This window comes from Rhodanobacter sp. ANJX3 (assembly GCF_014200755.1).
Lineage (GTDB): Bacteria > Pseudomonadota > Gammaproteobacteria > Xanthomonadales > Rhodanobacteraceae > Rhodanobacter.
The window spans coordinates 815,794-871,237 of record NZ_JACHCM010000001.1 but is presented as its reverse complement, the minus strand read 5'-3'; the positions used below and the strand labels follow the sequence as shown (position 1 = coordinate 871,237).

The 55,444-nt window shown below is 61.7% G+C and carries 55 protein-coding genes and 6 tRNA genes (1 of these 61 cut by a window edge); 29 read left to right on the top strand and 32 right to left on the bottom strand.

The features are described from left to right. Nucleotides 1–341: 341 nt before the first annotated feature. Complete coding sequence (locus HDE76_RS03800) at nt 342–1,487, top strand: diguanylate cyclase (protein ID WP_184505488.1); 1,146 nt, start codon at nt 342–344, stop codon at nt 1,485–1,487. A gap of 338 nt (nt 1,488–1,825) precedes the next feature. Here HDE76_RS03800 and HDE76_RS03795 read toward each other — a convergent pair whose 3' ends face one another. Then, nucleotides 1,826–2,287, bottom strand: coding sequence for a GNAT family N-acetyltransferase (locus HDE76_RS03795; protein WP_179476926.1), 462 nt, complete (start codon nt 2,285–2,287; stop codon nt 1,826–1,828). 146 nt (nt 2,288–2,433) lie between these two features. Here HDE76_RS03795 and HDE76_RS03790 point away from each other — a divergent pair, with 146 nt between their 5' ends. Both HDE76_RS03790 and HDE76_RS03785 read left to right on the top strand, forming a co-directional pair. Further along, entirely contained in the window at nt 2,434–3,138 is a 705-nt protein-coding gene (locus HDE76_RS03790; RefSeq protein WP_184505487.1) for a glutathione S-transferase N-terminal domain-containing protein, read from the top strand. Between the two features lie 197 nt (nt 3,139–3,335). After that, the gene (locus HDE76_RS03785) at nt 3,336–3,848 is read left to right on the top strand and encodes a DUF1697 domain-containing protein (protein ID WP_179476924.1); all 513 of its coding nucleotides are present in this window, start codon (nt 3,336–3,338) and stop codon (nt 3,846–3,848) included. Nucleotides 3,849–3,863: 15 nt separating this feature from the next. Here HDE76_RS03785 and HDE76_RS03780 read toward each other — a convergent pair whose 3' ends face one another. Both HDE76_RS03780 and HDE76_RS03775 read right to left on the bottom strand, forming a co-directional pair. Beyond that, nucleotides 3,864–4,697 carry a DUF4097 family beta strand repeat-containing protein gene (locus HDE76_RS03780; protein WP_179476923.1) on the bottom strand — a complete coding sequence of 278 codons (834 nt, stop codon included), beginning with the start codon at nt 4,695–4,697 and terminating at the stop codon, nt 3,864–3,866. 90 nt (nt 4,698–4,787) lie between these two features. Then, nucleotides 4,788–5,912 carry a membrane dipeptidase gene (locus tag HDE76_RS03775; RefSeq protein WP_184505485.1) on the bottom strand — a complete coding sequence of 375 codons (1,125 nt, stop codon included), beginning with the start codon at nt 5,910–5,912 and terminating at the stop codon, nt 4,788–4,790. Between the two features lie 329 nt (nt 5,913–6,241). Between HDE76_RS03775 and HDE76_RS03770 the strand changes: the two genes are divergently transcribed. Both HDE76_RS03770 and HDE76_RS03765 read left to right on the top strand, forming a co-directional pair. After that, complete coding sequence (locus tag HDE76_RS03770) at nt 6,242–7,117, top strand: metal-dependent hydrolase (protein ID WP_179476921.1); 876 nt, start codon at nt 6,242–6,244, stop codon at nt 7,115–7,117. A gap of 97 nt (nt 7,118–7,214) precedes the next feature. After that, a complete protein-coding gene (locus HDE76_RS03765) occupies nt 7,215–7,604 on the top strand; it encodes an MAPEG family protein (protein WP_179476920.1) in 390 nt (129 codons plus the stop codon). A gap of 94 nt (nt 7,605–7,698) precedes the next feature. On the opposite strand, the gene HDE76_RS03760 is transcribed toward HDE76_RS03765, so the two are convergent. Next, a complete protein-coding gene (locus HDE76_RS03760; RefSeq protein ID WP_179476919.1) occupies nt 7,699–7,911 on the bottom strand; it encodes a hypothetical protein in 213 nt (70 codons plus the stop codon). Between the two features lie 529 nt (nt 7,912–8,440). Between HDE76_RS03760 and HDE76_RS03755 the strand changes: the two genes are divergently transcribed. Both HDE76_RS03755 and HDE76_RS03750 read left to right on the top strand, forming a co-directional pair. Beyond that, the gene (locus HDE76_RS03755) at nt 8,441–9,217 is read left to right on the top strand and encodes an iron-containing redox enzyme family protein (RefSeq protein WP_179476918.1); all 777 of its coding nucleotides are present in this window, start codon (nt 8,441–8,443) and stop codon (nt 9,215–9,217) included. Nucleotides 9,218–9,329: 112 nt separating this feature from the next. Further along, entirely contained in the window at nt 9,330–12,035 is a 2,706-nt protein-coding gene (locus HDE76_RS03750; protein ID WP_179476917.1) for an EAL domain-containing protein, read from the top strand. A gap of 7 nt (nt 12,036–12,042) precedes the next feature. Here HDE76_RS03750 and HDE76_RS03745 read toward each other — a convergent pair whose 3' ends face one another. Further along, on the bottom strand, nt 12,043–13,887 hold the full coding sequence (locus HDE76_RS03745) for an aminopeptidase P family protein (RefSeq protein WP_179476916.1): 1,845 nt from the start codon (nt 13,885–13,887) through the stop codon (nt 12,043–12,045). A 144-nt stretch (nt 13,888–14,031) separates the two neighbouring features. Here HDE76_RS03745 and HDE76_RS03740 point away from each other — a divergent pair, with 144 nt between their 5' ends. The 7 genes from HDE76_RS03740 to truD all read left to right on the top strand — a co-directional run bounded on the left by HDE76_RS03740 (nt 14,032) and on the right by truD (nt 20,552). Continuing rightward, nucleotides 14,032–15,705 (top strand): CTP synthase, encoded by a 1,674-nt coding sequence (locus HDE76_RS03740; RefSeq protein ID WP_184505483.1) that lies wholly within the window; start codon nt 14,032–14,034, stop codon nt 15,703–15,705. Then, a complete protein-coding gene (gene kdsA, locus HDE76_RS03735; RefSeq protein ID WP_184505481.1) occupies nt 15,702–16,535 on the top strand; it encodes a 3-deoxy-8-phosphooctulonate synthase in 834 nt (277 codons plus the stop codon). The genes HDE76_RS03740 and kdsA overlap by 4 nt, the downstream gene beginning before the upstream one ends. A gap of 61 nt (nt 16,536–16,596) precedes the next feature. Further along, nucleotides 16,597–17,895 (top strand): phosphopyruvate hydratase, encoded by a 1,299-nt coding sequence (gene eno / locus HDE76_RS03730; RefSeq protein WP_179476913.1) that lies wholly within the window; start codon nt 16,597–16,599, stop codon nt 17,893–17,895. A 19-nt stretch (nt 17,896–17,914) separates the two neighbouring features. Beyond that, entirely contained in the window at nt 17,915–18,253 is a 339-nt protein-coding gene (ftsB, locus tag HDE76_RS03725) for a cell division protein FtsB (protein WP_179476912.1), read from the top strand. 2 nt (nt 18,254–18,255) lie between these two features. Beyond that, nucleotides 18,256–18,960 carry a 2-C-methyl-D-erythritol 4-phosphate cytidylyltransferase gene (gene ispD / locus HDE76_RS03720; protein WP_343205639.1) on the top strand — a complete coding sequence of 235 codons (705 nt, stop codon included), beginning with the start codon at nt 18,256–18,258 and terminating at the stop codon, nt 18,958–18,960. Further along, nucleotides 18,960–19,433 carry a 2-C-methyl-D-erythritol 2,4-cyclodiphosphate synthase gene (ispF, locus tag HDE76_RS03715; protein WP_304624545.1) on the top strand — a complete coding sequence of 158 codons (474 nt, stop codon included), beginning with the start codon at nt 18,960–18,962 and terminating at the stop codon, nt 19,431–19,433. Before ispD ends, ispF begins: the two co-directional genes overlap by 1 nt. Nucleotides 19,434–19,478: 45 nt before the next feature. Next, nucleotides 19,479–20,552: a tRNA pseudouridine(13) synthase TruD gene (truD, locus tag HDE76_RS03710; protein WP_184505479.1), complete on the top strand. Its 1,074-nt coding sequence runs from the start codon at nt 19,479–19,481 to the stop codon at nt 20,550–20,552. 13 nt (nt 20,553–20,565) lie between these two features. Here truD and HDE76_RS03705 read toward each other — a convergent pair whose 3' ends face one another. Continuing rightward, complete coding sequence (locus HDE76_RS03705) at nt 20,566–21,111, bottom strand: Smr/MutS family protein (protein WP_179476909.1); 546 nt, start codon at nt 21,109–21,111, stop codon at nt 20,566–20,568. A 168-nt stretch (nt 21,112–21,279) separates the two neighbouring features. Here HDE76_RS03705 and surE point away from each other — a divergent pair, with 168 nt between their 5' ends. From surE to HDE76_RS03685, 4 genes are all read left to right on the top strand, one after another. Further along, nucleotides 21,280–22,077, top strand: a complete 798-nt coding sequence (gene surE, locus HDE76_RS03700) for a 5'/3'-nucleotidase SurE (protein WP_184505477.1) — start codon at nt 21,280–21,282, stop codon at nt 22,075–22,077. A gap of 3 nt (nt 22,078–22,080) precedes the next feature. After that, entirely contained in the window at nt 22,081–22,776 is a 696-nt protein-coding gene (locus tag HDE76_RS03695; RefSeq protein ID WP_184505475.1) for a protein-L-isoaspartate(D-aspartate) O-methyltransferase, read from the top strand. Next, the gene (locus tag HDE76_RS03690) at nt 22,776–23,384 is read left to right on the top strand and encodes a VTT domain-containing protein (RefSeq protein WP_184505473.1); all 609 of its coding nucleotides are present in this window, start codon (nt 22,776–22,778) and stop codon (nt 23,382–23,384) included. The genes HDE76_RS03695 and HDE76_RS03690 overlap by 1 nt, the downstream gene beginning before the upstream one ends. 140 nt (nt 23,385–23,524) lie before the next feature. Further along, nucleotides 23,525–24,508: a peptidoglycan DD-metalloendopeptidase family protein gene (locus HDE76_RS03685; protein ID WP_255481441.1), complete on the top strand. Its 984-nt coding sequence runs from the start codon at nt 23,525–23,527 to the stop codon at nt 24,506–24,508. An 11-nt stretch (nt 24,509–24,519) separates the two neighbouring features. Here HDE76_RS03685 and HDE76_RS03680 read toward each other — a convergent pair whose 3' ends face one another. Then, nucleotides 24,520–24,912: an Mth938-like domain-containing protein gene (locus HDE76_RS03680; protein ID WP_184505469.1), complete on the bottom strand. Its 393-nt coding sequence runs from the start codon at nt 24,910–24,912 to the stop codon at nt 24,520–24,522. Then, the gene (yhbY, locus tag HDE76_RS03675) at nt 24,912–25,208 is read right to left on the bottom strand and encodes a ribosome assembly RNA-binding protein YhbY (RefSeq protein ID WP_184505719.1); all 297 of its coding nucleotides are present in this window, start codon (nt 25,206–25,208) and stop codon (nt 24,912–24,914) included. The genes HDE76_RS03680 and yhbY overlap by 1 nt, the downstream gene beginning before the upstream one ends. A 176-nt stretch (nt 25,209–25,384) precedes the next feature. Here yhbY and rlmE point away from each other — a divergent pair, with 176 nt between their 5' ends. The 8 genes from rlmE (at nt 25,385) to HDE76_RS03635 (ending at nt 29,254) form a co-directional block, all read left to right on the top strand. Then, nucleotides 25,385–26,035 carry a 23S rRNA (uridine(2552)-2'-O)-methyltransferase RlmE gene (gene rlmE / locus HDE76_RS03670; protein WP_184505467.1) on the top strand — a complete coding sequence of 217 codons (651 nt, stop codon included), beginning with the start codon at nt 25,385–25,387 and terminating at the stop codon, nt 26,033–26,035. Then, complete coding sequence (gene ftsH / locus HDE76_RS03665) at nt 26,032–27,984, top strand: ATP-dependent zinc metalloprotease FtsH (RefSeq protein WP_179476902.1); 1,953 nt, start codon at nt 26,032–26,034, stop codon at nt 27,982–27,984. The genes rlmE and ftsH overlap by 4 nt, the downstream gene beginning before the upstream one ends. Before the next feature lie 311 nt (nt 27,985–28,295). Then, a tRNA-Arg gene (locus HDE76_RS03660) sits at nt 28,296–28,372 on the top strand. A gap of 174 nt (nt 28,373–28,546) precedes the next feature. After that, a tRNA-Pro gene (locus HDE76_RS03655) sits at nt 28,547–28,623 on the top strand. 25 nt (nt 28,624–28,648) lie between these two features. Next, nucleotides 28,649–28,725 (top strand) — tRNA-Arg (locus HDE76_RS03650). Between the two features lie 15 nt (nt 28,726–28,740). Further along, nucleotides 28,741–28,817, top strand: a tRNA-His gene (locus HDE76_RS03645). A 21-nt stretch (nt 28,818–28,838) separates the two neighbouring features. Next, nucleotides 28,839–28,914 (top strand) — tRNA-Lys (locus HDE76_RS03640). Between the two features lie 254 nt (nt 28,915–29,168). Then, nucleotides 29,169–29,254: transfer RNA gene (locus tag HDE76_RS03635), tRNA-Leu, on the top strand. A gap of 42 nt (nt 29,255–29,296) precedes the next feature. On the opposite strand, the gene HDE76_RS03630 is transcribed toward HDE76_RS03635, so the two are convergent. Both HDE76_RS03630 and HDE76_RS03625 read right to left on the bottom strand, forming a co-directional pair. Then, nucleotides 29,297–30,535, bottom strand: a complete 1,239-nt coding sequence (locus HDE76_RS03630) for a site-specific integrase (RefSeq protein ID WP_184505465.1) — start codon at nt 30,533–30,535, stop codon at nt 29,297–29,299. A 74-nt stretch (nt 30,536–30,609) separates the two neighbouring features. After that, nucleotides 30,610–30,990 carry a MarR family winged helix-turn-helix transcriptional regulator gene (locus tag HDE76_RS03625; RefSeq protein WP_184505463.1) on the bottom strand — a complete coding sequence of 127 codons (381 nt, stop codon included), beginning with the start codon at nt 30,988–30,990 and terminating at the stop codon, nt 30,610–30,612. 1,168 nt (nt 30,991–32,158) lie between these two features. Here HDE76_RS03625 and HDE76_RS03620 point away from each other — a divergent pair. Continuing rightward, the gene (locus tag HDE76_RS03620; RefSeq protein WP_184505461.1) at nt 32,159–32,503 is read left to right on the top strand and encodes a hypothetical protein; all 345 of its coding nucleotides are present in this window, start codon (nt 32,159–32,161) and stop codon (nt 32,501–32,503) included. A 57-nt stretch (nt 32,504–32,560) separates the two neighbouring features. Here the strand turns inward: HDE76_RS03620 and HDE76_RS03615 are convergent, their stop codons facing one another. The 5 genes from HDE76_RS03615 to HDE76_RS03595 all read right to left on the bottom strand — a co-directional run bounded on the left by HDE76_RS03615 (nt 32,561) and on the right by HDE76_RS03595 (nt 35,715). Then, entirely contained in the window at nt 32,561–32,827 is a 267-nt protein-coding gene (locus HDE76_RS03615; protein WP_184505459.1) for a hypothetical protein, read from the bottom strand. Beyond that, entirely contained in the window at nt 32,827–33,441 is a 615-nt protein-coding gene (locus HDE76_RS03610) for an antirestriction protein ArdA (RefSeq protein ID WP_184505457.1), read from the bottom strand. Before HDE76_RS03610 ends, HDE76_RS03615 begins: the two co-directional genes overlap by 1 nt. 219 nt (nt 33,442–33,660) lie before the next feature. Then, a complete protein-coding gene (locus HDE76_RS03605; RefSeq protein WP_184505455.1) occupies nt 33,661–33,960 on the bottom strand; it encodes a hypothetical protein in 300 nt (99 codons plus the stop codon). A gap of 63 nt (nt 33,961–34,023) precedes the next feature. Beyond that, a complete protein-coding gene (locus tag HDE76_RS03600) occupies nt 34,024–34,296 on the bottom strand; it encodes a hypothetical protein (RefSeq protein ID WP_184505453.1) in 273 nt (90 codons plus the stop codon). A 999-nt stretch (nt 34,297–35,295) separates the two neighbouring features. Beyond that, on the bottom strand, nt 35,296–35,715 hold the full coding sequence (locus tag HDE76_RS03595; RefSeq protein WP_184505451.1) for a hypothetical protein: 420 nt from the start codon (nt 35,713–35,715) through the stop codon (nt 35,296–35,298). A 269-nt stretch (nt 35,716–35,984) separates the two neighbouring features. Here HDE76_RS03595 and HDE76_RS03590 point away from each other — a divergent pair, with 269 nt between their 5' ends. Next, nucleotides 35,985–36,230 (top strand): hypothetical protein, encoded by a 246-nt coding sequence (locus HDE76_RS03590; RefSeq protein ID WP_184505449.1) that lies wholly within the window; start codon nt 35,985–35,987, stop codon nt 36,228–36,230. Nucleotides 36,231–36,609: 379 nt separating this feature from the next. Here the strand turns inward: HDE76_RS03590 and HDE76_RS03585 are convergent, their stop codons facing one another. The 3 genes from HDE76_RS03585 to HDE76_RS03575 form a co-directional block, all read right to left on the bottom strand. Further along, the gene (locus HDE76_RS03585) at nt 36,610–37,020 is read right to left on the bottom strand and encodes a response regulator (RefSeq protein ID WP_184505446.1); all 411 of its coding nucleotides are present in this window, start codon (nt 37,018–37,020) and stop codon (nt 36,610–36,612) included. A 117-nt stretch (nt 37,021–37,137) separates the two neighbouring features. Continuing rightward, nucleotides 37,138–37,326 carry a hypothetical protein gene (locus tag HDE76_RS03580; protein ID WP_184505444.1) on the bottom strand — a complete coding sequence of 63 codons (189 nt, stop codon included), beginning with the start codon at nt 37,324–37,326 and terminating at the stop codon, nt 37,138–37,140. Then, nucleotides 37,323–37,631, bottom strand: coding sequence for a lysozyme (locus HDE76_RS03575; protein ID WP_343205653.1), 309 nt, complete (start codon nt 37,629–37,631; stop codon nt 37,323–37,325). The genes HDE76_RS03580 and HDE76_RS03575 overlap by 4 nt, the downstream gene beginning before the upstream one ends. Before the next feature lie 30 nt (nt 37,632–37,661). Between HDE76_RS03575 and HDE76_RS03570 the strand changes: the two genes are divergently transcribed. Continuing rightward, nucleotides 37,662–38,426, top strand: a complete 765-nt coding sequence (locus HDE76_RS03570; RefSeq protein ID WP_184505442.1) for a hypothetical protein — start codon at nt 37,662–37,664, stop codon at nt 38,424–38,426. Here HDE76_RS03570 and terL read toward each other — a convergent pair. From terL to HDE76_RS03500, 14 genes are all read right to left on the bottom strand, one after another. After that, nucleotides 38,420–40,078 (bottom strand): phage terminase large subunit, encoded by a 1,659-nt coding sequence (gene terL / locus HDE76_RS03565; protein WP_184505440.1) that lies wholly within the window; start codon nt 40,076–40,078, stop codon nt 38,420–38,422. The two genes, HDE76_RS03570 and terL, sit on opposite strands and share 7 nt — an antisense overlap. Beyond that, a complete protein-coding gene (locus HDE76_RS03560; protein ID WP_343205638.1) occupies nt 40,075–40,314 on the bottom strand; it encodes a hypothetical protein in 240 nt (79 codons plus the stop codon). Before HDE76_RS03560 ends, terL begins: the two co-directional genes overlap by 4 nt. Next, entirely contained in the window at nt 40,301–40,585 is a 285-nt protein-coding gene (locus HDE76_RS03555; RefSeq protein ID WP_184505438.1) for a hypothetical protein, read from the bottom strand. Before HDE76_RS03555 ends, HDE76_RS03560 begins: the two co-directional genes overlap by 14 nt. A gap of 8 nt (nt 40,586–40,593) precedes the next feature. Beyond that, a complete protein-coding gene (locus tag HDE76_RS03550) occupies nt 40,594–41,325 on the bottom strand; it encodes a hypothetical protein (protein ID WP_184505436.1) in 732 nt (243 codons plus the stop codon). 2 nt (nt 41,326–41,327) lie between these two features. Beyond that, complete coding sequence (locus tag HDE76_RS03545) at nt 41,328–41,792, bottom strand: hypothetical protein (RefSeq protein ID WP_184505434.1); 465 nt, start codon at nt 41,790–41,792, stop codon at nt 41,328–41,330. A 3-nt stretch (nt 41,793–41,795) separates the two neighbouring features. Further along, on the bottom strand, nt 41,796–43,496 hold the full coding sequence (locus HDE76_RS03540; RefSeq protein WP_184505432.1) for a hypothetical protein: 1,701 nt from the start codon (nt 43,494–43,496) through the stop codon (nt 41,796–41,798). 29 nt (nt 43,497–43,525) lie between these two features. Next, nucleotides 43,526–45,475: a phage tail fiber protein gene (locus tag HDE76_RS03535; protein ID WP_184505430.1), complete on the bottom strand. Its 1,950-nt coding sequence runs from the start codon at nt 45,473–45,475 to the stop codon at nt 43,526–43,528. A 13-nt stretch (nt 45,476–45,488) separates the two neighbouring features. Beyond that, nucleotides 45,489–48,674 (bottom strand): hypothetical protein, encoded by a 3,186-nt coding sequence (locus HDE76_RS03530; RefSeq protein WP_184505428.1) that lies wholly within the window; start codon nt 48,672–48,674, stop codon nt 45,489–45,491. A gap of 30 nt (nt 48,675–48,704) precedes the next feature. Next, nucleotides 48,705–51,026, bottom strand: coding sequence for a hypothetical protein (locus HDE76_RS03525; RefSeq protein WP_184505427.1), 2,322 nt, complete (start codon nt 51,024–51,026; stop codon nt 48,705–48,707). Nucleotides 51,027–51,044: 18 nt separating this feature from the next. Continuing rightward, nucleotides 51,045–51,473 (bottom strand): hypothetical protein, encoded by a 429-nt coding sequence (locus HDE76_RS03520; RefSeq protein WP_184505425.1) that lies wholly within the window; start codon nt 51,471–51,473, stop codon nt 51,045–51,047. A gap of 4 nt (nt 51,474–51,477) precedes the next feature. Beyond that, nucleotides 51,478–51,936 (bottom strand): hypothetical protein, encoded by a 459-nt coding sequence (locus HDE76_RS03515; RefSeq protein WP_184505423.1) that lies wholly within the window; start codon nt 51,934–51,936, stop codon nt 51,478–51,480. Beyond that, nucleotides 51,933–54,056, bottom strand: coding sequence for a hypothetical protein (locus HDE76_RS03510; RefSeq protein ID WP_184505421.1), 2,124 nt, complete (start codon nt 54,054–54,056; stop codon nt 51,933–51,935). The genes HDE76_RS03515 and HDE76_RS03510 overlap by 4 nt, the downstream gene beginning before the upstream one ends. Further along, on the bottom strand, nt 54,056–54,640 hold the full coding sequence (locus HDE76_RS03505; protein WP_184505419.1) for a hypothetical protein: 585 nt from the start codon (nt 54,638–54,640) through the stop codon (nt 54,056–54,058). Before HDE76_RS03505 ends, HDE76_RS03510 begins: the two co-directional genes overlap by 1 nt. Nucleotides 54,641–54,709: 69 nt before the next feature. Next, nucleotides 54,710–55,444: the 3' portion of a capsid protein gene (locus HDE76_RS03500; protein ID WP_184505417.1), read on the bottom strand. 213 nt of this gene lie beyond the right edge of the window; 735 of the gene's 948 nt are visible here — the last part of the coding sequence; its start codon lies off the right edge, out of view; the stop codon is at nt 54,710–54,712.

Sequence of the window (55,444 nt, the reverse complement as noted above, 5' to 3'; positions counted from 1 at the left end):
GAGCAATATGATGCTGCGGTGCGACAATCTGGCGGCGGCGATGCGCGTATTGGAAGTTGAGGCCGGTGCGGGCTCGGCCGGTCATCGCGTATATCGGATGGATCGCGCAGGGTCGGCCGATGAGAGTTTCTTGCAACGATGTCAGCGCGATGGATGCGGCAGCAGCCGTCGAAAAAAATCCAGCGCTCGACTCGCCATGCGCGCGGTACGGCTTTTTTTGTCAGACCGCATGCGCTCTTGCCCCTTGCCGTGACGGCTGCAGTTGTTTCAAGCTCCGTGCGCGCGGTTTTAGCTTCCAGGCACCTTAACTTCCACGCTCCATCAAAAACTACGGAATCACTATGGACGCCGAGCGTGCGATTGCCAGACGCCTTACCTATGCGTATATCGCTGGACTGGCGCTGATCGCCATTCTGTCCGGCGCGGTGCATGTGCTGCTGAACAACGTGATCGTGGCGCAAGGCGATTCGGCCACGGTGATCAATGTGGCGGGGCGTCAGCGCATGCTTTCGCAGCGCATCGGATTGCTGGCGACGGATCTGCATGCCGGCGATGCGACCGCGCGGCAGCCGCTGCTCGATGCCGTCACCTTGATGGAGCGTTCGGAAAAAGCACTGATGCAGGGCGGTGATCTCGGTATCCGCCATGAGCTTTCTCCGTCAGCGCATCGTTTTTATCTGGAGGGCGCGACGCCGCTGGATTTCGCGGTGCGTCAATTTGTCCTCGACGCGCGTCGCTTTGCCCAACCCTTGCCCGGTGGCGACGTCGAGGCGGCCTATCGACGGCTGCAGGCAGCGGCTCGCACAACGTTGCTGCCGAACTTGAATCAGGCCGTGTCGATTTTCGAAGACGAAGCCAATCGGCGCATCGAATGGCTGCGTACAGCGCAAAAGGTGGTGTTGATCACGCTGCTGATTACGCTGTCGCTGGAGGCGATTTTCATTTTTCGCCCGCTGGTTGATCGAGTGAGACGTTATGCGGCGAGTCTGTATGAGCTGGCCACGCGCGACAGCCTGACCGGGCTAGCCAATCGCCGGCATTTCATGGACGTGGGCAATCGCGAGCTGCTGCTGGCGAGCCGTTCGGGCCGGCCGTTGTCCGTTGCGATGCTCGATCTCGACCACTTCAAGAGCGTCAACGACACTTACGGACATGCCGTGGGCGATCTCGTGCTGAAGCGATTTGCCAGCCTTGCGCTGGCTACGCTGCGAAGTAGCGACATCGTCGGCCGGATCGGCGGCGAGGAGTTTGCGCTGATCCTGCGTGAAATGTCGCCGTTCGATGCCAGCGCCGTGGCGGAGAAACTGCGCGTCGCCGCCGCTGCCGATCGCAGCGAAGGCCTCCCCGTGTTTACGGTGAGCATCGGCATCAGCGTGGCCAATGCCAATGACAGGAGCCTGGACGATGTGCTGCGGCGTGCCGACAAGGCGCTTTATGCGGCCAAGGTGGAAGGGCGCAATCGCGTTGCCGTCGCGCTGGACGACTGATACGAACTTTGTGTTTGCTGCCTCAGCGGTGCTTACCGAATGCTGACCAATGCGCCATGCGCGTCGACCATAAAAAGCGGCGGAGTGGTCAGGTCAATGATAGATACGAGGCGCCTTGTGCCAACGCCGACCGGAAAATGACAGGGCTTCAAAAGCGATGAAAGGCTCGAAAGTGTCCGGCGGGCTCGTCATGCCGCGCCAAAGCTGATGGGTTTGCAAGCGCGACGCCAAGGAAATACAGCGTGTAATCGTCCCTTGCCAAGTTATCTTGCATAAGTCGAAAAGCGGCTCGCGGGCGAATATCGTAGGGCATGCGGGTTGATACGGCGGCAGACCAATCAAACGAGTCGGCTGTAAACGAGAAAGCCCGAGCGCTTGGCGACCTGGTCGTAGAGCCGCATCGCGGTGACGTTGGTTTCGTGGGTTTGCCAATAGACGCGCGGTGAACCGGCTTCTTTCGCGCGGTCATAGACGGCTTCGATCAACGCTCGGCCCACGCCTTTCCCGCGTGCCGCTTCGATGGTGAAAAGGTCCTGCAGATAGCAGTTCAGTCCAAGCTGGGTGGTGCTGCGATGGAACAGGTAGTGGGTAAGTCCAAGCAACCGACCGTCCTGTTCGGCAACGAGCGCATGTACCGGTTCCAGCGGATCGAAGAAGCGTTTCCAGGTGGTCTGGGTAATCTCATCGGCCAGTGCTGTTTCGTCCTTGCGACCGTAAAAGGCGTTGTAGCCGGACCACAGCGTGCGCCATCCAGGCAGGTCCGAGGTTGTTACGGAGCGAATGATGAGGGACGGTTTCATGGACACGACTATCGCGCTGATTCGTCGCATCGCGCAAGCGCGTGACGTGTCACTCGGTGGGGCCGGTTGCCGTGTCGTTGGCGCAGCTATTGAATGCGCCGACGGAAGGGCCTACTTTGCAGCGAGTCGTTTACCCAGGACCCGTTATGTCGAAGCTCTCCGACTTTCCCATTGCTACGCGCTGGCCCGCGCAGCATCCCGAGCGCATTCAGCTGTATTCGCTCAACACGCCCAACGGCGTCAAAGTCTCGATCATGCTGGAAGAAACCGGATTGGCGTACGAGCCGCATCTGGTCGACATCACCAAGAACGAGAGCCACACGCCGGAGTTTCTCTCGCTCAATCCCAACGGCAAGATTCCCGCGATCATCGATCCGGATGGTCCGGGCGGCAAGCCGATCGGCCTGTTCGAGTCGGGTGCGATTCTTCTGTATCTGGCCGACAAGTCGGGGCAGTTTATTTCGGCCGACGCGACGCAGCGCTGGGACACGATCCAGTGGCTGTTCTTTCAGATGGCGGCGATCGGTCCGATGTTCGGGCAGCTGGGCTTTTTCCACAAATTTGCCGGCAGGGAGATCGCCGACAAGCGCCCGCTGGAGCGTTACGCGACGGAATCCAAGCGACTGTTGAGCGTGCTCGATACGCGCCTGGCGGATCGCCCATGGATCATGGGCGAGGAGTACAGCATCGCCGATATCGCGACGATCGGCTGGGTGCGAAATATGATCACGTTCTACGAGGCGCGCGAGATCGTCGAGTACGACACGCTGAGCCACGTTCCCGGCTGGCTCGATCGCGCGCTGGCGAGGCCGGCGGTGCAGCGTGGCCTGGACATTCCGCGCCGCGGCTGAAGACGGTTGTTGGTCGATCAGTGACAGCTCGCCGTTGAGGAACGGTGTCCTGCCGTGGCCGACGCTGCCGTCTTCGGCAGATGGGTGGATGCAGCGCGATCGGACAGTGCGTTACATCTTTAACGGTTACATCTGGCCGGGTGGGAGGCCTGTCGGTCGCATCGGGTGTTTTGCATAAAGTGATGAGAGGAGGGGATATGCAGACGTACATTGCTCTGCTGCGCGCCGTGAACGTCGGTGGCACCGGCAAACTGCCGATGGCCGAACTGAAAGCGATGGGCGAGCAGGCCGGGTTTGCGAACGTTCGCACGTTTATAGCCAGCGGTAACCTGATGTTTGAAAGCAAGCAGACCGAAAAGCAGGTGACGGCGGCGCTGGCGTCACGACTGGCGGCATACGCGGGAAAGCAGGTGGGTGTGCTGGTGCGGACAGGAACGGAAATGGCTGCCGTGCTGGCGGCGAATCCTTTCGCTGGCGAGCCGCCCGATCGCGTGATGGCCATTTTTCTGGAAGGCGCGCCGCCAGCCGATACGCTCGATCACGTCACCGGCCGCAAGGACGAACGCATCGCCCTGGGCCGACGCGAGATCTACGTGCACTATGTCGACGGCATGGCCGATTCGCGGTTGAAGATAGCCGCGGCCTCTGCCGGCACCGCGCGCAATATGAATACCGTCGCCAAGCTGACCGCCATGGCGACGTCATCGTGAGGCGGTTAATAGAATTCAGTCGTCGCTCTTGGGTACGTTGACGCTGCCCTTGATATTGCTGTGCCGGATATCGCCGCTGCCGGTGGAGTGAACGGTGAAGTTTCCGCCGACGCCGTCGGCCGTCACATCGCCCGATCCAGTGCTGCCTACCTCGACATTGCGGCCAATGCCATCGAGCCGGATATCGCCGGAGCCGGTTCCCCCGATGCTGACATTGCCGGTGACGCGGTCAAAGCCGAGGTCGCCGGAGCCGGAATGGCCTGCATGGACGTCGCCCTGCACATCGCTGACGTGCACATCGCCCGATCCGCTGCCTCGCAGATCGACGCTGCCGACGTGTTGGGCCTTGACGTCGGCCGAGCCGACTTTCAGCGTCAGTGGGCCGGCGATACGGTCGGCGATAAGGTCGCCGGAGCCCGAATCGAAATTCAGCGAGGCAAGATCGGCGGCATTGACGTCGCCCGAGCCGCTGTCGACGGCAATGGCCAATGTCGCCGGCACGCGCACCACCAGCTTCATATACGCGTAGCTGGAACCGAACACGTTCATGTTGATATAGCCACGGTTGCTGCTGGTATCCACCGTGGCATGATCGCCACTGCGTCGGGCGTTGACCTGCAGGTCCTGCAGCTTCGAGGCGTCCGAGGCGCAGGCGGTGCCGCGCACTTCGACCTTGGTCAGGCCGGGAGCGCTTCGAATATCCAGGTCGGTCGACCCGAGTGTCAGCATCAGGTCTTTCAGGCCGGCCGCGTCGAGGTCGGCATTGCGCGCGGCGGTGAATTTGCATTCGTTGGCGCTCGCCGCCAGCGGCAGCGCGAGAAGCAGTAGGGCAGAAATAAGTGTGCGCATGTGTTCACTCCCGGTGGGTAACGGATCATGAGATGCGGCGCAGCGGCCAAAGGTTTACTGCCGCGATTTCCGCGAGCGGCGCGGGTTGACTCATGCCGCCTTCCAGGTGTCGGTAAACGCTCGCTGGAAATTGAGGCCGAGCACCTTGTCGACGATGCGCGGCGTGTAACCACGCTTGGTCAGACCTTGGGCAATGATGCGGTATCGATCGGGGCGATTGAGCCCGACCACGAAAGGCGGTGGCCCTTCGCCCGGGGCACCCACGCCACTGGCCTTGCGCGCGACGATGATCTTGTTCCACTCCACCATATTGGCCGGCGAGGTATCGAACGGCATCAGCATGGCGTCGCTGCCGATGCCGACGTGATCTTCTCCGCAGACGTTCAAGGCGTGGGTTATGTGGCGAAGATAGTCGTCCAGCGTCGGCTGCTTCGGCGCCCGCGCCAGAAACGACAGGTCGTAGATGCCGACCACGCCACCTTTGGCCGCCATCGCGCGCAATACGGCATCGCTTTTATTGCGCGGGTTGGCAAAGACAGCGGAGCAGCCGGCGTGGGTGATGAGTGCGGGCGTTTCCGATGCGGCCAGTGCGGCCAGCGTGGATAACTCGTCACAGTGGCTGAGGTCCAGCGATACGCCCAGCGCGTTCATTCGCTGCACGGCTTCGCGTCCGAGCGGCGTCAGTCCCTCCGATGGCTGCGGGCTCAATACGCCGGACGCGAACGGCGAGGGCTTGTTGTAGGAAAGCTGCATCACGCGCACGCCGCGCGCGCGAAAAAGGTCGATGCGCTCGATCTTGCCTTCCAGCATCTCCACGCCTTCGAACGAATAGATGATGCCGACCTTGCCGCTGCGCTTGGCCTGGAGAAAATCGGCCGGCTCGCTGACCCTCATATAGATATGCGGGTTGGCGCGAATGCCTTTGTCGTAGTCGTCCATTTCCGAACTGGTCTGGACAAAGTCGTTGCCGCTGCCGCCGATCGTCGCCTTCAGTGCGGTCAGGCCGGATGACAGCACCGCCTTGGCGGTGGCTTCGTCCAGCGCGCCACCCGCGTCATTGAACGGCGGGACCAGGTTGCCGTCGATGAGGGTGGCACTTCCGGGAAAAGCACCGACGGTCGATACCTTCGTCGAGGCCCGTGCTGTTCGCGCCAGAACCATGCCGGCCGCCAAGGCCGATGACAGTTTCAGGAATTCGCGCCGATCTATCGTCATGGTTGGGGTCTCGAGAAGTCAGTGTGGAGCGCCGGATTGCATGACGCATTGAGCTCCTGGCAGCTATCGTGCCAGCCGCGGCGTGGCGCGGGCACTCAATCCGGATCTCAGCATGGTGTCCGCGGACTATCGCAGGTGTCCGAGCGGACAGCGGTGTCGTCCTTCGAAAAGGCGCGGTCCGCTGGTTCACTGCCGATACCGCCGCTACGCCAGAGGCTGAACAAAGCCCGCATCTTCAGCTAGCGAAACAGGCACTTGCGCCACGATGTCTTGAAACCTGGCGCCGATGCGCCTAGCTTTGCCCCGAGATACCAATACGTGGAAGTGTCATGAGCCACTCGCCGACCATTGTCCGCCGCGATCTGCATTTCGATATGGCTGCCGATATCCCGCGTTTCTGGGTCGAAGGGGATGCGCACAAGACGCGCTTTTTCGACGCGATGTCGCTGATGTTTCCCGACGGCGAGCGTTTTTTCATCGACAGCGTGCGCGCGTTCCGTGCTCAGATCGCCGATGACCCGGTGCTCGACGCCGAAGTGAGCGGCTTTATCGGACAGGAGGCGATGCACAGTCGCGAGCATCTCGAATACAACGATCGTCTGGAGAAGCAGGGCATCGGCGCCAAAGAGCTGGTACAGGTGCTGAAGACGTTCCAGGAAAATCGCGCGAAGAAGCTTCCGCCGCTAGGTCAGCTTGCGGTGACGATCTGCCTGGAGCATTTCACCGCAATGCTGGCCGATCAGATACTGCGTCATCCCGGAACCATGCACAGATCGGATCCACGTATGGCGGCGATCTGGCAATGGCATGCGTTGGAGGAAACCGAACATAAGGGCGTGGCGTTCGACGTGTTTCGACGCGTCGGCGGTTCGCCGCTGAAACAGTACCTGCGCCGCACTCGCGCCATGCTGTTCGTCACCGGGCTGTTCACTTTTAGGGTGTGGCAGTTCATGTGGCGTATTTCAAAGGCCGAGGGCACGCAGAAAGACTGGCGCGGCTGGCTGCGCCTGCTGGGCTTTCTATTCGTGTCGCCCGGTCCGATCACCCGCATCGGCAGCCAGTGGCTGTCGTGGTTCGTGCCGGGGTATCACCCGTGGAAGCACGACAACCGCAAGCTCGTTGAAGCCACGCGCCGGCACTATGACGAGCTGGCGAAAGCGAAGCCTTTGCCGCAGGCGAAGGCATGGGCGGCTGCCGCCGGCTGATCCGGGTTCGCAAGTCTTAGGTAGCTGAGCTGGCGCCATATCGCCGAAGATGATTCGATCGGGGCATCCCTCAACCACCATGCCGCGGAGCCGTACGATGACCATCGAGATAAAAATGCTGGCCTGGTCCATCGCGCTGGGCCTGGCCTACGTGCTTGTCGCGGCCTGTCTGGCTACCGCGCAGCGCGGGATCCGATGGAACGCCGGCAACCGCGAGGGCGACGCCAAACCGCTGGTCGGCGTGGCCGCACGCGCCGAGCGCGCCAGCCGGAATTTTCTGGAAACCTTTCCGTTTTTCGCCGCCGCGGTGCTGGCCGTGGTGCTGACCCATCGCAACACAGATCACACGGCGCTTGGCGCGCAGGTTTATTTCTGGGCGCGCGCGGCGTACTGGCCGGTTTACGCAGCTGGCATTCCCTATGTGCGTACCGCAGTGTGGATCGTGGCGTTCTGGGGTTTTCTGCAGGTGATCGAAGCGCTGTATTAAGGGCTATGTCATCGCAGCGTAGTTTGGCGTCTGGTCGCTTAGAGCCTGTTTATGATCTCCACGTAGCCCGCGCCGGGAGATCGTAAACAGCCGCTTAGACCGGAATCCGTGCGGCGTGCAGCACCAGCACCACGACGCTGATGCCCGGCAGCGGCGCGGCAAAACCGATCAGGCTGGGCCGCACAGGGGTCGACATAGCGCGGTAGGGCCAAACGTCGGCGGTGCTGGCTGCAACTTCCACCTGGGCGTGCGGCACATGCGGCTTTCGGTTTGCATCCGGCAGTGGACTGAGAGAGGATCGAGCCATGTCGATGACGCCTCTGGGGCGATTTCGTCGATAGCGCTGTGAGCCCCGAGATTGGCTCCGTCTCGCCGTGCGCTGGCTGGCAGGGTTGGCACCGTGGGATTAGAAGCCAGCCGCTTGTGGTCAGGGCTGCTCTCGTGGATTGGAATTTATCGTGCGTGGTTAGCCGCAGTAAATCATGCGTATCGATGGTCCGTCAGCGCCCTGCGAAGCGCGCGTCGCGTCGATCAACGTGATGATTCGGCTCGCGTATGGCGCACGCGCGGCCGCATCGTGCGCCGCGTTCTTGCGACTGCATGCCTGGACGGCAGGTCCTGTACATGCTTGCCGAAAAAGCGCGCTGGCGCGCACGAACGGCTATCGCCATCTTCAAAACCACGTGCTTTTCTCATACCGCCGATTCGGCGGGGCCTTTCAAGGTTTCCGGTGATCTGTTCCGTCCGATGACCGGAGTCACAGCGGCGTGGACTGTCCCACGCCGTATTCACGCAGTCGTCGAGCAACGACGGCCGCTATTGCAAAGGAGTTTTACATGAACACGCATTTCGAACGTACCGGCCCCCTCACCGAAATCAGCAGTTATCCGCAGTGGGCACAGGACATGATCGCCGACTGCGCCAAGACCAAGGCACGCGTCATCGACCACGAAATCTGGAAGATGATGATGAATCTGGAGCTCGATCGCGAGTCGACCGCCAACTTCATGAAAGGCCTGTGGCCCTTCATCGAGCGCTTTCCCAGCTTTATGGCGCTCAACCTGCTGAAGACCCGTTATGGACGCAGCGCCGGTGACGACATGGCACGACGCTGGCTGGTGCGTAATATCCGCGTCGAGCAGAACCATGCCGAGTACTGGATCAACTGGGCCGAGGGGGCGGGTGTCTCGCGTGACGACCTTCTTCATACCGACGCGCCGCACGGCACGGATGGCCTGTTGCGCTGGTGCGAAGAAGTCAGCTCGCGCGGGACGCTGGCGGCAGGCATGATTGCCACCAACTATGCCATCGAGGGTGTCACTGGCGAGTGGTCAGCCATGATTTATCAGAGTACAAAGTACCGGGAGAGCTTCGATCCATCGATTCGTGCGGGCAGCTTGCGCTGGCTTCACCTGCACGCTGATTACGATGACACGCATCCGTGGGAGGCGTTGGAAATTGTCTGTACCATCATGGGTACGAACCCTTCGCCTGTTGAAGTCGCCCATCTGGCCGAGTGCATCAAACGTAGCTATGTGAGCATGATTCTTCTTGGGGATCGCTGTATCCAGCGTCAGTGGAGCTTCGGTAAGGTGAACGAGGCCGCAGCTTGATGTAGCTACTGGATGCATACTGCGAGAAGGATCGCCGAGGCTTAATCAAACCAAAAGGCAATCGATGCGTTTCATCGGTGCGAGTCTCAAGAGGCCTCTTTCAAAGCGGTTAATGCCGTTGGCCTACGCGCTTGCGGTTGTCATCGTGCTGATCATGGCGTTGACCTGGATTGTGTTGCAGGTCCAGATAACTCTCGCTGGTTTTCTCAACAGCGAGAGTCTTTGGTCCAAGGCGCAGAAGCAGGCCGTGATCGACCTGAGCAACTACGCTGTCAAAGGCGATGCGACGTCGCTTGCCAGTTTCAAGCACAACTTCGGGGTGCTTGAATCCGATCGTTTCGGTCGGGATGCCATCGCTTCGGGTCATTTCGACAAGGCGGTGATCGAGGACGTATTTCGCCGCGGCAGCATCATGCCGGCGGCGAGGCCGGGCATGACCTTTATGCTGGAGCACTTTTCCTCGGCGCCGCATATCAACGAGGCGTTGAATGCCTGGCGCTCCACCGACGATAAGATCGCCGAACTCAACGTGGTAGCCGGAGAGCTCGAACGCGGCTACGGCGCGGGGACCATGTCACAGACCGAGATCGAGCGTCAGCGCGAGCGTATCAATACGCTCAATACGTTCATCGAGCCGCGCACCCAGCTTTTCTCTGTCGAAGTGGTCAACGGTGCGATCTGGCTGGGCCGCGTGCTGTTCTGGGGCGTGCTCAGCGCGTTCCTGCTCGCGGCCGTCTTGTGGGTACGCATGGCGCGACGCATTCTGGACAGCATTCGTGGCAGCGAGGAGCGCTATCGCCTGGTATTCGACAGTGCGGCCGATGCCATCGTGATGGTGGACGAAGAAAGCGGCCGGATACTGGACGCCAACCAGGCGGCCAGCGCATGGACTGGGCGCCGCTGGGATGAACTGGTCGGCGACCGCTTCGTGCACCTGTTCACCCAGCAGATTTCTCGCAAGGAAGGTCGCCCGACCGTCAACGCGCTGCTCAATGCCGATGGCAGCAAGCGTCCGGTCGAAACGCAGAGCAGCCTGGTCGACTGGAGCGGGACGTCCGTGCGCCAGGCGATCATCCGTGACATCTCCGAGCGGGTGGCGATGGAGCAAGAGCGCCGCGTGGCGGCCGAGGCGCTGGCCAGCATCGTCGAGGGCGTGATCATCGCCGACGCCGACCGGCGGGTGGTGTCGACCAATATGGCGCACACCGGCATCACCGGTTTCACCACGCGCGAGCTGTTGGGCAAGCCCTTCGAAGATACCCGCACGCTGCCGGACGGCTCCCCGCTGCCGTTGTCGATCTGGAAAAACATCGCCGCGGGACACAATTGGCTCGGTGAAGTGCAGAGCACGCGGCGCGATGGCAGCACGTACCCCGAGCAGCTGAGTATCAGCGCCATCCGCGATGCGGAAAACAATGTGCAGTATTACGTGGCGGTGTTCACCAACATTTTTTCCAGCAAGGCCAACCAGCGTCGGCTGGAGCATCTGGCGCGGCACGACCCGCTCACCGGCATGGTCAACCGCTCGGAGTTCGAGCGCCACTGCAGCGAGGCGATTGCCGTGGCCGCGCGTGAGCGCATGGCCATCGCCGTGCTGTTCATCGACCTGGATGCGTTCAAGATCGTCAACGACTCCTACAGCCACGCGATCGGCGATCGCTTGCTGGTGAAGGTGGCCGAGCGGATCAGCCAGCAACTGGCCGAGGGCGATATGGCCGGGCGCATCGGCGGCGACGAATTTACCGTGCTGCTGCATCGACTGAGCCTGCGCGAGGACGCCCGGCCGATCGTCAACCGGCTGCTGGCGAGCCTGTCCGAACCGTTTGTGGTGGACGAGTACGAAATTTTTCTGAGCGCCAGCATCGGCGTGGCGGGTTTTCCGCTGGATGGCACCGACGCGTCGTCGCTGATCGCCAATGCCGACGCGGCGATGTACGCGGCGAAAACCCAGGAGCGCAATGCCTACCGCTTCTACTCGCCGATGATGCACGCCAATACGCGCAAGCGCCTGCAGCTGGCCAGCGAGCTGCGTCAGGCGCTGGCTCGCGACGAGTTCTATCTGGTGTACCAGCCCAGCGTGGAAATGCGCACCGGGCGCATCGTGGCAGTGGAGGCGCTGCTGCGCTGGCAGCATCCCGAGCGCGGCGAGATATTGCCCGGCGAGTTCATCCCCATGGCCGAAAGCCTGGGCATGATCCGACGCATCGACGAGTGGGTGCTGCAGGCGGCCTGCGCACAGATTCAGGCGTGGGATCTCGCTGGCGTGCCGGCAATCCGGGTGGCGGTGAATATTTCCGCGCGCTGGTTCGGTCAGCCGGCCTTTGTCGAAGGCATCCATCGCACGCTGCTGGCGCGCCACGTTCCGGCGCAGCGGCTGCTGTTGGAGATCACCGAGAGCGCCATGCTGCGCCTCGGTGAAGATACCGAGCGCACGATGCACATGCTGCACACGCTGGGCATCGACGTGGCGATCGATGATTTTGGCACCGGCTATTCCTCGATGTCCTATCTCAAGCTGCCGGCCGTGGCGTTTTTGAAGATCGATCGCTCCTTCGTCACCGGCTTACCGGATAACGCCGGTGACGTGGCGATTGCCGAGGCGATGCTGGCGATGTCGAAGGCTCTGGGCCTCACGACGATTGCCGAAGGCATCGAAACCGAGGCGCAGCACGAATTTCTGCTGCGCGCCGGCTGCATGGAAGGGCAGGGTTATCTGTATTCCTACCCCGTGAGCCCGAGCAAGATCGAACGGCTGCTGCGCCCAAGCGCCACGCCGGGGGTCACCAAGCTCAGGCTCGTACCGCCCAAGCGTACCTAGCCAGGCTTTACGCGGCGACCGCGGCGTCCCTGGATGCGACCTGCAGCGGCGCGCAGTGCCGATGGAGCCACTCCAGGTCTGCCTCTTCCAGCAGCGGGCTCAGTGCGGCACGCACCTTGGCGTGATAGTCGTCGAGCCAGGCGCGTTCCTCCGGATTGAGCAGTGAGATTTCCAGCGCGTTGCGATCGAACGGGCACAGTGTCAGCGTTTCGAACGCGTAGAACTCGCCGAATTCGGTCGTATCCGCTTCGATCACCACGGCCAGGTTTTCGTGGCGAATGCCGTGGCGGCCCGGTTTGTACAGGCCCGGTTCGATCGAGCTGATCATGCCCGGCTCCAGCGCCACCAGCGCGCTGCCGGACACCGGCGGACGGATGCCGTGCGGGCCTTCGTGCACGTTGAGGAAATAACCCACGCCGTGGCCGGTGCCGTGGCCATAATCCATGCCCGAGGCCCACAGCGGCGCCCGCGCCAGCGCATCGAGCTGCGGGCCGCTGGCACCCTTGGGAAAACGGGCGCGGCTCAGCGCGATCATGCCCTTCATCACCAGGGTGGCATCGCGGCGCTGCTCGTCGGTGGTCGGGCCCAGCGCCAGCACGCGGGTGATGTCGGTGGTGCCGCCGTGGTACTGGCCGCCGGAGTCGATCAGCAGCAGGCCTTTGGCCTGCAGGTGGCTGTGCTGCTCGGGCGTGGCGCGATAGTGCGGCAGGGCGCCGTTGGCCTGGTAACCGGCGATGGTGTCGAAACTCTTGCCGACGTAGCCGGGCTGGATCGAGCGCTCCTCATATAAAAGCGTGTCGACATCCAGCTCGGTCAGCGCCATGCCGGCGGCGAGACGCTGTTCCAGCCGGCGGAAGGCGCAAACCAGTGCGGCGCCGTCGCGGCGCATCACTTCGCGCACATGGTCGAGTTCGGCGGCGCTTTTGCGCGCTTTCATCGCGGTGCTGGGGTTGGCAGCCTCGATGCGCTTGACCGCCGCAGGAATGGCGGCGTCGATGGTGCTGACGATGCGGCCGCTGTCCAGCAAAAGACTATCTTGCGCGCCCAGATCGGCGAGCGCGGAGGTGATCGTGGCGTAATCGGCGACCGCGATGCCGTCGGCGGCCAGCGCGCCGACCAGCGCATCGCTGAGTTTGCTGCGCGCGACAAATAACGTGCCGTGGCCGCCGGCTTCGATCAGCAGGTGTGCCAGAAAGACCGGGTTGCATTCCACGTCGCTGCCGCGCAGGTTGGTCAGCCAGGCGATATCGTCGAGGCTGGAAATAAGGTGATGCGTGGCGCCGAGCTTGCGCATGCTGTCGCGCACGCGGGCGAGCTTTTCTGCGCGGGGAATCACCGCAAAGGCCGCATCGTGCGCCACCACCGGAGCGGTGGGCAGCGCCGGGCGATCGCTCCAGATGGCACCTGGCAGATCGAGGTCCGTGCGCAGGGTGGCGCCGCGGTCGCTCAACTTTTTCTCGATCTGTCGCTGCGTATTCACCGCCACGCTGTCGCCCGCGATTGCCAGCACGTCGCCCTCATGCAAATGCTTTTGCAGCCACGCCAGGTGTTCGGCCGCGTGAGGCACCTGCAGCTTCATCAGCGAAATGCCGGTACCGGCCAGCTGCTGCTCGGCCTGCGAAAAATAGCGCGAGTCGGTCCACAGCCCGGCATGGTCGGCCGTAACGATCAGCGTGCCCGCGGAACCGGTGAAACCGGACAGCCATGCGCGTGCCTGCCAGTGGTCGGGGAGGTACTCTGAAAGATGCGGGTCGGCGCTGGGCACAAGTACGGCGGCGACACGATGCTGCTGCATGGCGGCGCGCAAGGCGGCCAGACGGCCGGGAATCGGGGAGATGGCGGAAGAGGTCATGCGTTCATGCTAGCAGGCGATCCGGCGCCTTTTCACGCGCTGCGACAGCGCCGTGGATGAATTAAATCGGTCGAATATTAAATGCTCTCTCGCAGCGGGACGGTTCTGCCGCTAAAATGCCTATTTCCAGCACGGCTACTTTCCATGACCCCCCTGATTTTTGTCACCGGCGGTGTGGTGTCCTCGCTTGGCAAGGGCATTGCTGCGGCTTCACTGGCCTCGATTCTGGAAGCCCGCGGGCTTTCGGTCACCATGATGAAGCTCGACCCGTACATCAATGTGGACCCCGGCACCATGAGCCCGTTCCAGCACGGCGAGGTCTACGTGACCGACGACGGCGCGGAAACCGATCTCGATCTCGGCCACTACGAGCGTTTCGTCAACACCCGCCTTGCCGGCAAGAACTCCATCACCACCGGCAAGATTTATGAAAGCGTGATCCGCAAGGAGCGCCGCGGCGACTATCTCGGCGCCACCGTGCAGGTCATCCCGCATATCACCGACGAGATCAAGCACTGCATCCACGAGGCCACGCGCGGCTTCGATGTGGCGCTGGTCGAGATCGGCGGTACGGTCGGCGATATCGAGTCGCTGCCGTTCCTCGAAGCCATTCGTCAGCTGCGCATCGAACACGGCCCCGAAAAAGTGGTGTTCATGCACCTGACCCTGGTGCCGTATATCAAGGCCGCCGGCGAGATCAAGACCAAGCCGACCCAGCATTCGGTGAAGGAGCTGCGCTCGATCGGTATTCAGCCCGACATTCTGCTGTGCCGAAGCGAGCAGGCGCTGCCCGAGGGCGAGCGTCGCAAGATCGCCCTGTTCACCAACGTGCCGGAGCAGGCGGTGATCAGCGCGGTCGACGTCGACGTGATCTACAAGACGCCGCTGTGGCTGCACAGCCAGGGCCTGGACGACATCGTGGTGAAGCGCCTCGGCCTGGATGCCAAGCCGGCTGATCTTTCCGCCTGGCAGCGCACGGTCGACGCAGTGGTGAATCCGAAAGACGAGATCACCGTCGCCATCTGCGGCAAGTATGTCGAGCACAAGGATGCCTACAAGTCGCTTGGCGAAGCCCTGCGCCACGGCGGCATCAAGCAGCAGACGCGAGTCAATCTGAAATGGATCGATTCGGAGCAGATCGAGGCCGACGGTGCCGCGGCGGTGCTTTCCGATGTCGATGCCATTCTGGTGCCGGGCGGCTTCGGCAAGCGCGGCTTCGAGGGCAAGATTCTGGCCGCCCGCTATGCGCGTGAGCACGGCGTGCCGTACTTCGGCATCTGCTACGGCATGCACGCGGCGGTAATCGACTTTGCCCGCCATGTGGCGAATCTGCCTGAGGCCGATTCCAGTGAGAACGATCGCAATACGCCCGATCCGGTGATCGCGTTGATCACCGAATGGACCACCGCCACGGGCGAAGTCGAACAGCGCAGCGATCGCTCCGACCTCGGCGGCACCATGCGCCTGGGTTCGCAGGAGTGCCGCCTCAAGGCCGGCACGCTGGCACGCGAGCTTTACGGCCAGGATGTGATCGCCGAGCGCCATCGCCATCGCTACGAATTCAACAATCGCTACCGCCAGGCGTTCGAGGATCTAGGGCTGGTGATTTCCGGCAAGTCGATGGACGACCTGCTGGTGGAAATCGTCGAGCTGTCGCCGCAGGCGCACCCGTGGTTCCTCGGCTGCCAGGCGCATCCGGAATTCACCTCCACGCCGCGCGACGGCCACCCGCTGTTTATCGGGTTTGTCCGCGCCGCGCGTGAGTACAAGGCCGTGCGCGACGGCCATCGTCTGGCCCAGCAGGAGTCCATGGCATGAAATTGTGCGGTTTCGAAATCGGGCTGAACCAGCCGCTGTTCCTGATCGCCGGCCCGTGCGTGGTCGAGTCCGAGCAGCTGCAACTGGACGTCGCGGGCAATCTGAAGGAGATCACCGGCAAGCTCGGTGTCAACTTCATCTTCAAGTCGAGTTTCGACAAGGCGAACCGTTCGTCCGGCGAAAGCTTTCGCGGCCCGGGGCTGGAAGAGGGCCTGCGCATTCTCGGCGAAGTGCGCCGCCAGATCGGTGTGCCGGTACTTACCGATGTGCACGAGTACACGCCGATGGACGAGGTCGCCTCGGTGGTCGACGTGCTGCAGACGCCGGCCTTTCTGTGCCGGCAGACCGACTTCATCCAGAAGGTCGCGCGCGCTGGCAAGCCGGTGAATATCAAGAAGGGCCAGTTTCTGGCGCCGTGGGACATGAAGCACGTGGTGGCCAAGGCCAAGGCCGTGGGCAACGACGACATCATGGTGTGCGAGCGCGGCGCGAGCTTCGGCTACAACAACCTGGTGTCGGACATGCGCTCGCTCAGCGTGATGCGCGAAACCCAGTGCCCGGTGGTCTTCGATGCGACCCATTCGGTGCAGCTGCCGGGAGGCCAGGGCACCAGCTCCGGCGGCCAGCGCGAGTTCGTGCCGGTACTAGCGCGCGCCGCCGTGGCGGTCGGGATTGCCGGGCTGTTCGCGGAAACGCATCCCGATCCGAGCAAAGCACTTTCCGACGGCCCGAACGCGTGGCCGCTGGGCAAGATGGAAGCGCTGCTGGAAACGCTGATGGCGCTGGATGCGGTCACCAAGCGGCACGCCTTTCTCGAAGATTCGCTTTAAGCGCAGGCGCCGCTTTGGCGCGCGTGACTCCTTTCGTTAGCACCGTCCAGACAGGAACTCCATGACTACCGATATCACTCACATTCACGCCCGCGAAATCCTCGATTCACGCGGTAATCCCACGCTGGAAGCCGAAGTCACCCTGAGCGACGGCAGCTTTGGCCGCGCCGCGGTGCCGAGCGGCGCATCGACCGGATCGCGCGAGGCGGTCGAGCTGCGCGACGGCGACAAAGCCCGCTACGGCGGCAAGGGTGTGAAGAACGCGGTGGCCAACGTCAACACGACGATTGCCGATGCGCTGAAGGGTTTCGATGCGGTCGACCAGAAAGGTCTCGACGCCAAGCTGATCGCGCTCGACGGCACGCCGAACAAGGGCAAGCTCGGCGCCAACGCACTGCTCGGTGTGTCGATGGCAGCCGCGCACGCGGTGGCCGCGTCGCGCAAAGAGCCGCTGTGGAAGTATCTTTCAAACGGCAAGCCGGGTGCGCTGCCGGTGCCGATGATGAACATCATCAACGGCGGCGAGCATGCCGACAACAATATCGACGTGCAGGAGTTCATGGTGCTGCCGGTCGGCCTGCCGAACTTCGCCGAGGCACTGCGCGCCGGCGCGGAGATTTTCCATGCGCTGAAGAGCGTGCTGCACGGTCGCGGCCTGAGCACGGCGGTGGGTGACGAAGGCGGCTTCGCGCCGAACCTGCGTTCCAATATCGAGGCGCTCGACACCATCCTCGAAGCGATCGGTAAAACCGGGTACAAGGTCGGCAGCGAGATTCTGCTCGGGCTCGATGCCGCCAGCTCGGAGTTCTACAAGAACGGCAAATACGATCTGGCCGGCGAAGGCAAGCAGTACACCTCCGAACAGTTCGTCGACCTGCTGGCCGGCTGGGCCAAGCAGTACCCGATCGTCACCATCGAAGACGGCATGGCCGAAGGCGACTGGGATGGCTGGAAGCTGCTGACCGACGCCATCGGCGATCGCATCCAGGTGGTCGGCGACGATCTGTTCGTGACCAACCCGGCGATCTTCCGCGAAGGCATCGAAAAGCACATCGCCAATTCGATCCTGATCAAGGTCAACCAGATCGGTACGCTGTCCGAAACGCTGGAAGCCATCGAGATGGCTGACGCGGCCAGGTATTCGGCGGTGATCTCGCACCGCTCCGGCGAAACCGAAGACACCACGATCGCCGACATCGCCGTGGCCACCACGGCGACCCAGATCAAGACCGGTTCGCTCTGCCGCAGCGATCGCGTGGCGAAGTACAACCAGCTGCTGCGCATCGAAGAGCAGCTTGGCACCGCCGCGCGTTATGCCGGTCGCGGTGCGTTCCCCAATCTCAGCAAGCTGCCCGGCTGAGCGGGGCGTTTGACTGCCGATGCTGCGCTGGGTCGCCCTGGTTTTGCTCCTCATCCTGGTCGGACTGCAGCTGAAGCTGTGGTCCGGCGCGGGCAGCATGCGCGACGTCGACAGTCTGCGCGTCGCGGTGAAGAAACAGGGCGATGAAAACGATCGTCTGACTCAGCGCAATCAGGCGCTGGGCGCCGACGTGCAGGATCTCAAGCACGGCGACCAGGCCGTCGAAGCTCGCGCGCGTACCGAGCTGGGCCTGATCAAGCCGGGCGAAACCTTTTATCAGGTGGTCGAGGCGCCGGCTGCGGCTTCGTCAGTGCAGCCAGCAGCGGCATCGACGGCGGCGCAAGCCGGCCAGCCGTGAGTGTGCCGACACTTACAAGCGGCTCTTTCTGGTGCGTGGTGCCGGCGGCCGGACGCGGCACGCGGGTCGGCGGCGACTGCCCCAAGCAATATCTGCCGCTGGCCGGGCGCCCGCTGATTCTGCACACGCTCGAGCGCCTCGCGGCTCATCCGCGCATCGCCGGGCTGCTGGTGACGCTTGGTTCGTCGGATGTGCATTGGCCCGCAATCGACTCGCTGCACGGCAAGCCGGTGTTCACCGCCATCGGCGGTGCCGAGCGGAGCGATTCGGTGCTGGCCGGACTCGAGGCCTTACCCGCCAATGTGGGCGCCGATGATTTCATTCTGGTACACGACGCGGCAAGGCCCTGCGTGCGGCAGGCCGATATCAGCCGGTTGATCGATCTTTGCACAGCGGTGGATGGCGGCCTGCTTGGTGCACCACTGCGCGACACCCTCAAGCGCGTCAACGACGCGTCGCGCAGCATGGCCACCGAGCCGCGCGACGAGCGATGGCGTGCGTTTACGCCACAGATGTTTCGTCGTGGCCAGTTGAGTGCAGCCTTGCACGATGTCGCCGCACGCGGCGTCAAGGTCAGCGACGAGGCGATGGCGATGGAGCAGGCCGGCTTCGCGCCGCTGCTGGTCGAAGGCGCCGAGGACAATATCAAGATCACGACGGCGGCGGATTTTGCGCTAGCCGAGTTTCTGCTCGCGAGGACGGGATGATGCGCATTGGTAACGGCTTTGACGTGCATGCGTTCGGCGAAGGCGATCACGTCACCCTTGGCGGTGTGCGCGTGCCGCACAGTCATGGCGTGATCGCGCATTCGGACGGCGACGTGGTCATCCACGCACTGTGCGACGCGATTTTCGGCGCGTTGGCGCTGGGCGATATCGGCGTGCATTTTCCGCCGAGCGACGAGCGCTGGCGCAACGCGGACAGTCGCCAGTTTCTTCGTCATGCGGCCATGCTGATGGCGCAACACGGCTATGCGCTGGGCAATGCCGATATCACGGTGATCGGCGAACGACCCAAAGTTTCCCCGCACGCGCAGGCGATGCGCGAATGCCTGGCGGCGGATCTCGATAGCGAAGTCAGCCGCATCAGCGTCAAGGCCACCACGACCGAGAAGCTCGGCTTCACCGGCCGCCGCGAAGGCATCGCCGCGCAGGCCACCGTTCTGCTCGAGCGCCGTTGAGCGCTCGTTGAATCATCAAAATGCCGGCGTTGCCGGTGGAGCGTCATGTCCGAATCCGAAGAGACTCCCGTTCAAGCGAGGTCGCGCGAGCCCGCCGAGAGCACGTCGATCAACACGCCACTGCCGTGGGCCTATGGCGTGCCGCCGCTCAAAGCACAGTTGCGCAGCACGCCCGACGATTTCCGGGTCGAGGAAGTACTCGGTTACGACGCCGACGGCCAGGGCGAACATGCGCTGCTGTGGGTGGAAAAACGCGGTGCCAACACCGACTGGGTAGCCAGAGAGCTGGCGAAATTCGCCGGCGTAGCGCAGGTAGCCGTCGGCTATGCCGGCATGAAGGATCGGCACGCGGTGACGCGGCAGACCTTTTCCGTGCAACTGGCGGGCAAGCCTGACCCGGACTGGTCGACTTTTCCGCATGCCGACGTGAAAGTGCTGGCGGCCACGCGGCATTCGCGCAAGCTCAAGCGCGGCGCGCTGCGTGGCAATCGTTTCGTGCTGGTGCTGAGGCAAGTGCAGGGCGACCGCGATGCTGCCGAGCACGTATTGCAGCAGATCGCCAGGCGCGGTGTGCCGAACTACTACGGCGAGCAGCGCTTCGGTCGCGAAGGCGGCAACGTGGCGCAGGCGCGCGCCATGTTCGCCGGGCGCCGCGTCGAGCGCGACAAGCGCTCGTTTCTGCTTTCGGCGGCGCGGTCGCAGATATTCAACAGCGTGCTGGCCGCGCGTGTCGAGAGGGACGCGTGGGACAGCCCGCTCGACGGCGACATCTGGGCCCTGGCCGGCTCGCGCTCGTGGTTCGGGCCGGAGCCTTTCAGCGAGGTGCTGGCCGAGCGGCTGGCGCGTTTGGACATTCATCCGTCCGGTCCGCTGTGGGGCCAGGGCGAGCTGCCCAGCAAGGGAGCGGCCGGTGCGCTGGAGCAATCCATTGCTGAAAGTTACAGCGATCTGGCGGCGGGTCTGGTCGCCGCCCGCATGGACCAGGAGCGCCGGCCGCTGCGATTGGTGCCGACCGATCTGACATGGCGCTGGCTGGAGGAGGATGCGCTGGAACTGTCTTTCGAACTGCCGGCCGGCGCGTACGCTACGGTCGTGGTGCGCGAACTGGCGCAGAGCTGATCGGCGCAGGCGCTCAGCCTTTCAGCAATACGACGACAGCGCCGGTGCCGCCTTGCGCCGGACGCGCCGAGGCAAAGGCGATCACGTCGTCGCGCCGGCGCAGCATGCGATCGGTCAGACCTTTCAATACCGGCCCGGCGGCGCGCGAGCGCAGGCCCTTGCCGTGCACGATGCGCACGCAGCGCAACCCGTTTTGTTTGGCTTCGGCGAGAAACATGATGATGGTGGACTGCGCCGCCGCGGCGTTCATCTGGTGCAGGTCGATATCGTCCTGCACGCTGAACTGACCGCGCTTGAGCTGGCGCAGCAGTTTGGGCGAATAGCCGTCGCGCAGATAGCTCAGTTCCTCGCCCACTTCGAGCACGGCCGGATCGAACGCCATGTCGAGCAGCTCGCCGGGCACCGCGGCCTCGTCCGCTTCGAACATGTGCGGACGTGGTTCCGGTTTGGCCGCTGCAGGTGGCGGGACGACGGAATCGAGCTTGCGCACCTCGCCGATCGACTCGCGAAACAGCCGGCTGTCGTCGTCATTGATCGGTGCGGATGCGCGGCGCTTCATGGCCCCATGCTAACCAAAGCGTGCGTGATGGTGCGAATGCGCATGGCCGCAGTCGACGCGCGCAGTCTACGGCGTGTGAAACCGGGCACTCGCTCCGGTAGACTTCAACAGTTAAGACGTGTCGCGAAATCACCGCTGCGCGCAACCGTCAGCTTTCAACGGAGCAACATGCGAGTTCTGGTCAGTAACGATGATGGTGTGGATGCCCCCGGCATCCACGTGCTTGCCGAGCGCCTGCGCGAAGTCGGCGAAGTAACCGTGGTGGCGCCCGATCGCGATCGCTCCGGCGCCAGCAACTCGCTGACGCTGGATTCGCCGCTGCGCGTGCTGCCGATGGGCAACGGCTACTTCCGTGTGGCCGGCACGCCGACCGACTGCGTGCATCTGGCACTGGCCGGCCTGCTCGATGAAGAGCCCGATATCGTCGTGTCCGGCATCAACAATTCGGCCAATCTCGGTGACGACGTGATCTATTCCGGCACGGTGTCGGCGGCGATGGAAGGGCGCTTCCTCGGACTGCCGGCGATCGCGGTGTCGCTGGTGACCAAGGATCACAACGGCCACCATTACGACTGCGCAGCGCAGGCCGTGCTGCTGTTGATGCAGCGCCTGCTGGTCGATCCGCTGCCGGCCGACACGATACTCAACGTCAACGTGCCCGATCGGCCCTGGTCGGAAATTAAGGGTTTCGAAGTGACCCGCCTTGGCCGTCGGCATCGTGCGGCGCCTTCGGTGGCGCAGATCGATCCTCGCGGTCGACCGATCTGGTGGATCGGCCCGGCGGGCGAGGTCGACGACGACAGTCCCGGTACCGATTTCAACGCGGTGCAGCGTGGCTTTATTTCCATCACACCGATTCACGTCGATCTCACTCGCTTTCAGGCGCTGGAAAAAGTCAGCAGCTGGATCGAGGAGTTGAGCGACAGCGTGAAGCATGACCGCACCAACGCGCACGAGGTGGTCTGAGCGATGACCGTCTATCGATTGCCGGCGGCTGAGCTGAAAGGCGAGGGCATGACCTCGCAGCGCGCACGTGATCGCCTGGCCGTGAGCCTGAAAGAGAGCGGCATTCGCGACCCGCGGGTGATCGAGGTGATTCGCGACCTGCCACGTCATCACTTCATCGATCAGGCGCTGCATTCGCGCGCCTACGAAAACACCGCGTTGCCGATCGGCCACGGCCAGACCATTTCGCAGCCATGGGTAGTGGCGCGCATGACCGAAGTGCTGCTGGAGCACTTCGATGCCAAACAGGGCATGCCGAAGAAGGTACTGGAGATCGGTACCGGCTCGGGCTATCAGGCGGCCGTGCTCGCGGCCCTGGTGCCGGAGCTTTTCACGGTCGAGCGTATCGAGGAGCTGCTGCGACAGGCGCGGCGGCGCTTTCGCCAGCTCGGCATTACCAATCTGCGTTCGAAGCACGACGACGGCAAGCTCGGCTGGCCGGACGAGGCGCCGTTCGACGCGATCATCCTCACCGCGGCGGGCGATACGATTCCCACCCGCATTCTGGACCAGCTCACGCCCACCGGCGTGCTGGTCGCACCCGTCGGTTCGGCCAGCAGCCAGACCCTGATCCGCATGCGCGGCGATGGCGAAGGCGACTTCATCCAGGAAGAGCTGGGCCCGGTGAGCTTCGTACCCTTGCTTGGCGGGATCGGCTGATGCGGCTGTTTGGAAAACTCTATGCCCAGGCGCTGGTCTGGGCGCGCAGCCCGAAAGCGATTTACTACCTTGCCGGATTGAGCTTCGTCGAAGCCTTCATCTTTCCGATTCCGCCGGAGGTGATGCTGGCGCCGATGATGTTGGGCAAACGGCACAAAGCCTTCCACTTCGCGAACCTGAGCCTGCTGTTTTCGCTGCTTGGTGCGCTGGTCGGATATGCGCTGGGGCATTGGGCGTTTCAGGCGTTGCGGCCGGTACTCGATTCGCTGCACCTGCTGGCGCCGATCGAGCAGGGTGTAACCGTGCTGCGGCAGCAGATGGCGCAGCATCGGTGGGGGCTGTTCGGCGTGCTGATCCTGGCAGCGCTGCAGCCGGTGGTACCGATGAAGTTCGTGACCTGGGCCTGCGGCATCATCGGCGTGCCGGTGCTGCCGTTCCTCGCCTGCATCGGGATCGGGCGTGGCAAGCGGGTATGGCTGCTTGCGCTGCTGATTCGCCTGTTCGGCGAGCGGGCCGAACGCATTCTGCATAAATATATCGAGTGGATCGGCTGGGCCGCGCTGGTGCTGCTCGGGCTGCTGCTGGTCTGGTGGGTTTGGCTGCGTTGAGCGCCGCTCGTGCAGTGGAGCGGTCTGGTATGAAAAAAGGATGGCGCCTCGGTATGCTGCCCCCCATGAATGGAACGACCTTGAATCGACTGGTTACACGCCGACCTTTGCCGTTGCTGGCGCTTGCGATCGCATCGACGATGCTGGCTGCGTGCGGCACCATGCACAGTTCGGTGGTCGTCGAGCCGGCGGCTGGCGGCAACTACAGCAGCGGAAATGTCGTAACGCAGGCTGCGCATACCTCGATTCCCGGCGGCAGCTATCAGGTGGTGAAGGGCGATACGCTGTATTCGATTGCCTTTCGCAACAAGGTGGACTTTCGCGATCTGGCGCAATGGAACGGCGTTGCCGCGCCTTACACGATTCATCCGGGCCAGCGGCTGAAGCTGTCTCCGGCCACGACGCCAGCGGCCGTTGCCGGCACTCGCCCGACCGCTCCGATTGCGCCGCCATCTTCGACAATCGCCCAGACTTCGGTGCCGGTGCATGCGGCGTCGGCTCCGCCGGCCGCATCGACGCCCATGTTCGAGCCGGTCACCGCGCCAGCGGCCGCATCGTCCGGTGCAAAACCGCCAGGCTCGGCAACCGTTGCGGCTGCGCCCGCCGTCGCGGCGCCGCCCAAACCGGCGATGCCGGCAACCGCCGCTACAACCAGCGTCGTTCCGGTGGCGGGCGTAAAGACGCCTTCGCCTGCCGTGCTGCCACCGCCAGCGCCCGCGCAGGCGGTTTCCACCGGCCCCGCGCGCGCGGTGAGCGGCGTCACCTGGCGCTGGCCGGCACAGGGCACCTTGATCAAGCGCTTTCAGCCCGGCGATGCGATCCCCGGTATCGAGATCGGCGGCAATGCCGGCGACGCGGTACGCGCGGCGGCCGATGGCGTGGTGGTCTACAGCGGCAACGGGCTAGTGGGTTATGGCGAGCTGGTCATCATCAAGCACAGCGACAGCTTCCTGTCGGCTTACGGACACAACAGCAAGCGCTTGGTGAAGGAAGGTCAGCGCGTGACGGCCGGCCAGCAGATCGCCGAAATGGGTTCTACCGGCGCCGCGCGCAATGAACTGGAATTCCAGATTCGCAAGGATGGCAACCCGGTCGATCCTCTCGGCTACCTGCCGCCGCATTGAAAACCGGAAAGTTAGCTCGACGGCAGTGACGGGGTCGGCAGGATGAATCCGGCAATCACCCGTCGCCCCTCGCCGGCGAGCAAGTTGTAGGTGCGTGCCGCGGCGGCGTTATCCATCACTTCGATGCCGATGTTCCGGCGCAGGAATCCGGCCATAAAGGCCGCCGAAGGGAATGTCTGCCGAAGGCCGGTACCCAGAATCACCAGCTCCGGCTGCAATGCCAGCATGGCCTCGACATGGTCGGCACCCAGCTGGCTGGCGGCATCCACCGTCCAGTTTTCGATCGCCTGATCCGGCGCCAGCAGGAAGCTGCAACTCAGTTCACGATCAAGCAACGTGATGCTCTGTGCGCCCACGCGGCGCACCAGCAGATAGCCATCGGTTTGATCGAGTGACAGGTCCATCAGCGCGGCAGGGCGATCTTTGGTTCGTCGATATTGCGCCGGAAAAGCACCACGACGTGGCCGATCTTGTGGATGATTTCGGCCTCGGTACCCACACTCAGGGTCTCGATCTGGGCCTCGCGCTCTTCCTTGTCGCCGCCGGACAGCTTGACCTTGACCAGTTCGTGCTGATTCAGTGCCAGGCCGAGCTCTTTGACGACCGCGTCGCTGGCGCCCTTGTTGCCGAGCAGGATCACCGGGCTCAAATCGTGGGCGAGGCTGCGCAGGTAACGGACCTGCGAGGAGGAAAGGGCCATGTCGTACGTACTCAATTCGCTGTCATTCGACATCTAAGGGTATCATGCGTCTACAAGCCGCACGTCGAAAAACATTCGGCCGTCACAGGCGATGGACGATCTTCAGTACTGTTCCTGCCGTCAGCGCGTGTTTTCTCGGCGTTTCAGCAATTCCTCTTTTTTGGCTGTCTCCGACCATGACCCGCAGCAAAAGCAGTGCCGTATGGCTGCGCGAACACTTCAACGACGTCTACGTCAAAAAGGCCCAGGCCGAGGGCCTGCGTTCGCGCGCGGTCTACAAGCTCGAGGAGCTGATCGAACGCGATCGTCTGCTCAAGCCCGGTATTCACGTGGTCGATCTGGGCGCGGCGCCGGGCAGTTGGTCCCAACTGGTGCGCCAGCGGATGGGCGATACTGGCACCGTGGTGGCGCTGGATATTTTGCCGATGCAAAGCATCGCCGGTGTGGATTTCCTGCAGGGCGATTTCCGCGAGGAGTCGGTCTTGCGTGAGCTGGAGGGCCGACTAAACGGTCAGAAGCTGGATCTTGTGCTGTCCGATATGGCCCCCAATATGAGTGGTGTGGCGCTCGCCGACCAGATCCGTGCCATGGATCTGGCCGAGCTGGCGCTGGACTTCAGTCGACAGTGGCTCAAGCCCGGCGGTTCGTTCCTGATCAAGTTGTTTCAGGGGGCCGGTTTTGACAATTACTTGCGCAGCTTGCGCGCGGACTTCACCCGCGTGACTATGCGTAAACCAAAGGCCTCACGCGCCCGTTCGCGTGAGGTGTACGCACTGGCAACAGGCAGAAAGCCTTCTTCGGTGCAACCGGGCGAGAAACGCGAATGAATGAGACAGCTAAAAACGTATTGCTCTGGGTCATCATCGCGGCGGTTCTGTTCGCCGTGTTCCAGAGCTTCAATCCGCACGGATCCTCCTCTTCCGATCTGCCTTACAGCGCCTTCGTGCAGAGCGTCGACAACGGCAACGTGTCGACGGCCGTCATCAGCGCCGACCAACCGGCCACCATCAGCGGCAAGCTGAAAGACGGCAGCACTTTCCATACGGTCGCCCCCGTGCTCGGCATCTCCACCAATGAGGTGGTGAAGCAGATGCAGGACAAGGGCGTGGAAGTTCGCCAGGATCCGTCGGAAGGCTTCTCGCTGATCGGACTGCTGATCAGCTGGCTGCCCGTGCTGCTGATCGTCGGCGTGTTCATCTGGTTCATGCGCCAGATGCAGTCAGGCGGCGGCGGTCGGGGCGCCATGAGCTTTGGCCGCTCGCGCGCCAAGCTGCAAGGCGAGGATCAGATCAAGGTCAATTTCAGCGACGTCGCCGGTTGCGACGAAGCCAAGGAAGAAGTGGGCGAGCTGGTCGAGTTCTTGCGCGACCCGGGTCGCTTCCAGAAGCTGGGCGGCAAGATTCCCCGCGGCGTGCTGATGGTGGGCCCGCCCGGCACCGGCAAGACTCTGCTGGCCAAGGCGATCGCCGGCGAAGCCAAGGTGCCGTTTTTCGCGATCTCCGGTTCCGACTTCGTCGAAATGTTCGTCGGCGTCGGCGCCAGCCGCGTGCGCGACATGTTCGAGCAGGCCAAGAAGCACGCGCCCTGCATCATCTTCATCGACGAAATCGACGCGGTCGGCCGCCATCGCGGCGCTGGGCTCGGCGGCGGTCACGATGAGCGTGAGCAGACATTGAACCAGCTGCTGGTCGAGATGGATGGTTTCGAAGGCACCGAAGGCATCATCGTCATTGCCGCAACGAATCGACCCGATGTGCTCGATCCGGCATTGCTTCGTCCGGGCCGTTTCGATCGTCAGGTCGTCGTGGGTCTGCCGGACGTGCGTGGCCGCGAGCAGATTCTGAAAGTGCATATGCGCAAGGTGCCGACAGCGAGCGACGTCAATGCCATGACAATCGCGCGCGGCACGCCGGGTTTCTCCGGCGCCGACCTGGCCAACCTGGTCAACGAGGCGGCGCTGTTTGCGGCGCGCGAGAACGCCCGCGAAGTGCGCATGGTTCATCTGGACAAGGCGCGCGACAAAATCCTGATGGGCTCCGAGCGCCGCTCGATGGCAATGAGCGAGGACGAGCGCAAGCTCACGGCATATCACGAGTCGGGCCACGCCATCATCGGCCGTCTGGTGCCGGAGCACGACCCGGTTTACAAGGTGACCATCATCCCGCGCGGCCGTGCGCTGGGTGTCACCATGTACTTGCCGGAGGGTGACAAGTACAGCATCAATCGCGTCGCCATCCAGTCGCAGCTTTGCTCGCTCTACGGCGGTCGTGTGGCTGAGGAGCTGATCTTCGGTGCCGACAAGGTGACCACGGGTGCGTCCAACGACATCGAGCGGGCGACCAAGATGGCGCGCAACATGGCGACCAAGTGGGGCCTGTCCGACGAGCTGGGTCCAGTCACGTATGGCGAAGACGAGGACGAGGTGTTTCTCGGCCGCTCGGTGACGCAGCACAAGAGCATCTCCAACGAGACGGCAAGCAAGATCGACGAAGTGGTGCGCGGCATCCTCGATCGCGCTTACGCGCGCACCAAGGAGCTGTTGACCGCCAATATGGACAAGCTGCACATCATGGCCGAGCTGTTGCTGCAGTACGAAACCATCGACGCGCATCAGATCAACGACATCATGGCAGGGCGTGAGCCCGGTCCGCCTGCCGACTGGACCAAGAATCCGCCGACCAGCAGCACGCCACCGCCACCGCCGCCGAAAAGCGACGCGGGGCAGCCCATCGGCAAGGTGGGCGATCCGGCCGCGCAAAATCGTTCTGGCTTCTAAGGCTGGGCGAGGCCGAAGCTTTCTTGCTGGGTACGAAAGCGCTTCGCGCATATTCGAAAGCGGTTGATAGAAAGGCGGCCATCGTGTCGCCTTTCTGTTTTTCGCCGTTCCACACGCTGACCCTAGCCATCCATCAAGCTGCATGCCGCGCAAAACGCCATCGCAGCGTAACTTCGGCCTTTGATGATGTCGCCTAAATGAAATTTTTTGACGAAAAGTGTTGACGCATGGGTGCGGAGTCTGAATAATTCCGCTTCTTGGTTCGCCGCATCGATGCCCAAACATTGTTGCAGCAGTCAGACGTTTTCAGTGCGCCCGTAGCTCAGTTGGATAGAGTACCTGGCTACGAACTAGGTGGTCGGGAGTTCGAATCTCTCCGGGCGCACCATTTACACGGCGAGGCGGGGTGCTTGCACCCCGTTTTGTTTTTACGGGAAGCGGTTTTCTCGTAGAGATATTAGGTATAGATACAAGGTGCGTGCTTCGATACGGATTGACGGATCGCGGTGTCACCCGTAACATTTGAAGGCTTCGATGAGTTGAAATCTTCGATCGATCGTTGCGGGGTATAGCTCAGTCTGGTAGAGCGTTGCGTTTGGGACGCAAAAGTCGGGGGTTCGAATCCCTCTGCCCCGACCAGCAACGCGTTCTTCTGGTAGTGACTGCGCCTGTAGCTCAACCGGATAGAGCATCGGCCTTCTAAGCCGACGGTTGCAGGTTCGAGTCCTGTCGGGCGCACCAGTTTCAAGATTTATGGTGGGTGTAGCTCAGCTGGTTAGAGTCCCGGATTGTGATTCCGGTTGTCGTGGGTTCGAATCCCATCATCCACCCCAGTTTCAAAGCCCAGTTTCATCGGGCCGTTAGCTCAGTTGGTAGAGCAGTTGACTCTTAATCAATTGGTCGAAGGTTCGAATCCTTCACGGCCCACCAATTCGAAAGGGACTTGCGCTTGCGCAGGTCCCTTTTTTCTTGGAGAGAAGTAAAGCGCCGGTGTCGCGCCATCGGCTTGAATAGGCGGCTTGTGCTGCGGTGTCGTGGAACCGTAAAATGGAGCGCTTTCGTATAAGGGAATCATCGACTTAGACGAGCGCGGCAAAGGCGGGGTGGGGCTAATTCTCAGCGGCGATTGGCGGAGAAATAGGCTTGGCATTCCTGTGGTTGCGCGAGTTTTCCGTGGTTGGCGCGCGAGAGTGGCGGAATTGGTAGACGCACCAGATTTAGGTTCTGGCGACTAATCATCGTGGGGGTTCGAGTCCCCCCTCTCGCACCAAGCCAATCGTTGTTAAATCAGGCAGTTAGACCGCCCGATGTGTCAAGAGTTGATTTCCGGTGCGCTATCCCTGTCTCGGGAGGCTTGAAGGGAATCAGATAAGGTGCCACGGAGCTTCGTGAGTGCCGCAGCGCCTTCTATGAGGCTGTCCGACTCGACGTGGGCATAGGTGTCACTCGTCGTCTGCGTCGTTGTGTGGCCCAGCCAGGTGCTAACCAACACCAGGTTCCCCGTCGCCTTCAGGAGACGCGTAGCGAGCGTGTGGCGCAGGGCGTGGATGACGCACTCCTTGTTCGTGATCCCGGCCATCTTCTTAGCCGCCGTCCAGATGTGCTGCGCCCGACGTTTCCGCAGATCGCCGAAGGGGCCGACTCGATGCTTCTCGGCGGCGGGCAGGGCCAGCATCTCCTGCAGCACTTCGCGCGCCATGCCCGTAACCGGCACCGTCTTCGCCTTCTTGTTCTTCAGCTCCTCGCGGCGGTGAGCCTTGATGAGCCAAGTCCCGTCCGCCGTGTCCACCACGATGTCCTCCCAGCGAATCCGCAGGCCCTCACCGAGACGCATGCCGGTCTCCACAAGCACCTTGAACAGCCGCAGGTACTTGTAGGCGTCCTTCTTACGCGGTGGGCCACCCTTGGGGCCTACACGGGCCTCATCGAGACTCGCGACGGCCGCAAACAGCGCCTCCTCGTCCCGCAGGCTCGCGCTGTACGTCCGTGGGTTCTTGTCGGAGAGCATCGTGAGCACAGGGAGGTTCGGGTAGCCGTCCTCAGCGTGCCGGAAGACGTTGAACACCTTGGAGAGACAGGCCAGTCGCTTATTCACCGTGCTCGGGGCCGCGCCGCTGTCCAGCAGCTTCGTCCCGAAGTCCTTGCACTCCTTCAGCTTGATGGATTGCAGCGGGCGGTCTGCGCCGAAGTGAAGCTCGATCTCCTTGCACAGCGACTCGTACCCTTTCCGTGCCTTGATGTTGCGCCACACTTCCGGGTCAGCGAAGCAGCGTGCAAACGCGTCGTGCAGCGTGATCCCGTTGGACTGCTTCAGAGCTGCCCTGTGCATCGCGGAGGAGTCACCGCGAGTCATGGCGATCAAGTCCGCCTTCGGGATGTTCGGATGCGCCCTGAGCGCGTTGACGATGGCCTGCTCCTTCACCAGCGCGGCCGTGCGGTCGCGAGTGCCAGAGGACATTACCTCGCGTCGGCCGTCCACCTGGACGCGGATCATGTAGTAGCGGCGGTCAGCTTGACCGGCTTTCAGCGTGCCTTTGAGTTCCAGCGACATCAGGGTTTCTCCCATAAAAAAACCCGCCACATGGGCGGGTTAAGAGGTGACAGGATTTGATCGTGCGGCGCGGGCTACGTGCGGGCGTCCAGCAGACGATTGAATAGTTCAGCGAACTCGGCGGCGAACTTCTCGCCCTCCGGGGTCAGCACAATGGCGTTGTTCGTGCGGCTGGCTCCACTACGCTCGCGCGTGATGAGACCCGTGGAGGGCGCGTCCGGTGTTAGACGGCTTCGGCCCTCAAGTAGATCGAACTGGCGAGAGATGGCGGAGTCTTTCACGCCGCCCACCTCTCGATAGATGTCAGTTTGCAGCGCGCCGGGGTTCTTCAGGGCTGCGAACAAAGTCGAGGCGTTGGCAAGCGTAAACTTCGAGCCTCCCTCTACGTCCCGTCGTATCTTCTGGAGCAGCGCGAACATGATGCGCGATGCATCCGTTGGCGTGAGGTGTGTCATCGGGAATCCTGATTGGAGGTACTGGCTCCCACGAAATGTAGAGCCTTGCGATACCGAAGGCAATGACTATGCTCAACGGGGTGGGACGTTCAAAGTAGAACTGGAAACCTCTCGACAGTTCAATGAGTTGCAGCGTAACGGCGGGGATATGGTGGAGCATGTTTCGGCTTCCTAGTCAGACCTTGATCGTTCGATAGATTGTGGCATCACGGGTTTTTCACGCAAGACGCGTTCAGCGTCACATTTCGTCGTCATCCGATGCTGTGGTGCCGCAAGTCCTTGCGATCACTTCATCCGGCGTGACGCCCTGCGTCGTATCAAGGAGAGAATTAAATCTCTCCCACACTGAAAAGGGACTCATCGTTTAGCTCCTGTTTCGCAACGTCATCACCAGCCAGCCGGCGAAGACCGCGACGTAGAGAAGGACAAAGGCAGCAGCGACGGCCCTCGACTGCGTGATGGATACCGCGAAGCCCCCTAGGGCCAGGGCGACCATTAGGGCGATTAAGGGGGTCGGGTAGTGTGTTCGATTCTTCATTGAGTTTCCTTCGCTCACACCTACGCCTCAGCGTGGTGCAGGCTGACTTGATTGAGTGAAAGAGAGGGGTATGCTGTCGGCCTGCCCGCTGAGTCAGACGGCTGTAGTCACCCCTCGGCGCCAGTCGATGAGGCGGGCAACTATTCGGAGCTGCCGGTATGCAAGAGCGCGACGAAGAGACCTTCTGCTATCGAGGTTTCCTACTGATCTGCGTGCCCTGTCAGATGCAGTGCGGCGGCTGGAGTGCATCAGCGGCCGTTGTGAATTACAGCGGGCCACACGATGTCGTCGTGGCCGATACTCCCGGCGACCTCACTCTCATATCAAAGAAGGCCGCCGTCGAGTACGCACAAGCCTGGGGTAAGCAGTGGGTGGACGATAGCCTAAAGGCTTCAGATCCTGCCGAGTCCGCGCACTAAACGTAACTTTACGATCAAATTCACACAATTCCATTAAGGCCCAGGTAAAACTACATTCCCCTCATTTCTGTCAACCATATGGTGTGGAGCCCTTATGTGTGACGTACGTCAAAGTGACGACCTATATTCCGTCGCGCAGAAGGTCCGTAATTGGATCAGGGCCGAATATGCCCGAGCGCAGTCGATAGAGCGCAGAGAGGAACTCCTGGGCATGCGATTCGAGCTCAGTCGACATTTGGAAGGTCAAGCAGGCACGTTCCAAGAGCTTCGGTTGCTTAAATCCCTTCACCGGACAGAGTACCACTGCCTCCTCGTGAGTGAGGCATCAACCTTGTCTGGAATGGTCAACGATTGTGTGCTTCGGAAGATCATGGAACGAGAAGTGCGCGCAGGCCGCATGAAGCTCGACGACGAGCTTTATCTGCGCGTGAAGGCAAAGCTAGATGTCCTCTGTCTTGTGAAGCCCATTCCGCCTCATGAGGTCAAGGAAGCCTTAGCGAGAGGTGCTGAAGAGCGGCCGTCCTCTAAATACCTGCCGCGGATTTCTATCGCCTGATTCCAACAGCCAAATTTGATCCTAATCGCCGTCGTTCGTGCCTATCGTGGCTATGCCTCACTTCTTCGCGTCGATGTCCGCCAGATCGCGCCGCAGCGAATCCTTGCGCCGCTCGATAGCGAGCCGCACGCACTCCTGCAGCGCCTCCTTGACCGGCGCGAAGTCTTCAGCGTGCAGAGTCACGCGCCGCAGGTGCTCCCGCTTCCCCTCGGTGTAGCTGTAGAGCGCCACGTCGATGCCCGAAAGGAACAGGACATCGAGGTTCAGCGCGATGAGCTGGTTGCGCGCCTCGATTAGCGCGGCAGTGGTTTCAGTCGGTTTCATCAGTGGTTCCAAAAGGCGTAAGTGGTGCCGTTGACGTACTCGAACGACACGTCGCCGTTTAGCTCCATGTCGCGCAGGTAGCGCGATGAATCGAAGTAGCTCCGCAGGTTCTCGGGCATCTCATCCAGCACCCCCGTCTCCTCTAGGAAGTTGTCGATCCAGTCTTCTTCGCTGTCGGCCTCCCCGGCACGGCAGTCTTCAAAGTCGGATTCGCTCACGTCATTGACGTGACGCCACTCGATGTAGGCCCGCCACGCGTCCCCGTGCTCCTCAACCAAGCGCACCTGTTCGCACAGGTCTTCCAGCGACGGGTTCTCGCCCATGTCCGGGCAATCGTCATAGTCGTGAATCGACCACTCCTCCGCGCTTGGAACCTTGCCGGTTCCCTTGCAGTAAAGACAAGGGACCACAGACGCGTAGTTGTGCAGGTCGGTCAGCGGATGGTGGTGCTCCTTCGTGCCCTCGCAGATGGGGCACGCCACGGAAACGTTCGGATGCTTTGAAGTCCGCAGCATGGCCGCGATCTCCCCTTGCACGTCGTCGGCATCCTTGCCGTCAAGGTCGATCCACTCGCCCAACAAAAGCCCCGCGTTGTAGTCGCTCAGGGATGCCACGTATATCCGTGCCATAGTCAAGTCTCCCGATAAGTCAAGCGTTAAGGCGCAAAGAAGCCGAGTAGTGCCTTAGCGGCCACGGTCACGGCGAATAGGTAACCCACCGTGCCCGCCAGTGCGCGGCGCTTCCCGTGCAGGGGCCTAGCAGGTGCCGGCTGGTATCCGATGGACACGGCGGGCCGCTGCGGTTGGCGGGTGTGGAACGGGTACGGGTTGCGGTCAATCCTCATCAGAGAACCCCTCGAAAATGACGCGGCTGCAGTGGTCACAAGTGACCCCCTCATCGGTATCGCACTCCGCAGTCACCGCAGCCGGCCGGAAGCCGTCACTACAGCCGACGCGGTGCGACCACGACACGCTCGCCCACTGATCCCGGACGCAATCCGGGCACAGCACGCCGCCGTCAGTGGTAACCAGCGCCAGCGCATAGCCTCCCGGCCATGCATACCTCTCCCGCCTCACCATGCGCGCCGCAGCCATCGGGTGACCGTGCTGTAGCGCCTCCATGTAGTTGCGCATTGCGCTCTCCAGTGAATAGGAACCAGTGAAGCCCCCTCAGAATCGAAGGGGCTGCGCTTGTGCCTAGTAAGTGAACCCAGCGAACAGGACAGTTCCAGGCTTGACGTACAGCCAGCGGTTCGCATCCTCCGCGTCTACCAGTTGCCAGCGCTTCATGTCGGAGCGGTAGCACTCGACCATGTAGACCTTGCGCGCTGTCTCCTTGTGCTTGACGTACTCACCCTTCAGCTCATGCACGGGCTTGCTACATTCGTGATCCAGCATTGCGTTCCCCTTGGTTAACCTGCTGCCGTGGCGTTGTCTTCTACGGCCCTTGAAGCGTGTTTCGCTATCCATCGCGTTCTCCAGTGAGTGAGTCAGGAAGTGCCCTCTCAGGATCGAAAGGGCACTGTGTGAGGCACTCATGTGTCTCAGAGCATCGCCATCAGGCACGCTTGGTAGCGCCGCTGGGTCGTGAATAGCTGGTGTCAGATGTCGGTCGGTGTTGCCTTGACCGTGGAGCGAATCTTAAATCAAGGCTTGCGGTGTGTCAAGTATTACGTTGCAGCAAGTTCCCTTTATCAGTGCCTAGCAGGGCGACGGTATGCCGTCATTCGCGGTTCGATCCACTTAGCAGCGCCGTTGCCGGATGCCTTCGTTTCCCTTGCCGCTCCGCGTTATCCCTAGGGAAGCCCGTGGTGCCCTGTGCTCCTTCACTGCGCAGCGCGTTGGATGCGGTGCGGGCCGGTGGCTTCATGCCGTGGCTTGATGACTACGTTACCATCAAATTCCTTTGTGTCAAGACTTGATTTTAGGCAATCGCAAAAAAAACAGATAGCCACATCAGGCCGTGCGGAGTCATCAGGGCACAGCAAGGGCACAGCTAGGGCCGTGCGTGCTGCAGCGTGAGCCGTGCGGAGTCTTCAGGGGTACATCAGGGCAGGCCATGAGCCGTGCAGGCACAGCAAGGGCACAGCAAGTGCACAGCATGAGCCGTGCGGGCAGGGCGTTGGGCAAAACTACAGATGAGAACAGACAAGCAAGCGCACATTGCGGCGCATGCCGTGGCCTAGCAGGCTCATCAGGGGCACATCAGGGCATCAGGCGGGCCGCTAGGGATAGCGCATCGGATACAGGAGGGCGTGCGGATGGCGTAGCAGGGCCATCTAGGGGCATCAGGTGCCGGCCGAGGTGCCATCAGGTGCCGAGAATGAAGCACAGTGCGCGTGTGGTTCTTCACGTCACGACGCGAGGCGCGCGATCATTGACGCGGGCACGGGGGCGCGCGTGCGATCCTTCAGCATTGATACCCCAACGAAAATCTCTGCCTAACATTTCAGGCCCCCGCAGGGACCATCAGAGCACCTTCGTGAGAGCAGGACCGCACTCGTCAGCATCGCCCAGGAGCGTCGTGGCGATGATCGTTTGGGAGCGGTCAGTGACGATGGACAGATCACAGTAGGCGGTGCGCGCGTAGCCATCCTCATAGGAGACACTCCGCACTGTCCCGCTGACCGGCGTGAGGCCGATGGTGCCGTGGTAGGTCGAGGTGGTTACCGAGGGGAGCACACGGATCGAGGAGCTGAGGGAGAACCGCTGGAGACGACGGACGCCATCAGGGAACGGCTGGTTGATGTCGGGCTTGCCCATGCGCGCCGTAGCGGTCGAGTAGGGCTGGCCGATCAGCTTGGCATCCACACGCGCCTGCTGCTTGGGCATCGAGGTGGTGCATCCAGCGAGGGCCAGGAGGGCCAAAAGGGGCAGCAGACGGTACATCTGTAACTCCATGAATCTAAAAGGGTAATAGTAAAACCACTAGCATAGGAGCAGAGAGGAGAAGGAGGAGAGCAAGAGCACCTAATGAGTACATAAGGAGCACCACTAGAGTCATCAGGAGAGGAGGGGGTGATCTCCTTCATCAGACCCTGGCAGTGCCTTCCTTGGTATGATACGCAAGAACTTGCAGGGGTGGGAAGGGGTGATTGTCCTCTTTGATCCAGCGATCACAGACGGGCACTCACAGTCCCCAAAAGAGGAGAGCAGAGATGGCAGCGTTCCTTACAAGACAGCAGATCAAAGACAAGCTGAAAGTGCTAGACAGACACACGAGCTTCTGGTTCTTGGAGCACGGGCACAACGACACATTCTGGTGTCTGTTCGCCAGCGAGGCGGACGACATTACCGAGAACGTGGGACCGCACGAGCGCGACTGGGCTCAGGAGCGGATCGACGCGATCCTGGTAACGCACGGGATTAATCCTAATCAAGACATTGCACCGTGCGATGGTTAGAGCCTTAATCGTCCTTGACGATACCTCGACAAACTCGCTCTTACAATCGCCGCGCGCTTAGCGCAGCGTGACCATTTTTGACCGGAGCGGAGTCATGGCCTTGACGAAACTTGAAGCGGAAGTGTTGAAAGACATCTGTCGTGGGTGAACAACCGAATGCACGACAAGACTCTTTACGAGACCTTGGAGTCTCTTGGACTAATATCAAAGTGCCTGAGCGGGCATTGGGCCTCCACGCGCGCTGGACGGCTATATGAAATCGCTTTACATCGACGCACGGTCGTTAGTCTTCAAACGAAGCTCTTAGAGTTATGTGCTGTCCCACAGCCGACGCTCATGGCTAGTGTGGCGTTCTTGCTAGGGAGCTTGGCACCCTGGCCTACGCCAGCATTGCTTTTGAGAGCGCAAGCTCTGAATCCGCCTGCAGTTTCAAGAACGCGTTGTCGATATGTCTAGTTAACTGTTCGACACCAAACGGCTTACGAACAAACTCGTAGGCAGGGTGCATACCTTCGATCTCTGAAACGTCGTCTGCAGAAAACAAAACGATCGCTATCGATGGATACGTGAGTAGAGCCAATTCTGCAATCTCTACCCCGCCCATTTGACCAGGGAGATTGACGTCCGCCAGAAGCAGGTCGATCCTCGGGGTAGTATTGATCCAGATTGCAGCACTGATGAAGTTTTCGGCTGAAAGAATTTCTACGTCGGGCCATTGCTCGACTACCCACTCGATTGAATCTCGCACAGCTGGATGATCTTCAACTATAAGCACGCAGAGCTTTTCCATGTCACAAGCGCTCCAGCGCCACGTAAGTTCCCCAATAGACACACTAGCCCCTATTTGGCCAATTAGGTGGGTTTTCTCACTAAGCGCGAGTTTGGCGGCTAGTGCGCGCGACCGCCTTCAAGTTTTAGACGCGCGATAGGCGGCCAGGTCGGCGTCGATCTGCAGCACGTCCTTGTGGTACTCAGCGACGATGGCCGGCAGGCGATCCTTGCAGATTTCGTAGACGGCCACCACGGGCAGGACGGTGAACTTGAAGATTACCCAGGCCCAAGAGTGATCGGCGAGGAATTGAGTCAGAGCTTTCATTTGCTATTCCAGAGTTTGATTTCGGCAGCACGACGATTCGCGAGACCGTTGTTGACGACGAGAACGCCGTTGATGGTTTCTTTGTTCCACTTCACAAGCTGTCCAGGGACTGCTGCGTAGTCGCCGGCATTGAGCAGGCGGAGCAGGGTGGAGGTCACGAAAGCAGTGCGTCCCTCGTTGAACACGAAGGACACCAGGACGATCCACTGAGCCTCTGTGAGAGCCACGCGGACGTAGCGGTTCACGCAGGTCACGGCGGTCAGAAGATCGGCCTGGAGGAGCGCACGGGAGCGCTCAGGGGTGATGCGGAGACCCTTGGTTACATCCGGGCCGGTGTGGCCGACACCGATAGTCAGGGTGCCGTTTGTGTCGGGATACGCGACAAGCCGCTCGCCTTCGACTTCGATGATGAAGTCTTCCAGGCGGGGAGTGATTTGATAGGCTATGGATACTCCAAGGGGGGAAGGGGGAAGACTATGAATGGATGGACGTTGTTAGGTAATTTGCTGACAAACGGCTTGTTTCTGTTGGTCGTGAAGTGGCTGCTAGACAGAAATGAAACGAAGCGCGTCGCTCTCTTCAATGCCGCGTTGGGGAGACAGGCGTTCGAGCATCAAACTGTTTATCCGCGATTGCACGAGAAGGCGCTGGAGGTCGTCACTCAGTCGCTTGTCCTCCTCTCGCGGTTTACTCAGGAAGTGATTCGATACACGGACTTGACCAAAGGGATAAGCGGCGGTCCAACGGATGAGGAAGGCCTTCCAGAGGTAGTCGATGCGCTCAATAACTTCAGGACTTATTTCTATGGGAACCGCATTTATCTCCCCAAACAGGCTGCAGACGAGATAGACAAACAGGTGTTAGTGCTGGTCGGAACAGCGAATGTCTACCTGCACATGGTCCACAAGCGCACTACTAACGGTCAGCCTGTGGACTGGCAAATGATTAGCAGCAAAATCAACGACGACATGCTCCCGGCATCAAAGGAGCTGGAAAGAATCTATCGAACTCTTGTGAGCATTGAAGCGGTCTTCCCTGGATTCGCTTTGCCAGAGGGCCATTCTGCAGGTGCCGTCCTTGGCAGCCCGTCGCCTCAATAGTTGTCAAAGAAATTAGGACGAGACGGCTTATGCCCGATGACAGACTCAGCGAACTTCGCGTACTCAAGCTCCATCAGTTCTTCGAGACGCTTCTCCTCCTCGTTCGTCACGTCGCGGTCGAGGTATTGCGTCCAGTAGGCGACCGCCATCGCCAGCGCATCGAGCCTGTCGTCGTGTCGGAGGGCACCACGGTCACGCGTGATACGGCTAAGTTGGTGGAACAGTTGGAACTTCGGTTCATCCTTTTGATCGGCGCGCATGAGCGCGGCGTCAACGATGAGGCGATGCTGGTTAAGCACTGGCTCCAGCGTGTCGATGATGCGGCGCTCTTTCTGTCCCGAGCTATGCGTCTCCTCGACGGTGCAGGGATAGATACGCCGCAGCACAGGCTCCAAGAGCTTGATGAACATGCCGTCGCCGAAGTTGCCTTCGACCAGGATGAGCTTCACCTTCTCAGCGCGAGCGATATGGGCGATGCCCTCCAGAACGGCGTCGTCATACCCTCCTTTGAGGCCACCGGCTCGGCGGAGATAGACCATGCCGCGCAGCATTTTGGTAACGCTGTAGCCGGTCTCGTCGCCGCCACGACCGGATGGGTCAACGGACATTACCGAGCCGGTGTACTCCTCGACATCCTTGGAGAGATACATAGGGCGGTGCAGCCGATCACCAGTGAATCCGACTGACGGGATGTCGTCGATCACCTGTTCTTTGCCGCTGGCCCACATGACTCTTACAGGAGCAGCTTCTCGATCAACGTCCATGACGATGAGGTCGGCAAGCTTTAGCGGGTAACGCTCCTGATCGGACAACGTGGTGTCGAGCATGAACTGGAGCAGGAAGCCGCCACGACCGTAGGACGCCTCACGGCGCAGCAAGTCTTCCTCATGGAACCGCGTGGGTTCTACAGGAGTCCATGCGATGCCAGGGTTCCTCTCGAACGCCTCGGCGATGAACGGCGCGAGCCGTCCGTTGTATTGCGAGTAGTGCTTCTGATCCTTCGGATACCGGGCCGGCCAGATACGGATTTCGTAGCCACGCGCGGGGAGCTGGTTGTAGATGGACTCCTCGGTCTGCGGCGTGCCCAGGTAGACGATCTCCGCGTGATCGAGCGGCTTCAGGATCGCGTCGAACTCCTTGATGAGTTCGCCCAGCTTCTCGCGTTGCGCGACGGTAGCTGAGTTCTTCACGACCTCTACGTCATCCGCAATGATCGTGTCAGCGCGGGAGCCGGTGAGCTGACCAGTGATGCCCACCGACTTCACGGAAGGGGACTGGTCGGGTTTCGCGGGGCCGACATCAAACGCGAGGTTCGAGTTGCGCTGGTCGCCGCGTGGCTTCAGGTGAGCCAGTTCGGGGATAGTCTCGATCAGACGCTTGGTGAAGATCGAGAACGCGTCAGAGCGATCCTTAGATGCTGAGACGACGAGTATCTTGTGCTGCGGGTCGCGCCACAGGAGCCAGCAGACATACGCTGCGGTGATCCAGGATTTCCCGATGCCTCGGAAGGCTTCGATGACGCGACGGCGAGGGCCGTACTGCAGATATGCAGCGATGTCGTACTGGACAGGAGTAGGCGCCGGAAGGCCGAGCTGCTGCCAGATGTGGAAGACAAAGTTACGGAAGTCCTCGAAGGGATGCGGCTCGCTCAATGACTCCGATCAGTGGTTGGGTCGAAGGGAAACTCTTTGAGCTTGTCGGCCAGCTTGCCGGTCGCACTGCCAGGGACGGGGACAGATTCGATCCCTTCGTCCTTGAGCATCTGCCGGGCCACATTGAGGATCGCAGCGAGGCCCTTTTCGCCAGCCGGGATCGCGTCAATGCTTTCCGTCAGTTTGTCCACGACCGCCGTGTGCAGGCGTTCGAGTGATTCTTTACTTGCTGCCACCAGAACCTCCTAGGAAGCGAGAGAACAAGCTCTCCAGCGCGGTAGTGCCGAGGGAAGCCAGGGCCGCCGCGAGACCCACATGGGCCGGGAAGGAGAGCGTGGGGAAGATGACGACAGCGAAAGCTGCGCTCATGCTGAGACCAGCCGTGGTGATGCAACGTGCGAGTGCGATCTTCCAGTTGGCAGGATCGGTAGAAGCAAGGGTTTTACCGAGGCCGATGATGGCCCCGGTAACGCCCAAGGAGGCGAGTAGTTTCGTGTCGTTATCCATTGTGGTTTTTAAGTGGGAGTGAAGCCGAGGTCGTCGGCAATCTTGTTGATCTCGTCGATGCTCAGGCGGTGACAGCTCACAGTGATAGAGCCGCATGCGTCCACCTGGACGAGCGAGAAGGAGCCGACAGCAGCGCCGCCTTCGTTGAGGTATTCGTCCTCGGTCAGCGCACGCCCAAGCTTCTGAGCGAGGTTCGACAGACGCCAGATGCGCTCGCATACCGACACGGGCACGTTCTGGCCCTTGCTGGTCTCCACGCGGGAGCGATCGGTCGAGAGCCGCAGCAACACCGGCAGGTTGTCCGAGAGCACTGCAGGCTCGTGCGTGCGCCATAGCGACACCTGCACCCTCGCGGCCTCCATAGCGTCCTGCTGGATCGCATCGACCATCGGGGCCATCTCGGGGAACCGCTCGGCCATCCGCACGGCCGCAGTGAACGCAGCAGGTGACAGAGGGGATGCGGAGGATACCGCGATGGTCAGCTCGGCGAGCCGGCGAGTTGCGCTCTCGACTACAGTGGTGATCGCGGGTTTAGTGTCCCTGTCGATCAGCCGCAGTAGTCGCGTAGCCTCGTCGAGCTGGCCTGCATCCATGTCGAAGCGACCCTCGCCCACTGTGGAGAGAAGGCTGAGAGCTTCCTTCTCCACGATGTCCCCACACTCAAGCAGGAGTTGACCGAACATGCTAGTTGCGCCGGATACCTTTGCGTCGATTAGACGGTTCTGAAGTTCAATGTCCATGCTTAGTTCCTGTTTGCGTATGAGAGACGACCGGGCACGCTGACGACGACAGAGGACTGCCCATCAGAGATCGTGCAGTTGGCGGTGAACGTCACGTTTCCGTCGTTGCCGTTGACGACTCGGCTGAAGGTTGTCGATGCGCTGTTGGGGGTTGCGATATTCGGAGCGGCACCGCTGCTCACATTCGACACCGACCACGCATAGGTATAGCTGCCGTTGCCGTTAGCACCTTGCGCCGTGACCGGGATAGTGACCACATTCCCGCTAATCGGTGCGCCGCTGGCACTCCCGTTCGCGGCGGCTGGCGTGATAGTTCCGGTGACGTTCTTGTAGGCTTTCCAGGCGAGCACCCAGCCGCCACCTTGGCGACGGTAGATGTTTGCCACGTCCGCCCACGCGCCGTTCGTGTAACGCTTGCAGGTTCCAGGGGTTGCCCAGTCGCCGCCTGATCTACGAGCGAAGGTCATAGGTCACCATATCCACAGGTCGCCTTCGCCAGCAGCAGAACCGGGATCAGCGCTCTGTACGAATGTCCGAGGCGCCCTGACCCAGCCAGCGCTGTTTGCCCATATATGTTGCTGTTCACCTCTCCTGTACCAAGTTCCGTTCATCTGAGCGCCGCTGCCGTTACCGTCAATCCATGCACTGTTGGAGTTACGCACAGCGAACGAGCCGGCCGTGACAGTGCCGGTGCAATACCAGTCTGCGACGCCCTCGTGGATCATGCGGTACGCCGTGGTGGCTCCGAACGACCAGCCGCCGATCTTCATTACGTTGTCGGTGTCGAGTCCGAAGTGGACACCGCACTGACCTTCGCGAATGAAAGACATCATTGCCGATGCGCTGGTATTGCCGGCATTGCCGATCTGCAGCGAGGTGTTCCGGTTATTTCCCGAGCCGTCGATAGCTGCCATGTTCGGCGGAGCGCTGGAATCGAACTGCAAACCAGCCGTGTTCGCTCTGCCGGTTCGCTGCAAATAGTTCGAGGCTGCAACGCCATTGAGGTTGTAGGCGTTGTTGATGTTCCCGCTCGGCTGGCAGAAGACCCCAGCGGCCCAGTTCTCTGTAGCGATATTGCCGAGGTCGGTGGAATCCACCGTGACCTTCAATTTCGCGCCAGAACTCCATCCGATCTTTATGGTATTGGTTGTCTGCCCAATGCCTGTTCCTTGCTGGACTGGGTTGAAACCGAGGGTGCCTTGCTTGGCATCCAGAAGACCCTGCAGTCCACCCACGTCTCCTGTGCTGATCGTGACGTTACCCGTGCGGCCTGCAACACTCTGCACTACCGTTTGGTTGTCGATGCGATCCCACTGGGAGCCGTCATAGAACAGCATGTCGCCAACACCGTACTTCACGGAGCTGATCGTGCCGGCAATGCTGACCAGGTAGAAGTCGCCCAGGTTAGGCGAAGCCGGCAGGGAGCCCTTGCTGGCATCGAAGCGGCCCTTGAATACCAGGGAACCCAGCACGTTCAGGCGGGCCTGCTCAGCCCAATGGCGAGCCGAGTATTGCCCCGGCGTGACCTCTACGTTCACCGCAGCGTTCGCGTAGTTCAGCGCGAGGTTCTGCGAGGTGTTGGCAGCCGTCGCGCTTGCCGATGCCTCACCGGCCTTGGTCGTGGAGATGCCGGCCTGGGTTGTGGCGGTGGTTGCCTGCGTGCCAGCAGCGGTTGCACTGCCAGCAGCAGCTTTCGCGCTCGTATCGGCCGCTACGGCCTTCGCGGTAGCTACGGTGACCTGATCGGTAGCGAGGGATACTTGCCCTTTCGCAAGGGTTACCTGTGCGGTCGCAAGGGGAACCTGTGCTGCCGCGCTGGACGCCGATGTTGCCGACGCATCCGCGGAAGCCTTGGAAGCATCCTTAGCGACCACTGCCGCAGCGCGCGCTGTGTCCGAGTCAGTTGCCGACTTGGCGGCCGCGTTCATGTAGATCACAGTCTGCGAGTTGATGGACTGCGCCTGCGACACCGCGCCCGTCAGTGAGTCGGTGAGGATGTTCACGGACTTCTGGAGTTGCGGGAAGGTTGGAAGGGTCACGATGACACCCAAGCCGTCTTCCATGTCCACCGTGCCGGTCGCCTTGGTCAACAGGTCGCGTAGTGCGTTCTTGTAGCCGTTCCACTTATCGACGAGCGCGGAGATGCGTGCAGCTAGTGTCCCGTTGGACACGTAGCCGGTTGGATCGTTGGTTGCGATGATTACCTCATGCCGATTGCGTAGATGGTGATGGCAGTTCCGTGGAAGTTGCCCGAGTTAGTCTGTGAGTACGGATCGAGACCGATACGCACGCGGTACTGGACGGCACCAGTCGTTGGGGCGTCGAAGGCCAGTAGGGAATCGAAGTCGGTCGCACCGCCTCCGATTAAATGGTTGTGGACTTTGACCGTGACCCACGTAGAACCAGAGAGCCGTTCGAGGTAGATACCGCCTGTGGCTGGATTGCCGGATGGGTTGTTGATCTTCGTCTCGACATGGATCAGCGGGAGCTGTACTTCGCCTAGCAAGGCTGGAGCGGAGAGCGTAATGATCGGGCCAACGCCGTTGGATGACGCCGTGATGTCGCCTGTCCACACTGCGTTAGCGTTGGACTGCAGTGTGCCGATCATGTTGTTGGCGGTGATCTTGCCGGCGAACTTGGCATTGCCCGCGCGATCCACAGCAAAGACTGCGTTGTTGTAGTTCTTGACGCCAGCACCGACCCACACGGGGTACGCATCTCCTGGGTTGTTCGTCAGCTCACAGCGGAACTCCTGCGGGTTGATGATGGCCCCGTTGGCGTCAAGCTGGAACGTGCGGAACGTGCCGCCATTCACTTCGCCCATGTTGGCCGATAGGGCGGACAGAGTGTTCGTCCTGATCTTGTCTGCAGTGACCGAGCCATCGACCATGAGCTGCCCCTGGATACCCACGGTGCTCACGCCGCCGACCGTGCCGATCACGAAGGGGTACTTCATCTGCTGGACGCCACCGTTGGAGGTGTAGGTCGGAGAGACGAAGCCGAAACGATCAGCCATCACGATGAAGCTGCTGCCGGTCTTCCTGTCTACGCCGAGGCCGATACCGGCGATGACGGGCACGCCGTTGATCGAGCCAGCGTTGATGCGGACGGAGTAGTTCGCCTGCCACTGACCGTCAGGGTCGTTGGTGCCGTCCACCAGGGCCTCGAAGCGTTGCTCCAAGTGCGCGTACTTGCCATTGGAGAACGCCTCCACCGCAGTAGACGCCACGGCCTGGGCGTAGTCCTTGGTAGCGTAGGAGGTCTGCAGGGTCTGCGTGATCGCTTTGGTGACCGTATCGTCAGCCTGCTTGAAGTCAGCCACGACCTTCGTGATCGCCTGAGCGCGCACGTCGGCCTCCGTAGCGACCGCCTGGGAGACAATGGTGATCTGCGCCAGGTTGTCCTTGATGGCCGCGCTGAGCTGCGTACCGGACGTTACGCGTGCCTCGGTCTCCGTGGCGATGGCCTTGTTGACCTGGATGAACTGCGCGGCGCTGTCGTCGAACTTGGCGAACAGCTCGGTGATCTGCATTGCCACAGACTTCGAGTTGTCCTCAATGGTCTCCAGCGTGCTCTCGGCGAGCGCGAGGCGTCCTTCAGTCTTCCGCCGTTGGTCGAAGGTCTGATCGCTGCGGAGGAGTTCTTCCATCAGCGTCTCGGCGGTGTTGTCGATGTCGTCCAGGCGTGTAGTGAGGATCGCCATGATAGGCGAGGCCATGAGGGCGTCGATGATCTGCTGGATCGGCAGGGACGGTGCGCCGTTGCCATCGGGCCAGCCAGAGCCGCCGCCAGGGAGACCGTGGCCCCCGTAGGTGCCGAAGTCGATCTGCTCCTGCATGATGTAGAGGAGTTGCTTGCTATTGAGGTTCAGGTCACTCGCGGGGAGCTGTGCTCCATCCTGCACCTCGACAAGCGTGCGGTCGCGCGGAGTGAACCTGCGGATGGTGACGAGAATCCCTGCGGGAAGCGCGCCGGCCAGTTGAATTGAGGTGGGGCTAGTCCAGGTGTAGGACTGTTCCACAGCATCCCCTACATCCCCCGCGAACACACGAACGTCGTCCGTGTGCAGGAAGGGGAGGGGGATGGTGTACGTGGCTCCAGCCTCCGCCAGATACATGACGAAGGAGTAGCCGCGAGCGAGAGGTGTCATGCATCTCCAGAGGTTATTGAGGGTCGTCTTTCGGGAGTTGGTTAGCCATCCACGAAAGGCCATTGCGAACGCCAGTGACGTTCTGGAACCACAGCAGGGACATTGCGTCCTTCGCTTGCTTCTGAGTGACGTTCGAGTGGGGATCAAGCGCGGTCACTGCGAGCCTTGGTAGGCCCCACAGGGCACGTCCGGTCGCCAGGGTTGGGATGCCCTGGACGCCACTGTCGAGTCCCGTAGAGCGCCCGTAGGCGAACACAGGGGTGTCATCGCCGCCAAGGGCCTTCTTGACGCCCAGGTCGTGCGCGATGGTGTCCGTCATAAATGGGATCACCGAGGAATAGCTCGACTGCTGGAACGCCTGCTTGGCGAGCGAGTCCCACGCCATCAGCTTCTCCCGCTTGTCGGTGTCGTCACCGATGGTGTTGATGTAGTTGCGCGCTGCCATGCCGATACCGGCGAACAGCGTCGAACCCATCCACATCTGTGCCGTCTGCCAGTCACGCATGTGCAAGCCGTGCAGCAACACCGCCGTGTAGGAGTTGGTCATGAACGTGCGGAACTGCGTGAAGATCCGGCCGGTGGCCGAGTGCATGAGCTGCACCGTATCTCCTACGCCGCCTTCGCCGAGCGTCCGCTTAGCATTGCGCTGAACGAACAACGCCGTCAGGCGCTTCTCATCGGCAGTCCAGGTGCCCCAGTTCTTTGCGATGTCGTGGACACTGTTCATGCCCTTGAGCTTCGCGAAGATCGTGGCTTGATCCTTGGCATCGAGACCGCCAGCACGGAGCCGGCGAACCATACTTGCGGACAGGCCCTCCTTGTTGGCGAGCTGCACCAGGCGGCCGGCGATGCCGACACCTGCGAAGCCCTGAAGGAACTGCTGCATCGGTGCGATGCCAGAGACAACGCTCATCGCGCGCTGGCCGTACTGCATGCCACGGTCTAGCTTGTTGAGTGCGCGACCTACGGCCTTGTCGTTGTTCCACACGGATTCGCCCACGGCATCGAGACGCAGATACGGCTGGTTGCGCACGAAGTCTGTGCCAAGGCCGGTCACGTCTGCGAGCCAGCGCGCTTCCTCCTGGTCGAACTTGCCCATCCGCATCTTCTTGACCATGTTGGCCGCCGCAGGGGCCGCCTTGATGGCGTTGCGGAAACCCACGGCACCCAGCGCGCCGCCGACGCTTTCCAGCATCGTGTAGCCCACCTGGCCCATCGTGGTCAGGAAGTTCTGCGAGCGGATCAAGCGGGAGCCGCGCGTCCACGCAGAGTTCGGAGCGTCCGAGGTGGACTTGCCGAGGATCGAGTTGACCGTGATGTCCAGAGCGCGGGTCAGGTCAGAGTCACCGGCCTCCTTGCTCTGCTTCAGCACGAACGCCTTGTAGCGATCCAGCTCAGCTTGCGTGCCCACGCCGACGTGCTTCTTCAGCGCGGCCCAGCCGGACATCTCACGGATGAAGTCGGGCACCAGGTTGTCCACATTGTTCTCCAGGAGATCAGCGAGGTGGACAGTGTGCTCATTGCCCAAGTCGTCCTTCAGCGTTGCACCGTAGGACTCATCAAGATCGATGCGGGACTTCGCGCGGGCATGGACGGCCTTGTCGGTCGCGTCCCGTTCCAGCTTACTGACAATCGCGTCGATTTTCTTGGCGTCTACGCCGGCCTCGGTCAGAAGCTCACGCACGCTACTGGCGTCGGCCGCAGCAAGGGTGCCATGCAGATCGCTCGGGCCGCCCATCGCCTTTTCGTAGCCGCGCTTGAGCCATGCTCCGCTGACTTCGTGGAGGAGGTCATTGTCGATCTCCTCACCAGGCTTCAGGTTCTTGAGCCACGCACTGCGCATCGCAGGCTTCACCAGGTTCTCCCGCAGGTTCTCGAAGGAGAGGCCCTTGGTTGCATTGAGGTCGGTGTAGCCCTTCGCGGAGAAGATGCGGGGCAGATAGCCGTCCTGCGACATCTCATTCTCGAAGCCGGGGACGCCACGGGCACGTAGCTCGTCCGTCATGTTCTTGAAGGCTGCAGCGGCGTGCTTGGCAGTAGCCTCGACTTCAGGCCCCATGTCCTTCGCTACGCCACGGATGTAATAGCCGACCGACTCATTGAATCGCTGGCGGGCAACGTCGCCGCGCACACCTGTGGACGCGGAATACTTCGCCCACTCCTGTTCGACGGCCGTGCGGTAGGCACCGTGGATCGTGTGATCCAGCAGCTCCGATTCCTCGGCTGCGGTGAACTTAGTCGCGACGTTCCGATCAGTGGTGCCCACGGAGTCACGCAGCAACTTGCGGCCCTCGTTACGGGCCACAGCGGAGTTACTGTTTCCGAAGCGGGCCGAGAGGTCGCGGCGGATTTTCAGGAAGGCACCACGGACAGTCGAGTTCTGTGCGGCGTCATCCTGGAGCGCCTGCTGCCAGTCGGGAGTTCCCACGGCGGGGCCGTCCATCTTCGGGACGTTCAAACCCTCGACGCGTGCGGCGCCCATCGAGTCAGCCGTGTTCGGCTTGGAACTCTCGGCGGCCGTTGCGGCCTTGGTGTACTTGTTGGTGCCATGCGCCAGCTCTGCCAGCTCAGGGCCACGGAAGCCGAACGCGCCACCCATGAGGAACCCGAAGGCTCCAGCGGTGACGAGGTGGCCCGTATCAATCGAAGGGTCGTATTGCGAGGACAGTGCTTCACTGCCCACGTTGGTTGCACCGGCAACGATACCGGATCGCACAGCGTTCGCCAGTCGCCCAGCCGTGGCTGAGTAACCCAGGCCACCGGAGGCGGCTCCGATAGCGAACATGGACGGGTCGAGTAGGCCCGCTGCTGCGTTGCCCAGGAGACCGAACTGAGCCGAGTCTTCCTGCGCCATCTTGTTCTGCATCGCGAATCCCTTGAGGAGATCGGCGTGCGCTGGAGACTGTGCGCGCTCCAGTAGTTCCATCTGATCTTCGAGGCCAGCCTTGCGCCAATCCTCGATCACCGGCTTGAGCGCGTCGCCGTAGAAGTTCTCGTCGCGCGCCACGCCGTTCTCTTGCAGTGCCCAGTCGGCCCATCCGATAGGCCCCTGGACGATCTTCGCGCCGATGAGGTCGCGGAAGGTCGTATTGTTCTTGATGCGTTGTGCCTCGGCCGCATCCGTGCGGGCCTTTGCGTCCAGCTTGGTGACACCTGCGGACGGCACGAGGGGGACGTTATCCCCCGGTTGAGCGTACATGCTCGGTAGCTGATCCACAGGTGTACCTCGTTAGTGATTGCTGGTGATGAAGTCCGCGAAGGACTGGACGTGATTCGCGGGGTTGTTGGCGTAGTCGGTGACCTTCTTGGCAGTGGCCACGGAGGCGTCCCACTGACGCTGCTGGAACTCTGCAGTGGCCGGATCGGTTCCTGCGGGGAGCTTCAGCTTGCCCTTGAGGAGCGGGGCGTACTGGTCATTGAGCTGCTTGACGTTCTCGGGGGTCAGGTCGGTCGGATCGCGCTGGAGCTGCTTGAACATCTGCTCGTTGCGAACCTTCTTGTCCTTCTCCTGCTTGTCCCATGCCGAGTAGTTGGCGCGTGCGGCAGACGGGATGACATCGACGAACTCCGCGGTTGTCCTCTCGACTCCATCAGCGCGCTTGCGGGTCACCTCATGGGTCACGGGGAGCGGCACGCCGCCCGCAGCGAAGTAGCTGAGTCGCCACTTGTTCGCGTCGCCGGGAACAGGCGTGAACCACACAGGGTCTTCCTTGCCCACCACGTTCGCAGCGACAAGCTTGTCTTTCCACAGCTTGCTGGCTTCGGTCATGACCTCGCTGGTGTGTTCGTCCATACCATCGCCTGTGCCGTAGTTGCGCACCATGCGATCACCCACGCGGATGAAGGAGGACTTCACTCGGGTCAGTGCGGCCTTTGCAGCCACCTCGGGAGAAGCGCCGGACTCCACCATGTCCTTGACGGCGAGGCGGTAGGCCGTGTCCATCTCGGTAGTGTTGGCGATCTTGGTGTTCGAGCTGAACCAGCCGCCGTCGCCGAAGTCCTTGGGGGCATCCTTCGCCACCAGCTTCATCGCTGCAGCGACGTTCGTGGAGATCGTCTCGTGATCGAGCGTGCTGACCATCTTGACCTTCGACCATGCCTGCGTGTCGTCAGCGCCCTGCATTTTCGCGGTCTGGTAGGCCGTGATGCGCGAAAGCGTCTTGTCGTCCAACTGGCGTGCGGCCCACTCGGGGGAGATGCGCTGCATCTGCTCGAACAGTTGCACGTAGCGCGTGGCCCGCTTGGGATCGCTCTCGTCGATGCTGCCCGACAGGATGCCCCTGAGAGCCGGAATGGGTGCGCCGGTCAGAGCCGACTTGTTGAGGATGGCCTGCACCTGCTTGTCGTCGCCGGACTGGAGCGCCGTAGTGAACGCGCGGTCGCCCGCCTTGCCCACGTCATCCGGCTTGATGCCGGCAGCGTTCGCCGCGAGGGCGTCGTAGTTGGCCCAGGCGCGGTCGGCGTTACGCTCGGCCTGGGCCTTGTGCGCTTCCTTCGCCAGCCGCTCGGCTGCATTGCGGGATGCGTTGATCTTGGCAGCGACCTCGGCGGCGGACTTGTCATTCGCCTTGCCCCACGCGAGGGCGCGGGACTTACCGAGGATGCCCTTGTCGGCCAGCGCGTCGATCTGCACTGTCTCGGCAACCTCCTGGTCGTAGCGTGCCTTTTCAGCACGATCCTTCTGGATCGCCTCGCCACGCTTGGAGGCGAGCTGCAGTTCCTCTTTGTGCTCGGGTATGTCTGCCAGCACGGGACGGCCAGGAGCCGATGGGGTCTGCAGGATCGACATGCCCTTGGCGATGTCCATGTCACCGGATGCGAGGGATGCCTTCACGGCGTCCACGGCGATGTGATCCATCTCGTCGTCGGTCATGCCCTTGCTGGCATTGAACGCGCGCCAGCCGGCGTAGTTGGACGCGATGTCCGGGCCGCCCTTGGTGATCGCATTGACGAGGAGGGCAGATGCGCCTTCCTCCTCGCGCTTCATCGACTCCTTGATGGACTGCTTCAGGTAGCCCTGCTTGATCCCGTCCTGGGTCTTTGCGAGGCCCATGAGGAACGAGTCACGCGCGCGACCCTTGAGGTCGTTTTCTTCGATGAACTTCTCGGAGCTTTCCCTTATGAAGCCGTCGATGTCAGCACCAGGCTCCATCTTCGCCAAGTCGGCCTGGATGGACGAGTGGAACTTGTCCACGGCGTTGATGCCGTCGGTCTCCATGTAGCTGTCTTTCGCGACCTGACTCGCTTGATCGAGCCATGCAGTCTGATCTACACCAGAGACAGCGTGCTCAGCGGCTTTCGCTTCGCCAAGGCGCTTGTCTTCGTCTTCCTTCTTCGCCGCAGCCTTGGCGTTCTTCTGACGGGCCTCTTGAACACCGATGTCGCCGACGATATTGGAAGCGCCATTGAGGGCCTTCGCGACGGCGAACATGGTGCTGCCGGAACCGCTGGCTGCCTGGAGGTTTGCCTGTACCGCGAGTGCGGGATTCGCCGACTGCGAGGAATCCACAGCCTGCCGAGGCGTAATGCGTTGTGCGTCGTTGCGGGGCATGTTGATCCCTTGGGTTGGTTATTTGCCGGTCTTGATCTTGTAGCTGCTGTAGGCGTTCGCCCCAGCGGATGCGGAGCCAGCGAGACCGGAGACGAGCTGGCCGTTGATTTCGGATGTCTTGCTGCTGACTTCCTGCTGGCTTTCGAGCTGACCGTTCTCACGGTTCTTCTCGATGCGCGATACGTCGCGGCCGGATTGCATCAGGAGGTCATTGAGGATCGCGTCGGTGGAATTGCCGGACGTACCGGACTCGGCGGACGCAGCACGGGCGGCAGCGCGCTGCTCGCGTGCGACCTTGAGGCGATCATCGGTCCGTGCCGATGCAGCCTGATCGATCTGCTTCTGCTGCGCCTGCGCTTGCTGGTTGAGCGCCTTCTGCTGCTGATTGGCGCTATAGACGGCGGATGCTGCGCCGACAACGGCGAGCACACCTGCCGTGATGCTCACGGGTTCACACACTAGGGAATAATCCGAACTCGATGAAAGGGAAGCCGTTGCAGTCGTGGACTTTGTACGGCTTGAAGCCGAGCGCGAGCATCCACCGCTGTGCGCGGAGGTGGCGGGCATCGACGAGATTGAATAGGCCGGAATACATCGGGGAGATGTCCGCGATGAACTTCTCGGAGACCTTGAGGAAGGCACGAGCGATACGGCCACGCGGGCCGGTGCTGAGCATCCAAGGGACACCCAGGGTTGTATCAAGGGTGAAGTCAGCGACGCCGTGCGCGGCCTGGGGGAATCCGTCCCACCAGGCCACGGAGGCTTCCCTGCTGCTCTCTACGGATTCGATGAGGGCTTGCAGGGGTGACGCCCAGCCACAGGCGGCCAGCTCATCCAAGTCTTCCGCGCACATGTGAGCCGCGATGTACTCAAGCGATTCCCTTGTTGGTTCGCGGAAGGTGATTGTCATTGCTGTACCTTGGCCGTGTAGAGACCTTCCCATTGCACCGACTGGAACCAGGCGGGGAACGGTGAGTCGTTGGTGAAAGAAACATCGACTGCATCGGAGCGCGAGGCCACGAGGAAGCTGTAGGTGCCCGAGTGGATTGCAGGGGTGCTCGTAAGGAACGCAGCGTCCCCGGTCGTGCGGTTGGTGAACGTGCTCTCCAGTTGCGGCACGATGGCGTCGATGGCCTGCGGGCGACCCTTGGGCGTCACGAGGCACCGGAAGTACGCGGCGTCGTTGTAGCGCACGGTCATCCGCTTGAGCTGCAGGCGACCGATCAGCTTGCTCACGTTGTTCTGGTCGCGAATGAACTGCTGACTCAGCGTGATGCGCCGGTTGTATCGGTAGCCCACCACGACACGTCCTGTGTCCACTCGGCCCGGTAGGCGGATCGTCTGCCCGCCGTTAACCAGCGTGGCGGAGCGCAGATCGACATACGTTCCCGGTGAGGGCCAGTCGGTCGTCTTGAGCACCGAAAGGCCCGAGAGGGTCGGCAGGGTGAAGGGGACAGTGATGTCGGTGTAGTTGCCGAACTGCTGCCACACCGGAGTCACCGCCTCACGGCGGTCGAGGTAGATGTCATGGGCCGAGGAGATCAGCGGATACGTCGGCGCAGAACTCAGGTTAAGGCGCAGGAGTTCCACGCCGCCCGCGGGAGCCTTCGTAATCACGTAGAGCATCGTGCCGATGGCATGGACGTGTAGCACCAAGCCGGTGCCGTAGATGAACCAGCGGCCCCATGCGGACTGCTGCTTGGTATCGCCCGACCATTTGTACTGGTGGACGAACACCTCGCCGCCTGCAGCGTTGCGCTGAGCGACGAACAGCATGTCGGCATCGCCGGCCTCCGCCATGCATCGGGAGTTGCCCGGTACATACGACGGGACGTGAGCGGTCACATCGGCGGCCTCGGGGGTTACCGTGTCATCGGACACGAAGTATTCCCGCACGGTGCTCCAGGGCTTCGCCTGGTTGTCGTCGATGAAGAACAGGCTACTGCCGGCCAGCACTGGCTTGATCGTGGGCGACACACCGTAGGTGGTCACCGGGTCAATCTTTACCGTCTTGGGCGTCAGCGTCGGCGTGCCGGTGAGCTGGAACAACGAGGTCTTGCCCGAGGCGAAGATCATCAGCGCCTTTTGGTAGGAGACGCAGTGAAGCATCTCAGCCACGCCTTCAGTCGGGGCGTTCACGTCGATCACGTCGCTGTCCAGCAGCGAGGTCACCGTCGTGCGCCAGAAGTTGAAGTAGTGCCCGATCTCGGACATCACGATGTTGCCGGCGCTCGCCAGGAGACCCAGGCGGTCACGGTGGAAGAACACGTCGCCGAGGCGCTGGCCCACGATGGACGGAGGCGGACTCGACTGCGTGTCGCCCGCGTAGCGCGAGTCGTACACCAGGGGGCCGTAGGAGAAGTAGAAGCCGTCTGGGTTGATGGTGTCGGGGATGCGCTTCAGCCCGTGGGGCATCGTTGCGGAATCAAGGTAACCCAGCTCGTTCGGCTTGCTGACCTCTTTCCACACAAGGGCGGACTGGTACTGCACGAAGTAGTTATCGAAGGCGTTTGCGCCGTCCCCGCGAATCTCGTAGATCGCGTTGACCACTGCGGTCTTTGGGAGGTCTTGGAAGGTCTGCACGGAACCACTGAGAGTGCCGGCCGTCTTCTGCGCGGTCATCGCCACACGCACGTCGCGGTTCACGATGAAGGTGTAGTCGTCCACTGTGACGGCCCTGAAGGACTGCCAGGGTTCCGATTGGGTCGCCAGATAGGCCAGCGAAGCAGCGTCCTTGATGACCACGTACTCTTTTCCGGTCTCGTGATTGAACACGCGGACGTTGCCGGGGTAGACCGCCACCATGTAACGCTCACGGCTGTCGCGCACGATGCTGTGGAAGAACGCGTTGTCCGGGATGTCCGACCCCAGGACGTTGACGAACTCGGCAGGTGGCCGGGGGCCAGCACCACGCGCCGGACTGAGATCGCAGTTCACCGCATCGGCAACCTGAGTCGGCAGGCGCACCGACGCGTCCTGCTGAGAGACCCCGCCAATCATCGACGGGATGGTTCCAGAGGTCAGCGGCATCAGCGGGTGAAGATTTCGGACACGTCGTTGCCGTCGTTGAACATATTGGCGCGCGGCTCGAAGCTGCGCTCCTCCTCCAGCAGTGCGATCAGCGCGAACTTCTCGTCGTCCTTGGTGAACCCATAGGACTGCTCGCTACCCTGGAACTGCGCCTGGTACTGCGTAGCGGCGGTGACAGTGATGTAGCGACGTGCCGTCTCGGGCAGCGACTCGAAGTCGAACATCCAGACGACCTCGACGGTCGGGCCGTTGTCCAGCGGGAACACGTAGGTGGAGCCGTCGTTGTTGTAGAGCTTGCCGGCGCGTGGCGTGATGCGTCGCGACTCGGCGGTGGACGGGCGAATCGAGATGACGTTCGCCGGTAGAACTACCTGACCATCGCTGGCCGGGGTGAAGTAGAAGTCGTAGTCACGATTGAAGTACCAGCCCTTTGACTGGATTTCGCGTGCCTTGGTGCGGAGCGTGTCACGCGCAATGGATGCGTCGGTGAAGCCCAGGTTATCAAGCGAGTTGACCGGACTCTCACCCACTGCTTTCAGCAGTTGATTGACAGCCTCAAGCTCAGTGGTTGCGGATAGTTGCATGAGTCTCCAGTGGGAACAAAAAAAACCCGCCACGCCTTTTTAGGGACGTGACGGGTTCGGGGGCGTCGCTTAGGTGCCGACAGCGATCTCAGCAGCGCCAGCAGCTCGCAGCGGGCCGTGGCCCAGCGCGAACTTGCTCAGCATCAGGGTGCCCTGACGGCGCGGGTCGTAGGTGCTTTCCAGTGCCAAGTCCATCAGCTTCAGCGTAGCCACCGCGCTCTTGTGGAACACGGCGCAGACCGACTTGCTGTAGTCCGCGCGACGCGCAGCAACAACACTGGCGTTAGCCGAGTCGTCCTGGTTCGGGAAGTGGTTGGTCTTCAGCAGCTTGATGCGAGCGATCGACTGGATCACAGCCTGCGAAAGCGAAGCGCCTTCGGTCGGGTTGTAGTCACGGTCAACCAGGTCTTTCACCTGCGTCAGCAAGTACCACATCGCCGGCTTCAACGTGGCGATCACGTCTTCCTCGGGGATGTTCTTCTCGTCGAAGTTCTGACGAATCTGACGAATCGCCGCAGCAACGAGCGTTGCGTCGGTTGCCATCGTCGCCGCTTTGACGATCATGCCGCCCTGCTGGCCGGGAACCGGGCCGGTCGTCTGACGTGCGGCCAGGATCGCGCAACGGATTTCGTTGAGCTGACGCTGCTTCGCCAGTTCCAAGCCCTGCTGCTTGGTGTACTCGCTGCGCACATCGTAGTGGTTCATGGCCTCGTCGATGTTCGGGATGAACACATGCGAGATCAGCATGGGATCGAGGTTCACGATCACTTCGTTGTGCTGCACGTTCAGGCCCGTGATCTCGGT

What these genes read in the sequence shown, in the direction of transcription:
- eno (WP_179476913.1), top strand. Translation starts at nt 16,597, where the DNA reads ATGACTACCGATATCACTCACATTCACGCCCGCGAAATCCTCGATTCA.
- HDE76_RS03555 (WP_184505438.1), bottom strand. Translation starts at nt 40,585, where the DNA reads ATGGATAACGACACGAAACTACTCGCCTCCTTGGGCGTTACCGGGGCC.
- HDE76_RS03705 (WP_179476909.1), bottom strand. Translation starts at nt 21,111, where the DNA reads ATGAAGCGCCGCGCATCCGCACCGATCAATGACGACGACAGCCGGCTG.
- HDE76_RS03755 (WP_179476918.1), top strand. Translation starts at nt 8,441, where the DNA reads ATGAACACGCATTTCGAACGTACCGGCCCCCTCACCGAAATCAGCAGT.
- HDE76_RS03590 (WP_184505449.1), top strand. Translation starts at nt 35,985, where the DNA reads ATGGCAGCGTTCCTTACAAGACAGCAGATCAAAGACAAGCTGAAAGTG.
- rlmE (WP_184505467.1), top strand. Translation starts at nt 25,385, where the DNA reads ATGACCCGCAGCAAAAGCAGTGCCGTATGGCTGCGCGAACACTTCAAC.
- HDE76_RS03800 (WP_184505488.1), top strand. Translation starts at nt 342, where the DNA reads ATGGACGCCGAGCGTGCGATTGCCAGACGCCTTACCTATGCGTATATC.
- HDE76_RS03680 (WP_184505469.1), bottom strand. Translation starts at nt 24,912, where the DNA reads ATGGACCTGTCACTCGATCAAACCGATGGCTATCTGCTGGTGCGCCGC.
- HDE76_RS03585 (WP_184505446.1), bottom strand. Translation starts at nt 37,020, where the DNA reads ATGGAAAAGCTCTGCGTGCTTATAGTTGAAGATCATCCAGCTGTGCGA.
- HDE76_RS03505 (WP_184505419.1), bottom strand. Translation starts at nt 54,640, where the DNA reads ATGCAACTATCCGCAACCACTGAGCTTGAGGCTGTCAATCAACTGCTG.
- truD (WP_184505479.1), top strand. Translation starts at nt 19,479, where the DNA reads ATGTCCGAATCCGAAGAGACTCCCGTTCAAGCGAGGTCGCGCGAGCCC.
- HDE76_RS03690 (WP_184505473.1), top strand. Translation starts at nt 22,776, where the DNA reads ATGCGGCTGTTTGGAAAACTCTATGCCCAGGCGCTGGTCTGGGCGCGC.
- HDE76_RS03780 (WP_179476923.1), bottom strand. Translation starts at nt 4,697, where the DNA reads ATGCGCACACTTATTTCTGCCCTACTGCTTCTCGCGCTGCCGCTGGCG.
- HDE76_RS03525 (WP_184505427.1), bottom strand. Translation starts at nt 51,026, where the DNA reads ATGCCCCGCAACGACGCACAACGCATTACGCCTCGGCAGGCTGTGGAT.
- HDE76_RS03630 (WP_184505465.1), bottom strand. Translation starts at nt 30,535, where the DNA reads ATGTCGCTGGAACTCAAAGGCACGCTGAAAGCCGGTCAAGCTGACCGC.
- HDE76_RS03545 (WP_184505434.1), bottom strand. Translation starts at nt 41,792, where the DNA reads ATGACCTTCGCTCGTAGATCAGGCGGCGACTGGGCAACCCCTGGAACC.
- HDE76_RS03760 (WP_179476919.1), bottom strand. Translation starts at nt 7,911, where the DNA reads ATGGCTCGATCCTCTCTCAGTCCACTGCCGGATGCAAACCGAAAGCCG.
- HDE76_RS03550 (WP_184505436.1), bottom strand. Translation starts at nt 41,325, where the DNA reads ATGGACATTGAACTTCAGAACCGTCTAATCGACGCAAAGGTATCCGGC.
- HDE76_RS03785 (WP_179476924.1), top strand. Translation starts at nt 3,336, where the DNA reads ATGCAGACGTACATTGCTCTGCTGCGCGCCGTGAACGTCGGTGGCACC.
- HDE76_RS03620 (WP_184505461.1), top strand. Translation starts at nt 32,159, where the DNA reads ATGCGATTCGAGCTCAGTCGACATTTGGAAGGTCAAGCAGGCACGTTC.
- HDE76_RS03745 (WP_179476916.1), bottom strand. Translation starts at nt 13,887, where the DNA reads ATGACCTCTTCCGCCATCTCCCCGATTCCCGGCCGTCTGGCCGCCTTG.
- HDE76_RS03605 (WP_184505455.1), bottom strand. Translation starts at nt 33,960, where the DNA reads ATGCGCAACTACATGGAGGCGCTACAGCACGGTCACCCGATGGCTGCG.
- HDE76_RS03695 (WP_184505475.1), top strand. Translation starts at nt 22,081, where the DNA reads ATGACCGTCTATCGATTGCCGGCGGCTGAGCTGAAAGGCGAGGGCATG.
- ispF (WP_304624545.1), top strand. Translation starts at nt 18,960, where the DNA reads ATGCGCATTGGTAACGGCTTTGACGTGCATGCGTTCGGCGAAGGCGAT.
- HDE76_RS03515 (WP_184505423.1), bottom strand. Translation starts at nt 51,936, where the DNA reads ATGACAATCACCTTCCGCGAACCAACAAGGGAATCGCTTGAGTACATC.
- HDE76_RS03510 (WP_184505421.1), bottom strand. Translation starts at nt 54,056, where the DNA reads ATGCCGCTGACCTCTGGAACCATCCCGTCGATGATTGGCGGGGTCTCT.
- HDE76_RS03580 (WP_184505444.1), bottom strand. Translation starts at nt 37,326, where the DNA reads ATGAAAGCTCTGACTCAATTCCTCGCCGATCACTCTTGGGCCTGGGTA.
- HDE76_RS03775 (WP_184505485.1), bottom strand. Translation starts at nt 5,912, where the DNA reads ATGACGATAGATCGGCGCGAATTCCTGAAACTGTCATCGGCCTTGGCG.
- HDE76_RS03765 (WP_179476920.1), top strand. Translation starts at nt 7,215, where the DNA reads ATGACCATCGAGATAAAAATGCTGGCCTGGTCCATCGCGCTGGGCCTG.
- HDE76_RS03595 (WP_184505451.1), bottom strand. Translation starts at nt 35,715, where the DNA reads ATGTACCGTCTGCTGCCCCTTTTGGCCCTCCTGGCCCTCGCTGGATGC.
- surE (WP_184505477.1), top strand. Translation starts at nt 21,280, where the DNA reads ATGCGAGTTCTGGTCAGTAACGATGATGGTGTGGATGCCCCCGGCATC.
- HDE76_RS03535 (WP_184505430.1), bottom strand. Translation starts at nt 45,475, where the DNA reads ATGACACCTCTCGCTCGCGGCTACTCCTTCGTCATGTATCTGGCGGAG.
- ftsB (WP_179476912.1), top strand. Translation starts at nt 17,915, where the DNA reads ATGCTGCGCTGGGTCGCCCTGGTTTTGCTCCTCATCCTGGTCGGACTG.
- HDE76_RS03615 (WP_184505459.1), bottom strand. Translation starts at nt 32,827, where the DNA reads ATGAAACCGACTGAAACCACTGCCGCGCTAATCGAGGCGCGCAACCAG.
- ftsH (WP_179476902.1), top strand. Translation starts at nt 26,032, where the DNA reads ATGAATGAGACAGCTAAAAACGTATTGCTCTGGGTCATCATCGCGGCG.
- HDE76_RS03770 (WP_179476921.1), top strand. Translation starts at nt 6,242, where the DNA reads ATGAGCCACTCGCCGACCATTGTCCGCCGCGATCTGCATTTCGATATG.
- HDE76_RS03685 (WP_255481441.1), top strand. Translation starts at nt 23,525, where the DNA reads ATGCTGGCTGCGTGCGGCACCATGCACAGTTCGGTGGTCGTCGAGCCG.
- yhbY (WP_184505719.1), bottom strand. Translation starts at nt 25,208, where the DNA reads ATGGCCCTTTCCTCCTCGCAGGTCCGTTACCTGCGCAGCCTCGCCCAC.
- HDE76_RS03750 (WP_179476917.1), top strand. Translation starts at nt 9,330, where the DNA reads ATGCCGTTGGCCTACGCGCTTGCGGTTGTCATCGTGCTGATCATGGCG.
- HDE76_RS03625 (WP_184505463.1), bottom strand. Translation starts at nt 30,990, where the DNA reads ATGACACACCTCACGCCAACGGATGCATCGCGCATCATGTTCGCGCTG.
- HDE76_RS03530 (WP_184505428.1), bottom strand. Translation starts at nt 48,674, where the DNA reads ATGTACGCTCAACCGGGGGATAACGTCCCCCTCGTGCCGTCCGCAGGT.
- HDE76_RS03740 (WP_184505483.1), top strand. Translation starts at nt 14,032, where the DNA reads ATGACCCCCCTGATTTTTGTCACCGGCGGTGTGGTGTCCTCGCTTGGC.
- HDE76_RS03600 (WP_184505453.1), bottom strand. Translation starts at nt 34,296, where the DNA reads ATGGATAGCGAAACACGCTTCAAGGGCCGTAGAAGACAACGCCACGGC.
- HDE76_RS03795 (WP_179476926.1), bottom strand. Translation starts at nt 2,287, where the DNA reads ATGAAACCGTCCCTCATCATTCGCTCCGTAACAACCTCGGACCTGCCT.
- kdsA (WP_184505481.1), top strand. Translation starts at nt 15,702, where the DNA reads ATGAAATTGTGCGGTTTCGAAATCGGGCTGAACCAGCCGCTGTTCCTG.
- HDE76_RS03790 (WP_184505487.1), top strand. Translation starts at nt 2,434, where the DNA reads ATGTCGAAGCTCTCCGACTTTCCCATTGCTACGCGCTGGCCCGCGCAG.